The sequence below is a fragment of the Bernardetia sp. Wsw4-3y2 genome, from assembly GCF_037126295.1.
Lineage (GTDB): Bacteria > Bacteroidota > Bacteroidia > Cytophagales > Bernardetiaceae > Bernardetia.
Genome location: NZ_CP147018.1, coordinates 346,030 through 403,700 on the forward strand (window position 1 = coordinate 346,030; position 57,671 = coordinate 403,700).

The 57,671-nt window shown below is 30.7% G+C and carries 56 protein-coding genes (1 of these 56 running past the window's edge); 33 read left to right on the forward strand and 23 right to left on the reverse strand.

The window, feature by feature from the left end:
- Positions 1–16 carry the 3' portion of a GH3 auxin-responsive promoter family protein gene (locus tag V9L05_RS22870; RefSeq protein ID WP_338815452.1) on the forward strand. Its footprint begins 1,517 nt before the window's first position, so 16 of the gene's 1,533 nt are visible here — the last part of the coding sequence; the start codon falls outside the window, past its left edge; it ends in the stop codon at positions 14–16.
- A 65-nt stretch (positions 17–81) separates the two neighbouring features.
- Here the strand turns inward: V9L05_RS22870 and V9L05_RS22875 are convergent, their stop codons facing one another.
- The 5 genes from V9L05_RS22875 to ade all read right to left on the reverse strand — a co-directional run bounded on the left by V9L05_RS22875 (position 82) and on the right by ade (position 6,369).
- Entirely contained in the window at positions 82–2,484 is a 2,403-nt protein-coding gene (locus tag V9L05_RS22875; protein ID WP_338815453.1) for a tetratricopeptide repeat protein, read from the reverse strand.
- Positions 2,485–2,922, reverse strand: coding sequence for a hypothetical protein (locus V9L05_RS22880; protein WP_338815454.1), 438 nt, complete (start codon positions 2,920–2,922; stop codon positions 2,485–2,487).
- A gap of 175 nt (positions 2,923–3,097) precedes the next feature.
- On the reverse strand, positions 3,098–4,177 hold the full coding sequence (locus V9L05_RS22885) for a mannose-1-phosphate guanylyltransferase (protein WP_338815455.1): 1,080 nt from the start codon (positions 4,175–4,177) through the stop codon (positions 3,098–3,100).
- Between the two features lie 55 nt (positions 4,178–4,232).
- Positions 4,233–4,607, reverse strand: a complete 375-nt coding sequence (locus tag V9L05_RS22890; protein WP_338790993.1) for a GxxExxY protein — start codon at positions 4,605–4,607, stop codon at positions 4,233–4,235.
- A 58-nt stretch (positions 4,608–4,665) separates the two neighbouring features.
- Entirely contained in the window at positions 4,666–6,369 is a 1,704-nt protein-coding gene (gene ade, locus V9L05_RS22895) for an adenine deaminase (RefSeq protein WP_338815456.1), read from the reverse strand.
- Positions 6,370–6,567: 198 nt separating this feature from the next.
- On the opposite strand from ade, the gene V9L05_RS22900 reads away from it, so the two are divergent.
- From V9L05_RS22900 to V9L05_RS22915, 4 genes are all read left to right on the forward strand, one after another.
- Positions 6,568–6,762: a hypothetical protein gene (locus V9L05_RS22900; RefSeq protein ID WP_338790995.1), complete on the forward strand. Its 195-nt coding sequence runs from the start codon at positions 6,568–6,570 to the stop codon at positions 6,760–6,762.
- A 38-nt stretch (positions 6,763–6,800) separates the two neighbouring features.
- Positions 6,801–6,959, forward strand: a complete 159-nt coding sequence (locus V9L05_RS22905; protein ID WP_338790996.1) for a hypothetical protein — start codon at positions 6,801–6,803, stop codon at positions 6,957–6,959.
- A gap of 118 nt (positions 6,960–7,077) precedes the next feature.
- On the forward strand, positions 7,078–7,200 hold the full coding sequence (locus V9L05_RS22910) for a hypothetical protein (protein ID WP_338815457.1): 123 nt from the start codon (positions 7,078–7,080) through the stop codon (positions 7,198–7,200).
- A gap of 224 nt (positions 7,201–7,424) precedes the next feature.
- Complete coding sequence (locus V9L05_RS22915) at positions 7,425–8,771, forward strand: hypothetical protein (RefSeq protein WP_338790997.1); 1,347 nt, start codon at positions 7,425–7,427, stop codon at positions 8,769–8,771.
- A gap of 125 nt (positions 8,772–8,896) precedes the next feature.
- Here the strand turns inward: V9L05_RS22915 and V9L05_RS22920 are convergent, their stop codons facing one another.
- Positions 8,897–9,574: a hypothetical protein gene (locus tag V9L05_RS22920; RefSeq protein ID WP_338815458.1), complete on the reverse strand. Its 678-nt coding sequence runs from the start codon at positions 9,572–9,574 to the stop codon at positions 8,897–8,899.
- A 352-nt stretch (positions 9,575–9,926) separates the two neighbouring features.
- Here V9L05_RS22920 and V9L05_RS22925 point away from each other — a divergent pair, with 352 nt between their 5' ends.
- The 5 genes from V9L05_RS22925 (at position 9,927) to V9L05_RS22945 (ending at position 12,777) form a co-directional block, all read left to right on the forward strand.
- Entirely contained in the window at positions 9,927–10,484 is a 558-nt protein-coding gene (locus V9L05_RS22925) for a cob(I)yrinic acid a,c-diamide adenosyltransferase (protein ID WP_338815459.1), read from the forward strand.
- A gap of 260 nt (positions 10,485–10,744) precedes the next feature.
- On the forward strand, positions 10,745–10,873 hold the full coding sequence (locus V9L05_RS22930) for a hypothetical protein (protein ID WP_338815460.1): 129 nt from the start codon (positions 10,745–10,747) through the stop codon (positions 10,871–10,873).
- A 140-nt stretch (positions 10,874–11,013) separates the two neighbouring features.
- Complete coding sequence (locus V9L05_RS22935; RefSeq protein WP_338791001.1) at positions 11,014–11,439, forward strand: hypothetical protein; 426 nt, start codon at positions 11,014–11,016, stop codon at positions 11,437–11,439.
- Between the two features lie 84 nt (positions 11,440–11,523).
- Complete coding sequence (locus V9L05_RS22940; protein ID WP_338791002.1) at positions 11,524–12,048, forward strand: shikimate kinase; 525 nt, start codon at positions 11,524–11,526, stop codon at positions 12,046–12,048.
- The gene (locus tag V9L05_RS22945) at positions 12,049–12,777 is read left to right on the forward strand and encodes a phytanoyl-CoA dioxygenase family protein (protein ID WP_338815461.1); all 729 of its coding nucleotides are present in this window, start codon (positions 12,049–12,051) and stop codon (positions 12,775–12,777) included.
- A 4-nt stretch (positions 12,778–12,781) separates the two neighbouring features.
- Here the strand turns inward: V9L05_RS22945 and V9L05_RS22950 are convergent, their stop codons facing one another.
- Complete coding sequence (locus V9L05_RS22950) at positions 12,782–13,804, reverse strand: hypothetical protein (RefSeq protein ID WP_338815462.1); 1,023 nt, start codon at positions 13,802–13,804, stop codon at positions 12,782–12,784.
- A 96-nt stretch (positions 13,805–13,900) separates the two neighbouring features.
- On the opposite strand from V9L05_RS22950, the gene ruvC reads away from it, so the two are divergent.
- Entirely contained in the window at positions 13,901–14,455 is a 555-nt protein-coding gene (gene ruvC / locus V9L05_RS22955; RefSeq protein WP_338791005.1) for a crossover junction endodeoxyribonuclease RuvC, read from the forward strand.
- Positions 14,456–14,607: 152 nt separating this feature from the next.
- Here the strand turns inward: ruvC and V9L05_RS22960 are convergent, their stop codons facing one another.
- Positions 14,608–15,981, reverse strand: coding sequence for an NAD-dependent succinate-semialdehyde dehydrogenase (locus V9L05_RS22960; RefSeq protein WP_338815463.1), 1,374 nt, complete (start codon positions 15,979–15,981; stop codon positions 14,608–14,610).
- Between the two features lie 283 nt (positions 15,982–16,264).
- On the opposite strand from V9L05_RS22960, the gene V9L05_RS22965 reads away from it, so the two are divergent.
- The 3 genes from V9L05_RS22965 (at position 16,265) to V9L05_RS22975 (ending at position 21,530) form a co-directional block, all read left to right on the forward strand.
- Positions 16,265–16,852, forward strand: coding sequence for an HAD family hydrolase (locus V9L05_RS22965; RefSeq protein WP_338815464.1), 588 nt, complete (start codon positions 16,265–16,267; stop codon positions 16,850–16,852).
- Positions 16,853–17,129: 277 nt separating this feature from the next.
- Positions 17,130–20,513 carry a SpoIIE family protein phosphatase gene (locus tag V9L05_RS22970; protein ID WP_338815465.1) on the forward strand — a complete coding sequence of 1,128 codons (3,384 nt, stop codon included), beginning with the start codon at positions 17,130–17,132 and terminating at the stop codon, positions 20,511–20,513.
- Positions 20,514–20,897: 384 nt separating this feature from the next.
- Entirely contained in the window at positions 20,898–21,530 is a 633-nt protein-coding gene (locus V9L05_RS22975; RefSeq protein WP_338815466.1) for a cytochrome C oxidase subunit III, read from the forward strand.
- Between the two features lie 82 nt (positions 21,531–21,612).
- Here the strand turns inward: V9L05_RS22975 and V9L05_RS22980 are convergent, their stop codons facing one another.
- Positions 21,613–22,143 carry a DUF1569 domain-containing protein gene (locus tag V9L05_RS22980; protein ID WP_338815467.1) on the reverse strand — a complete coding sequence of 177 codons (531 nt, stop codon included), beginning with the start codon at positions 22,141–22,143 and terminating at the stop codon, positions 21,613–21,615.
- 248 nt (positions 22,144–22,391) lie between these two features.
- Between V9L05_RS22980 and V9L05_RS22985 the strand changes: the two genes are divergently transcribed.
- Complete coding sequence (locus tag V9L05_RS22985; protein WP_338791011.1) at positions 22,392–23,798, forward strand: arginine decarboxylase; 1,407 nt, start codon at positions 22,392–22,394, stop codon at positions 23,796–23,798.
- 264 nt (positions 23,799–24,062) lie between these two features.
- Positions 24,063–25,217, forward strand: coding sequence for an MBL fold metallo-hydrolase (locus V9L05_RS22990; protein ID WP_338815468.1), 1,155 nt, complete (start codon positions 24,063–24,065; stop codon positions 25,215–25,217).
- A gap of 197 nt (positions 25,218–25,414) precedes the next feature.
- Here V9L05_RS22990 and V9L05_RS22995 read toward each other — a convergent pair whose 3' ends face one another.
- Positions 25,415–26,023, reverse strand: coding sequence for a nucleoside 2-deoxyribosyltransferase domain-containing protein (locus tag V9L05_RS22995; RefSeq protein ID WP_338791013.1), 609 nt, complete (start codon positions 26,021–26,023; stop codon positions 25,415–25,417).
- 195 nt (positions 26,024–26,218) lie between these two features.
- Between V9L05_RS22995 and V9L05_RS23000 the strand changes: the two genes are divergently transcribed.
- From V9L05_RS23000 to V9L05_RS23010, 3 genes are all read left to right on the forward strand, one after another.
- Positions 26,219–26,953: a DUF4129 domain-containing protein gene (locus V9L05_RS23000; protein ID WP_338815469.1), complete on the forward strand. Its 735-nt coding sequence runs from the start codon at positions 26,219–26,221 to the stop codon at positions 26,951–26,953.
- A 20-nt stretch (positions 26,954–26,973) separates the two neighbouring features.
- A complete protein-coding gene (locus V9L05_RS23005; RefSeq protein ID WP_338815470.1) occupies positions 26,974–27,564 on the forward strand; it encodes a Crp/Fnr family transcriptional regulator in 591 nt (196 codons plus the stop codon).
- Positions 27,565–27,661: 97 nt separating this feature from the next.
- Positions 27,662–28,285: a hypothetical protein gene (locus V9L05_RS23010; protein ID WP_338815471.1), complete on the forward strand. Its 624-nt coding sequence runs from the start codon at positions 27,662–27,664 to the stop codon at positions 28,283–28,285.
- 84 nt (positions 28,286–28,369) lie between these two features.
- Here the strand turns inward: V9L05_RS23010 and V9L05_RS23015 are convergent, their stop codons facing one another.
- Complete coding sequence (locus V9L05_RS23015; protein WP_338815472.1) at positions 28,370–29,293, reverse strand: DUF2911 domain-containing protein; 924 nt, start codon at positions 29,291–29,293, stop codon at positions 28,370–28,372.
- 178 nt (positions 29,294–29,471) lie between these two features.
- Positions 29,472–29,978 (reverse strand): DCC1-like thiol-disulfide oxidoreductase family protein, encoded by a 507-nt coding sequence (locus tag V9L05_RS23020; protein ID WP_338815473.1) that lies wholly within the window; start codon positions 29,976–29,978, stop codon positions 29,472–29,474.
- A 149-nt stretch (positions 29,979–30,127) separates the two neighbouring features.
- Here V9L05_RS23020 and V9L05_RS23025 point away from each other — a divergent pair, with 149 nt between their 5' ends.
- On the forward strand, positions 30,128–31,186 hold the full coding sequence (locus tag V9L05_RS23025; RefSeq protein ID WP_338815474.1) for an NAD(P)-dependent alcohol dehydrogenase: 1,059 nt from the start codon (positions 30,128–30,130) through the stop codon (positions 31,184–31,186).
- Between the two features lie 69 nt (positions 31,187–31,255).
- On the opposite strand, the gene meaB is transcribed toward V9L05_RS23025, so the two are convergent.
- Positions 31,256–32,272, reverse strand: a complete 1,017-nt coding sequence (gene meaB / locus V9L05_RS23030) for a methylmalonyl Co-A mutase-associated GTPase MeaB (protein WP_338815475.1) — start codon at positions 32,270–32,272, stop codon at positions 31,256–31,258.
- 320 nt (positions 32,273–32,592) lie between these two features.
- On the opposite strand from meaB, the gene V9L05_RS23035 reads away from it, so the two are divergent.
- Positions 32,593–33,810, forward strand: a complete 1,218-nt coding sequence (locus V9L05_RS23035) for a CHASE2 domain-containing protein (RefSeq protein WP_338815476.1) — start codon at positions 32,593–32,595, stop codon at positions 33,808–33,810.
- 355 nt (positions 33,811–34,165) lie between these two features.
- The gene (locus tag V9L05_RS23040; RefSeq protein WP_338815477.1) at positions 34,166–35,134 is read left to right on the forward strand and encodes a hypothetical protein; all 969 of its coding nucleotides are present in this window, start codon (positions 34,166–34,168) and stop codon (positions 35,132–35,134) included.
- A gap of 66 nt (positions 35,135–35,200) precedes the next feature.
- Here V9L05_RS23040 and V9L05_RS23045 read toward each other — a convergent pair whose 3' ends face one another.
- The 3 genes from V9L05_RS23045 to V9L05_RS23055 form a co-directional block, all read right to left on the reverse strand.
- Positions 35,201–36,871: an IS1182 family transposase gene (locus tag V9L05_RS23045; RefSeq protein WP_338812234.1), complete on the reverse strand. Its 1,671-nt coding sequence runs from the start codon at positions 36,869–36,871 to the stop codon at positions 35,201–35,203.
- 125 nt (positions 36,872–36,996) lie between these two features.
- Positions 36,997–38,925: a peptidase M61 gene (locus tag V9L05_RS23050; RefSeq protein ID WP_338815478.1), complete on the reverse strand. Its 1,929-nt coding sequence runs from the start codon at positions 38,923–38,925 to the stop codon at positions 36,997–36,999.
- Positions 38,926–39,039: 114 nt separating this feature from the next.
- Positions 39,040–39,423, reverse strand: coding sequence for a DUF2809 domain-containing protein (locus tag V9L05_RS23055; protein WP_338815479.1), 384 nt, complete (start codon positions 39,421–39,423; stop codon positions 39,040–39,042).
- A 118-nt stretch (positions 39,424–39,541) separates the two neighbouring features.
- Between V9L05_RS23055 and V9L05_RS23060 the strand changes: the two genes are divergently transcribed.
- The 4 genes from V9L05_RS23060 to V9L05_RS23075 all read left to right on the forward strand — a co-directional run bounded on the left by V9L05_RS23060 (position 39,542) and on the right by V9L05_RS23075 (position 43,709).
- Complete coding sequence (locus tag V9L05_RS23060) at positions 39,542–39,967, forward strand: hotdog fold thioesterase (RefSeq protein WP_338815480.1); 426 nt, start codon at positions 39,542–39,544, stop codon at positions 39,965–39,967.
- A gap of 108 nt (positions 39,968–40,075) precedes the next feature.
- A complete protein-coding gene (locus tag V9L05_RS23065) occupies positions 40,076–42,049 on the forward strand; it encodes an amidophosphoribosyltransferase (RefSeq protein WP_338815481.1) in 1,974 nt (657 codons plus the stop codon).
- A 63-nt stretch (positions 42,050–42,112) separates the two neighbouring features.
- Complete coding sequence (locus tag V9L05_RS23070) at positions 42,113–42,745, forward strand: hypothetical protein (RefSeq protein WP_338815482.1); 633 nt, start codon at positions 42,113–42,115, stop codon at positions 42,743–42,745.
- Between the two features lie 64 nt (positions 42,746–42,809).
- A complete protein-coding gene (locus tag V9L05_RS23075; protein ID WP_338815483.1) occupies positions 42,810–43,709 on the forward strand; it encodes a ChaN family lipoprotein in 900 nt (299 codons plus the stop codon).
- A gap of 105 nt (positions 43,710–43,814) precedes the next feature.
- Here the strand turns inward: V9L05_RS23075 and V9L05_RS23080 are convergent, their stop codons facing one another.
- A complete protein-coding gene (locus V9L05_RS23080) occupies positions 43,815–44,894 on the reverse strand; it encodes a trypsin-like peptidase domain-containing protein (protein WP_338791029.1) in 1,080 nt (359 codons plus the stop codon).
- 163 nt (positions 44,895–45,057) lie between these two features.
- Here V9L05_RS23080 and rlmF point away from each other — a divergent pair, with 163 nt between their 5' ends.
- Together rlmF and V9L05_RS23090 are read left to right on the forward strand one after the other, a co-directional pair.
- On the forward strand, positions 45,058–45,942 hold the full coding sequence (gene rlmF / locus V9L05_RS23085) for a 23S rRNA (adenine(1618)-N(6))-methyltransferase RlmF (protein WP_338815484.1): 885 nt from the start codon (positions 45,058–45,060) through the stop codon (positions 45,940–45,942).
- Between the two features lie 130 nt (positions 45,943–46,072).
- On the forward strand, positions 46,073–46,261 hold the full coding sequence (locus tag V9L05_RS23090; protein ID WP_338791031.1) for a hypothetical protein: 189 nt from the start codon (positions 46,073–46,075) through the stop codon (positions 46,259–46,261).
- Positions 46,262–46,306: 45 nt separating this feature from the next.
- Here V9L05_RS23090 and V9L05_RS23095 read toward each other — a convergent pair whose 3' ends face one another.
- Positions 46,307–47,128, reverse strand: coding sequence for a UbiA family prenyltransferase (locus V9L05_RS23095; RefSeq protein WP_338815485.1), 822 nt, complete (start codon positions 47,126–47,128; stop codon positions 46,307–46,309).
- Between the two features lie 92 nt (positions 47,129–47,220).
- The gene (locus V9L05_RS23100; protein ID WP_338815486.1) at positions 47,221–47,841 is read right to left on the reverse strand and encodes an energy transducer TonB; all 621 of its coding nucleotides are present in this window, start codon (positions 47,839–47,841) and stop codon (positions 47,221–47,223) included.
- Positions 47,842–48,126: 285 nt separating this feature from the next.
- Here V9L05_RS23100 and V9L05_RS23105 point away from each other — a divergent pair, with 285 nt between their 5' ends.
- From V9L05_RS23105 to V9L05_RS23125, 5 genes are all read left to right on the forward strand, one after another.
- A complete protein-coding gene (locus tag V9L05_RS23105) occupies positions 48,127–48,726 on the forward strand; it encodes a hypothetical protein (RefSeq protein ID WP_338815487.1) in 600 nt (199 codons plus the stop codon).
- Between the two features lie 240 nt (positions 48,727–48,966).
- The gene (locus V9L05_RS23110; protein ID WP_338815488.1) at positions 48,967–50,286 is read left to right on the forward strand and encodes an SPOR domain-containing protein; all 1,320 of its coding nucleotides are present in this window, start codon (positions 48,967–48,969) and stop codon (positions 50,284–50,286) included.
- A 134-nt stretch (positions 50,287–50,420) separates the two neighbouring features.
- Positions 50,421–51,098, forward strand: a complete 678-nt coding sequence (locus tag V9L05_RS23115; protein ID WP_338791036.1) for a MotA/TolQ/ExbB proton channel family protein — start codon at positions 50,421–50,423, stop codon at positions 51,096–51,098.
- A gap of 57 nt (positions 51,099–51,155) precedes the next feature.
- Positions 51,156–51,545 (forward strand): biopolymer transporter ExbD, encoded by a 390-nt coding sequence (locus V9L05_RS23120; protein ID WP_338791037.1) that lies wholly within the window; start codon positions 51,156–51,158, stop codon positions 51,543–51,545.
- A 94-nt stretch (positions 51,546–51,639) separates the two neighbouring features.
- Complete coding sequence (locus tag V9L05_RS23125) at positions 51,640–52,701, forward strand: DUF952 domain-containing protein (RefSeq protein WP_338791038.1); 1,062 nt, start codon at positions 51,640–51,642, stop codon at positions 52,699–52,701.
- Positions 52,702–52,781: 80 nt separating this feature from the next.
- On the opposite strand, the gene V9L05_RS23130 is transcribed toward V9L05_RS23125, so the two are convergent.
- The 4 genes from V9L05_RS23130 to V9L05_RS23145 all read right to left on the reverse strand — a co-directional run bounded on the left by V9L05_RS23130 (position 52,782) and on the right by V9L05_RS23145 (position 57,437).
- A complete protein-coding gene (locus tag V9L05_RS23130) occupies positions 52,782–53,858 on the reverse strand; it encodes a PhoH family protein (protein WP_338791039.1) in 1,077 nt (358 codons plus the stop codon).
- Positions 53,859–54,018: 160 nt separating this feature from the next.
- Complete coding sequence (locus V9L05_RS23135) at positions 54,019–54,597, reverse strand: hypothetical protein (RefSeq protein WP_338791040.1); 579 nt, start codon at positions 54,595–54,597, stop codon at positions 54,019–54,021.
- Positions 54,598–54,738: 141 nt separating this feature from the next.
- A complete protein-coding gene (locus tag V9L05_RS23140) occupies positions 54,739–55,704 on the reverse strand; it encodes a UDP-glucuronic acid decarboxylase family protein (RefSeq protein WP_338791041.1) in 966 nt (321 codons plus the stop codon).
- Between the two features lie 350 nt (positions 55,705–56,054).
- The gene (locus V9L05_RS23145; RefSeq protein ID WP_338815489.1) at positions 56,055–57,437 is read right to left on the reverse strand and encodes a hypothetical protein; all 1,383 of its coding nucleotides are present in this window, start codon (positions 57,435–57,437) and stop codon (positions 56,055–56,057) included.
- Positions 57,438–57,671 lie beyond the last annotated feature (234 nt).

Here is a 57,671-nt window from a genome sequence, read left to right on the forward strand (position 1 = left end):
AGTGATGGAGAAGTAGAATGTTTTTTATAAACTATTGACAGATCTTGTTAGAATCTGTCAATAGTTTATAAAATAGTCCTTTTAACTATTAATGTGTAATAAATATTGTAACATTGAACTAACCTCTCTAACTTCTTCAGAATCTTTTCCTTGTATGAGGATAAGAACTGCTTTTCTAGTTTTCAGTAATCTAAAAGTTTTCTGAAAATTGGCTTTTGAGAATATTTCATTTTTTTTATTTAAGGCATCCATAATGAGATATTCTGTAATATAGCTTATATTTTGAGCCTTTTTGATAGTTGGATTTTCATTCCACCTACTGATGATTTTCTCTACAAATTTCCAATTTTCTATTTGAAAGCAATCTGGTGTATTACTCAGACTTATAGATAAGTCTAGTCCTTCAATTGAGAGTAATATATCATCTGATATAAAATTATTACTTGTTATGTTTTTGCATTTTCCTAAAAAATAAGATGCTTCTTCTATATTTTCAAGCATTATATAATTTTCAGCAAGAAATAAATATGTAAGTATCAATTTAGGATTTTCATCTCCAAAATTAGCAACTTCTATATTCAAAGTTTTGAGTAAAAAAACTATTGCTTCTTTAAAGTTACCTTCTAGTTTGCTGACCATAGAATTTTCGTGATAAAAGACAGCTTTTCGTGGATGGTTATCTTCAAGAACATGAAGTTTACTTCCAAGTTCATTTAAAGTTTTTTTAGCTTTATTAAGCTCTCCTCTAGCAGTATAAATTCTGCTTAGCACTAATTCACTATCAAGTATGGCACTTATTTTTTTATCTAAAAGTTTGCATATAGTTACTACTTTCAGCATGATTTTCAAACTTTCTTCGTATTCATCTTGTTCTAGTAAACTTCTGCCATATTCGTGACAGGCAGAAATAATCTTAGATGATAAGTTTATATCATTAAATCTTTTATCTAGCTCTTTTAGTAAATTTACATCCAGTAATTGTGTTATGTCGTTACTACCTGTTATTGGATAGAATGTTTTTAGACAATTATTCAGGTAGCTGAATGCTTCTTTATGTCTACCCAAACTCATGCAAGTAGTAGCTAAATTTATATAAACATCGATACTTGATGTATTATCCGACTCTGTTACTATTGATTTATAAATATCGTAAGCCTCAATGTGTTTTCCAACTCTTTCATAACAAAATGCTAAATAGCTATTTATGAATGATTGAATAATATAGTTTTCAGTTGTAACTACACGTTTGAATCGTTCCATGTAAATCAACATTTCTGCAAATATTCCGTATGCTTTTAATTCTTGCTCTACCAAATTAAAAGATTCTATAACAGTAGCTATTAAATCATTTTCTATATCTAATTTATCAAGTAAAACCTCTTGTATTAAAGGATGTATAAAAAAAATATCTTTCTCATCTGAATTTCTTTTTACGGTTTGTAACCAGCCAATTTCTGTTAGATTTTGTAGGTTATTTATGAGTTCTCTGCGCTTTTCATAGCCTGATAATTTTTCTAGCTTTTCAATTGTAAACTCATTTTCTATTGTAGGAAGTATAACAAAGAATTTAAGAAGTTTCAAACTACTTTCATTAGAAGAAATATTTGATAAATCAAAAGCTGCATTTAAAATTTCTTTTAGTTTTACAATTCTCTTATTATTGGACTTATAATCTGTATTTATTTTATAATCTAATTCTTCATCAATAAAGCTATATTGATTCCATCTTTCCAATAAATAGTTTATTGATAAATCACCTCGTTTTGCAATTTTTGCTAATAACTCTATTGTCAATGTGTGTCTTCCAATACTGCTTAAAAGTTCTTTTAAAGGTGTAATTTCTTCATTTTTAATATTTCTATCTAAATGAATTTGGAATAATTTTATTGAATCATCTTCATCTAATACATCAATAAAAATTTTCACTGAGTCTTCTATAACAGCACGAGATGTAACCAAAATATCCCAATTCTTAGGAAGATATTTTTCATTTTCCAAAAAGCTATCGGCACTTTCTACGTTATCAATTACAAGTAAACACTTTTTATCTATTGCAATATTTTCTAATTTCGTTATTAACTGACTTATTGTAATATCAATAGGGATTTCTGGTCTGCGAATAATATCGAAATGAGTAGGAAGAGGAGTTGTAAAATAAGATTCTATTAAATTATCTGTAAATCGTAACCACGCTTTATGAGAATAATGAGCCGTTTTTTCATGAAAGAAAGAACTTGCTACACTGGTTTTACCAACTCCTCCAAAACCATTAACTATTACAGCTTTTTTTTTGCTTTCCAATGCTTCTTCGACTTCTTTAATTTTATTCTCTCTTCCTAAAAGTAAAGAAGGTTTTTCTGGGAGATTAGTTAATAGAATTGGTAATTCTTTATTACTACCATAATTTACTGTGATATTTGAATTATTTGTATCTATAATAGTAATATTATCATTTCCTTCAACCTTAGCTTCATTTTTATTCATCTACTTTCTATTTATTGTGATTGTACTGTTTTGAATATCTTGAGTTATTACAGAATTATTTGTTGCTGTTGCTGTATTTATCTTTTTAGTAATTTGAGTTCCGTTTGCTTTACACTCATTTATAAATTTTTGCATCATGGCAATATGATTACGGAAATCTTGAACATTTATTTCATTTTCTGTTATGGCATCATCTACTGCATCTATAACCTTTGTAGAAAGTTCTACTATTTTCTGTTCGTCTTGCTCTTCAATAGGCTTTTCAATATTCTCTTTTAATTCCTCTACTTTTTGAATAGATTTTTTTCGTGAAAAAGCTGTTTTACAAAAGTCTAAAAAGCCAATAGCAATATTTTTTGCGCCTATTGTTTGGGCAAATTTAGTAGCTTCATTGATTAATTTGCCTGCTTCTTGTAACTCTTCAGATTGAATTTCCATTGATGATTGTTTTTAATGTTAAATTTTCTTTAAACGAACGTACTAACAAAGATTTAGTTACATATATTTATGTTGAATAATTCAAAAAACAACAAAAAAAACCTAAACTCCAGAAGAAACAAATCTTTGAAATTTAGGCGTTTGAAAGCTGAATAGTATTGACTTTTCTGATTATCTAAGTGTACTTTTCCTTCTTTGTTTTCTTGACTGTTTCCAAAAATTCTTTGATGCGTTGTTCTTGGTCTTTATGGCAAACCAAAAGAACACCATCATAATCTGCTACGATAAAATTATCTAATCCTTGTACAACAGCCAAACGGTCTTTTGAAATTTTGATAATAGAATTTTTGGTATCATAAGCCATTACATCTCCTGTAATTACATTTTTGTTTTTATCTTTTTTGGCTTGTTCGTGTAATGATTTCCACGTTCCCAAATCAGACCAACCACAATCACATTGAACTACATAGACATTATCAGCTTTTTCCATTATTCCATAGTCAATCGAAATTCCGTGAAATTGTGAATAGGCTTTTTCTAAAGATTTAGCTTCATTTTTAGTATAAAAATCGCCTTTCATATCTTCAAAGGCTTCCGAAATATCACTCAAATAAGTATCAAAGGCTTGTGCAATCGTTTGTGCATTCCAAATAAAAATACCTGCATTCCATACAAAATCACCACTTTCTAAAAATGATTTTGCCATTTCTAAGTTGGGTTTTTCCGTAAATAAACGTACTTTTTTCAGATTTCCTTTTTGGTTTTCTTCACTCTGAATATAGCCATATCCTGTATCTGGGCGTGTCGGTTTGATTCCTAGAGTGACAATTTTATCGCTATACTTAGCTGCATCAATTGCAATAGTAAGTTTATCAATAAAACTATACGTATCCAAAATTACGTGGTCAGAAGGCGTAACAATAATATTAGCTTCTGGATTTTTGGATTTTATTTTATAAGAAGCATAGGCGATACAAGGTGCAGTATTGCGCAAAAAAGGCTCTAATAAAATTTGCTCATCTGAAAAGTTAGGTAACTGTTCTTTTACCAAGTCTTTGTAGTCTTGATTGGTAACAATGTACATATTTTCAGGTTTACAAACAGGCTCAAAACGCTTGACTGTCTGTTGTAAAAGGGATTTTCCAGTTCCTAAAATATCCTGAAACTGTTTTGGATAATTACGGCGACTGAAAGGCCAAAAACGGCTTCCAATTCCACCTGCCATAATAATAAGGTGTGTATTTTTATCTTGCATATTTTTTTATTTGGTCTAACACAGAGTTACAGAGAAACACAGAGATAGTTATTTTTTAAATTATCCATCTATGAATGCCGTTTTTTAGTAGAACCGTATTGAAATTAATAAGTAATCCTACCTTAGAATTAGTCAGTTTCATATATGTATTTAATTGAGCTTTGTGTATTGGATGTATTTCACTAACAGATTTAAGTTCAACAATCACTTTGTCTTCAATTATGAAATCAGCTCTAAAAGCGCACTCCATCTCAACTTGTTTATAAATTAGTGGAATAGCTTTTTGCCTTTCTACCTTTAAGTTTGTTGTAGATATGAGCTGATAAAATAAACATTCTTCATAAGCCGATTCTAGTAAACCAGCTCCTAAATCTTTATGAACTTCGATAGCGCAGCCAATTATTTTACTTGTAATTTGATTGATTTCCATAATTGTATTTTCTCTGTGGTTCTCCTTATCTCTGTGTTGTTAAAAATGTATTTATAAATTAAACTTCCCAACCCTTCACAAACTCAAATTTTCCTCCATCAAAAAGTCCTTTATCACTTAATTTTAATGATGGAATCACTAAAAGAGCCATAAAAGAAAGTGTCATGAAAGGAGCATGAAGTTTTTTTGTGGTTTTTGGGTTAGTCATTAAAGTTTTTGCAAATGTATCAATTTGAGCGTATTTTTTACCTACAAGTTCACCATTTTCTAAAGACATAATTCCTGCAACTGGAAGAGGTAAAACTTGATTTTCGTTTTCATCTTCTTTTCCACTTGTTGCTGACACCCCTCCTTTTTCTCTAATTACTAAGTTTACGGCTTTCATTAAATCTTCATCTGTAACTCCTACAGCTACAATATTGTGCGAATCATGTGCGACACAAGAAGCAATTGCTCCACGCTCTAAACCAAAGTTTTTGATAAAAGAAATTGCAATCGGAGCATCAGAAGTATAACGATTGACAACAGCCATTTTTAAAATATCTTTTTCAATATTTGAAATTAAATTTCTGTTAGTATCTGTCAAATCATCAATTTCTACAAAAACAGGATTTGTAATTAGTTGTCCGTCCAATGCCTCAATGACTGGGATTTTTGTTGCAGTATCATTTCCTACTACTTTGCTTCTCTTTATTTCAAAATCAGATGCTTTCTTTGGTTTTACATCAAACTGATTGATAGCTTTTGTTTCTACATCTTTGATAAATGATTTACCATTTTCGGCTACTTTTTCGCCATTGATATAAGTTTCTAAAATTTCAAAGTTTTCTAAATCTTTTACAATAATAAAATCTGCTTTATCACCTTCTCTTAATTGTCCAACTTCAAGGTTATAATGTTCAATCGGATTGATACAAGCAGCTTGGAGAACTTTAAACTTATCGATGCCTAACTTTATAGCTCGTCTGACAAGTAAATTAATATGTCCTTCAATAAGGTCGTCTGGGTGTTTGTCGTCCGAACAAAACATCATGTTTTCATAATATTCTGGTAATAAATCAATCAAAGCATCAAAATTTTTGGCTGCACTTCCTTCTCTGATAATAATTTTCATTCCATGTTTTAGCTTATCTAGTGCTTCTTCTGCTGTAAAACACTCGTGGTCGGTACTAATTCCTGCTTCTATATATTTTTTTGCTTCTTCTCCTCGTAATCCTGGTGCATGTCCGTCGGTTGGCTTTCCGTACTTTTGGGCTGCAGCAATTTTTGCCATTACTTCAGGGTCTCTTGCTAGAGCAGCAGGATAATTCATCATTTCTGACAAATATTTGATGTGTGGTTGGCTCATTAATTTTTCAATATCTTCTACCGAAATAGTTGCTCCTGCTGTTTCAAAAATTGTTGCAGGAACGCATGAGGGCGCACCAAAAAAGAAATTAAAGGGAACTTTGTTTCCATCATTTACCATAAATTCTACACCTTCCATTCCCATTACGTTAGCAATTTCGTGAGGGTCTGAAACGGTTGCAACTGTTCCATGAACGACTGCCATTTTTGCAAACTTAGAAGGAACAAGCATCGAACTTTCAATATGAATATGAGAATCTATGAAACCACAGAGCGCATAATTTTTTATTTCATTATTTGAATCTTTAGTTTTTTCTAGTTTTTTTACGGAATGAATTTTGCCCTCTTTAATCGTGAGTTGTGCAGGGAAAATGCTTTTTTCTGCAATATTTACGAGATTTGTACGTATTATCATAAAACGGATTATTAAAATAAGTAGGAAACTGTTTTTTTAGAAACTTTGTGTAATTTTACGCTTGTATAAGTCTTAAAATAAGTCATTGGAAGTTCAAAGATAACTTATTCTATCAAAATTATTTTTTGCATTTTATTAAAAGGCTACTTTCATTTATTTTAATATCAAACAATTAACGTCATTCAAAATAGAATTCAAATGAAAAATATATTCTCAAAATTTACTTCAAAAGCATTATTTTTAGCCCTACTTTTTACTCTTTCTTTTGGATTGCAAGGTTGTATTCATTCTCCTCAACAGGCTTGGACACCAACAAAACGCAAAAACATGAAAGATAAACAACCTCGTTCTCCAAAACAGGAACAGCGTTTGAGAACAGTAAGAGCGTGGTAAAAACCAATGCAAATTATTATTATTAAAATCAATAAAAAATGAATTCTATCAAAAAAACTATTTTTTCAAGAAAAAGAATAGCTATCTGTCTATTGACTATTTTTTCTACTGCCATTATGAGCAGTTGTGTACACGCTCCAAAACAGGCTTGGACACCAAAATATAAAAGTTATAAGGCTTCTAAAAAGAAAAGATAATTTATAAGAAATAACATCTTAACGTTACGATTAATTTATAAAAAAACAGAAATCTATAAAAATGAGATTTAAAAAAATAAAATGTTTTAAAATAAAATTCCTTTATCTTCTTTATTTTATGATTTTACCTTCTTTTATGATGATTACTACTACTTCTTGTAGTTCGCAGAAAGGACATACTTTAAAGAAGAAAAAACTCAAAAGAGGTCGCCGAATTCCTTGTCCTGTAAAAGATTGTTAGTTTGCTCTAGTCTTATCAGTCTGCCCTTATAATTCAAAAAAAACAGATTTAGTCTTCCATTCTTTTACTAGAGGAAGACTTTTTTTCTGAAAGTTTCTAATAAAAAAATACTTATTCGTTTTGGATAATAATTTTATTTGTATCTTTTAGTTAAAATTCATAAAATTGTTCTAATCATAATTTAGGTTAAAGCCTAGATTATATATACTACATAAATCTCTATAATGAAAAAATCCCTATCTCTACTTTTATTTTTTGTGTTTGGAATGGTTTATACAGTTTCTGCACAAGATAGTGTTGCCCTAATTTTAAAAGCTATCGACGAACTCCGTTCGCAACAACGCCAACTCCAACAACAAAATCAAGACTTTGTACGTCGTTATCAAACTCTTTCTAATCAACGCCAACAAGATAGCATTAAAGTTTTGGCTCTTACAGATTCTCTGAAAAATCGCTCTACCCAAATTAATTTACTTTCTTCTGATTTAGGTCTTTATAAAGAAACAGTTGAAAAAAATGATGCTATTGTAAAAGGTGTTTCTCGTCGTGTAGAACTAACAGATGAAGCTCGTTATAAGATGGTTAGAACTAATCTGATTCATTCTGCTGAGTTTTTTGAAGTTCTTAATGACCGTTTGAACACGCTTTATGCAATCAATCAAGTAGAAAGTTATCGTACAATGCTCAATAGCTTAAATAATCCTGCTGATGAAACACTTGGTTTTTCGTATAATGATAAAGTGATGCAGCTTATGGAAAAAAAGCTGATAAGTAAAAGAGATAAAGGAGGCTCAAAAATTCTCAATATTGCTAATATGCTTTTGCAAGATCCTGTTGTGAGCAATATTGCTTCTGCTACACCTGTTATTAATATTGCTACTTCTGTTTTGGGTTTTGTATCTGGAATTGCTGCCCAAAGAAAGGATATTGATGAAAGTGATGTTCAAGAGTTTAAAAATGAACTAGAAAAATATACAGCTTATTATGCAAAGCTAAATTTAGTAAATGCTCGTTTTGCAAATAATATTGATAATTATCAGGTTCAGACTACAAATTTACACGACAAATTAACAGAATACGTAAATCTTCAAGCTAAAGGTTTAAAATTTAATGTTCAACTCAAAGAACCTGAAGGTAATGCTACAAATGGAGAATATCTATTGACTGTTTTTAGAACATATAACAAAACTTCTGTGACAGCTTATTTTGATAAATTAGAAAACGAATTTGCTAGAGGTGGAAAAGTTGATTATTCTAAATTAATGTCAAAATATCCTCATATTATGGAAGCAAATAAAAAGATTGAAGACGTAATTTATCTTTATAAAGAGTTTGATTATCTGTATGGACAATATATTTCTATGATAGATGAAAATAGTAGAAATACAATCGTCATTTTAGAAGGAGCAGTTTCCCAAAATTTGAGTAGTGAGCCTGCAAAAGTAAAAACTCAAATTGACATCTTGAAGAACAAAAAAGGAGAAGCTGTTACAGGAATTCGTCGTGCTGTAAACCTTCCTCGTTTGAAAGACATTGTAAATACTTTGGATAGTTATTATCCAGCACTATAAAGAATGGTCAATTGTGAAGGGTAAATTGTTAATGAATTACACTTTACACATAATTCTACATAAAAAAATCTACCCAAATTTAATTTAGGTAGATTTTTTTGTGATTTATATTTTACGAATTCTATTTATTTTCTTGAAAGAAAAGCAAAAGAAACGTAAAGTTGAGCACTTGACATATTTAATTTTTGTTCTTGATTATTTCCATAATCAAATTTAGGAGTAGCAGATAGATAACGAACACCTACACGAAAAGCACTACCACTATCGTAATTAGTAATTTTCAGACCTCCACTTATAGAATAAGCAAAAGCTGCTGCAGTAGTTGCTTCTGTTGTAGCAATATTAGCACCTAAAGCCTGATACTCTACTTCTGGACTTCTAGCAATCATTACACCTCCTAATGCACGAAACTCAGGAGCTACTACTGGAGTTATAGGAAAAGAAAGTTCTATACCACCCATCAAGTTACCATATACCCAAGGTTGTGCATCTTCAACGCCTCCAAGGTTTACACCTCCAAAACTGACATCTTTAGCTTCCTTATTATACGGATTAACTTGAGCATCTAAAGAGTATGCAAAACCAATCAAAGGAGAAAAATAATATGCTCCTTCAAATCCTAAACCACCACCAAACTTAGCTTGGTCTTTAAATTCTTCACTTAAAGGAAAGTTTCCATACAATGTAAATGCTCCATAGCTTACTGATTCTTCAGGTGTGTTATCTTGAGCAAAAGAAGTAGATGCGCCCACAAAAAATAAAATAGCAGCTACAAATAGAGATTGAAATAGTTTGTTTGTCATAATTAATAAAAAGTTAAAAAAGTAATTGATAAAAAATGATTCATTTTTGATTTAATAGAAAAAATAATGCCTTAAGGCATAAAAAAATTGTTTCTACAAAACGAATGCAATGATAACACTTTTTTTTAAATAAAGTTTTAGACTAAAAGTTAAAAAATGACTGATAGTCATATTTTTTCAGTTAAAGCGTTGATAATCAGCGTTAAACAATGTAAAATAATTTTCGATAAGTATTAACTTTTTTTTGATTTAGATAAGTGAAATATTTAAGCAAGACAAATTAGATTTTTTACTAAACATAGTCTGTGTATATTTGGTATTGAATAAAACCTAAAAACAAAAACTTAACACAATGAAAATATACACTAAAACAGGCGACAAAGGAACAACTTCACTCATTAGTGGGAGAAGAGTATCAAAAGCAAATCTTAGAATTGAATCCTATGGAACTGTTGATGAACTCAACTCATATATTGGAATGCTTCGTGACCAAAAAGAACTAGAGCATAGAAAAGAAATCTTGATAGAAATTCAAGATCGTTTGTTTACGATTGGTTCATTGCTTGCATCTGACCCAAAAAAAGTTTCTCATATTCCCATTCCTCAAATAGATGAAACTGACATAACAGACTTAGAAGTAGCAATTGATGTGATGAATGAAGAATTACCACCCATGACTCATTTTATTTTACCAGGTGGACATCCTGCTGTTTCTTTTTGTCATTTGGCAAGAACAGTTTGTAGACGTGCAGAACGTCGTTGTACTGAATTAAATAATCAAGAGGAAGAAGGAGTTGATCAAATAATTATTCGTTATCTCAATCGTCTTTCAGATTATATTTTTGTCTTGTCAAGAATGACTTCTCACGAAGTAAATGCTGATGAAATTTCTTGGAAACCGAGAGTTTAGAAAAGTGATTAATGGTTAGTTAAGTAATCAGAGATAATTAGCGAGGGATTTTTATAATGACTATGATAGTACTGGACATGGGTGGTAAAATCGTGGGTGGGGACATGGAAAATGGCGATTGTTTTACTAAAAAGTACTTTTTTTGCCACTGTTGGTATCCTGACCAACAACCCTATTTCCCATATCCAGTACTTTAATTTTGTCTTACTAACCACTTACTTTTTATTTTGGTATTATAATTCAGTATTGGAAAATAGAAAATGAAGCAGTTAATTTGGAAGGATTACAAAAGTGATAGTCCAATAATTATCCTTATTTATACAAAAGAATTCGGATTAACAGAATATGCAAAACGAAATAGTGAAAAATTAAGAATCAAAAATCCATAATTGTTTTTTCTGCTTTTACAAAAAATCTATTATTTCTCCTTCTTTTTTTTTAGTTTTGATTATCTGTACTTAAAATTTATCAAATAGATTATTTTTACTGTATTTTTGATAAAAATTAATGATTGTCTGTATCAAAACTTATGAAACGTATTCTTATTTCACTATCTGATTCTGAAAAAGAAAAAAAAGAAGAAAAATTGTTAAAATGGCTGGAAGAGGAAAATATCCAAACCGAAGCCTTAGACGATTATGTCCAAACGGAAGTAGAAGAAAAATTAAAAACTAAGCAAGAACAAACAGAACAAAAAGTAAAAAAGACAAGTAAAAAAATGCGTTTGGTAGCTGTTGTTTCCTTGGGAGTAATTTTAGTGTTGGGAGGACTTGCATTTTTTCAGATGTTAGAAACAGATAGGCAAAAAGAACTTTTGAAAGAATCTCAGAAGGAATCTAAATTACATAGACAGGTAGTTCAGCAGCTTCAAGATTCGATTATAGCTCGTGAAATGAGACATAAGGCAGTTATTAGTAGTCAGTCATCAGATAGTACAGTTACCAGTAATCAGTAAATACAGTTGATAGTTTTTATAAAAAACACTTATTCTCCATTGTTGGTATTTTAGCATAGCGACACCAATAATAAAAATGCTAAAATGAAAAACTTTCTTATTTATTTGATTGGAATGCCAGCTTCTGGCAAATCTACCTTCGGAAAAATCATCGCAGAAAAACTAGGCTACACATTTTTAGATTTAGATTCTTTGATAGAATACAGAAATAATGCTACCATTCCACAAATCTTTGAAAAGAAAGGAGAAAGTTTTTTCAGACAAGAAGAAAAAAAAGCTCTTCAAACTACCTTTAATTTAGATAAGACAATTGTTTCTACAGGTGGAGGAACACCTTGTTTCTTTGATAATTTGGAACAAATGAAACAACATGGAATTGTTTGTTTTCTAAATACAGAAATAGAAATTTTGGCAAAACGAACTTTTGAAACACAACGAAAACAGCAAGATAATCGTCCACTTTTCAAAGAAGCTGATTCTTTTGAAAAGCTGTATAAATTAATTTCTCAAAAATGGGAAGACAGAAAAGAGTTTTATGGACAAGCTCATTTTGAGATAAAAAATAATGACTTTGAAGAGTTTTTAGAAAAACTGGAAGAAAATAGTTGAATGGAAAATACAAAAACATATATAAAAGAACTCTCGGAGAATGGATTTACAGTTCTTCCAACTATTTACTCCTCTGATGAAATAGAAAAAATAACGGCTTTTATTGATAAAATAGATACATCAAGAAGTACAGTCAGAAAATCAGTAGATTTATTTGCTATTCGTCAGTTTTTAAAGGAAAGTCCAGAAGTTAGTAATTTGATTTTTACAAAAAAACTCAAATCAATTCTTCAAGAATTAGGAGGAAACGATTTTTTTGTAATAAAGAGTATTTACTTTGACAAACCCCAAAATTCGAATTGGTATGTTTCTTATCATCAAGATTTGACTATTTCAGTAGATGAAAAACTAGAATTAGAAGGATTTAATTATTGGACAGTCAAACAAAATCAATTTGCTGTTCAGCCTCCTTTACAGATTCTAGAAAATATAATTACAATTCGTATTCATCTTGATAAAACGGACGAGAATAATGGAGCATTGAGAGTTATCCCAAAATCTCATCTCAAAAAAATATATAAGCCTCAAAATATAGATTGGGAAGTAGAAACAGAAACAATTTGTGATGTTGAGAAAGGAGGAATAATGATAATGAAACCTTTGCTTCTACACAGTTCGAAAAGAACAACAAATGACAAAAAAAGAAGAGTGATTCACATAGAGTTTTCGAATCAAGAATTACCAAAAGAGCTAAATTGGTCAGAAAAAATGACTTTAGATAATTTCTAAGACACTACTCATTTTTCCTTTTAGCATTCTTCAAAAGCAAAAACGAACCTACCAAAACAGGCAAGCCAATATTTATAATCCAAAGTAAGAACGTAATGGTTACTACTTTTTCTTCTCCTAAAGTACCAAAAAAATAAAGTGCTGTTGCTTCTCTTACGCTAAGTCCAACCAAAAAACCACCAACAGGTAAAACAGATTTTGCTGCAAATAAAAGACTAGAACCAACAATTATTTTTTCAGTAGAAAGTGAAAAATTGGCAGCCTTGAAAATTAAAATCATTTGAAGCGAAAAAACACCATAACGAAGTAAAGCAAAAAAAGTAGTTTTTAAAATATCTTTTTGAGAATACTGACTGGCAAAATATAGGTTTTTTTGTAGCCAAATTATAATTTTATCTGCGAACTTTAATTGTCTGACAATTTTATTCTTTATTGCTCTGCCATTGTCGGTATTCTCACCAACGACTATTAAATTTGCCGTTGTTGGTGTCCTTACCAACGACCATTCATTATAAAAAAATAATCCAACAAAATAAAGTAAAATCCAAAAAGCAAAAAGCAGAAAAGTAAGATAATTATCTAACTCAAAAAATTGACTTATTCCAAAAATCCCTCCCAACATAGTAACCCAAAACTGCAAACCTCCATTTATAACCAAAGCACCAGCCGAATCAAAACGATTTTTCTTCGGTAGATTTTTTGCTCGTCCTAGAAAGTTTCCCAACGGCAAAAAAGTAGCTAATGATAAACCTATCCAAACACTTTCTAAAGATTGAAATAAATTAATTTTTGCTAATGATTTTGTCAGAATTTGCCATTTTTTAGCCTCTAAAATCCAATTTATTAACATTAATACAAAAATAATAAACAAAGTTGCTCTGTTTTTTTGCAATTCGTTCCATAAATCGGTTATTTGTGAAAAAAAAGATTGATGATTTTTGATTTGAGAATATAAATAAAACCAAGCTAAAGCCATCAATACAATATTGAAGAATTTTAGAAGATTCTTTTGAGTATTTTTTTTCATTAAATAATTTTGAAAGTAGAAATCAATCAACGCACAAAAAACGCACTACTTTTAATTTACATTCAAAAATCACACTTAGAAAGTGTTATCTACTTTATGAAACCAACTTCTTTTGATCAAATTATATTAGGAATAGACCCTGGAACTGTTGTTTTAGGATATGGTGTTTTAGGAATTAAAGACGATAAAATGTATTTGATTCAGTTTGGAGTCATAAAGTTAGCACAGTGGAAAGATCATTATGTAAGACTACAAAAAATTTATGATAGAGTAAGTACAATAATTGAAGAGTTCAGACCTCAACAAATGGCTTTAGAAGCTCCTTTTTTTGGTAAAAATGTTCAGTCTATGCTCAAATTAGGTAGAGCGCAGGGTGTTTGTATGGCTGCTGCACTTTCTCGTGGCGTTTCGGTAGAAGAATATGCTCCCCGAAAAGTAAAACAAGCTGTTACAGGAAAAGGAACTGCATCAAAAGAACAAGTTGCTAGTATGTTGCAAACGTTACTTTCTTTTGATGAAATTCCAGACCTTTTAGATGCTACTGATGCCGTTGGTGTAGCTGTTTGTCATTATTTTCAGCAAAATGCACTACTTCCAAAAAGTACCTCGTGGTCTGCTTTCTTAGAAGAAAATCCTGATAGAGTGAAATAAATTTAGAAGTCTGAGGTTAGAGGTCAGAAGTAATAAAATGAAGTTGAAAGTATCAAATTATAAGTCAGAAGTAAATACAAAATGGCAATTCAGAAATGATAAAGCCATCCTGTATTTAACTGATTACTGGTAACTGTTCACTGATAACTGATTTAAGCTATCCAAACTGTTTTTATGTTTACAAATTCGTGAATGCCATTTGTAGCTAACTCTCTTCCATAGCCTGATTTTTTGATTCCTCCAAAAGGCAAACGAGGATCAGATTTTACCATGCCATTGATAAATACACTTCCTGATTCTATTTGAGAAGCTATTTTTGTAGCTTTTTCCATGTCTTTTGTCCAAAGAGAAGAACCTAATCCAAATTCTGAATCATTGGCAAGCTCTATCGCATGGGTTTCATTTTCTGCCTTTATTACAGAAGCAATAGGTCCAAAAAGTTCATCATCAAAAGCTGGCATTCCTTCTTTTACATCTACTAAAATGGTAGGTTCATAGAAAGCTTTGTCTCTCTTTCCTCCCAAAATTATCTTTGCACCTTTCTCTACTGATTTTTGTACTTGTTCTGCTAATTCTTTTGCTAAATCTTCTCTCGCTTGGCAACCTACATCTGTGTTTTCATCCATTGGGTCGCCCATTTTTAGTGTTGCCATTTCATTTTTGAACTCTTCTACAAACTCCTCATAAACTTCTTTGACAATAATAAAACGCTTAGCAGCAATACAACTTTGTCCTGAGTTTTGAGTACGTGCTTTTACAGCCGTTTTGGCAGCCGTTTTTATATCTGCATCATCTAAGACAATAAAAGGGTCACTTCCTCCCAATTCTAAAACTGTCTTTTTGATATTCTTTCCTGCAATTTCAGCAACTGACGAACCTGCCCCTTCACTTCCTGTAAGTGTCGCTGCTTTTACATGGTTGTTTTCCAAAACTTGTTTGACTTGCTTTCCACTAATTAAGAAATTTTGAAATACATTTTTAGGAAAACCTGCTTCTAAAAAAAGAGATTCCATTGCTTCTCCACAGCCAAAAGAATTTGAAGAATGTTTCAAAACCCCTACATTTCCAGCCATAAGCGAAGGAACAGCAAAACGAAATACTTGCCAAAATGGAAAATTCCAAGGCATCACAGCCAAAATAACACCAAGTGGATCATAACGTACATAAGCCTCTGAACCATCTGATTTTTTGGCAACAGGAGCTAAAAATTCTTCTGCTTTTTCTGCATAAAAATCACAAAGCCAAGCACATTTTTCAACTTCTGATTTAGCTTGAGTAATTGGTTTTCCCATTTCTTTTGTCATAAGAGTAGCCAATTCTTGTTCTTTTTCTTTCAAGAGAAGAGAAAGTTTGCGAAATAATTCAGAACGCTCAGCAAAACCTGTTTTTTTCCAATCTTGAAAAGCATCTTCAGAATTCTGTAGCTTTTCTGTAATTTCAGATTCAGAAAGAAGTGTATAAGTTTTTAAGACTTCGTTTGTGGCTGGATTTATTGTTTGGACTGTATTTTTACTTTTATCTGGCATAATTGGATTCTTTTTTTAAAAATAAAGTTGAAAAAATGACTAATTTTAGTACAGTGCAGAGGATTTACAATATCTTTTGTGCGTTCAACTCCTCAGAACTGAATCCACAACAATATATAATAAAACTTTTGAAACAGTGTGCTGATTTTAGTCTATAAAATTTTCATATAAAATCTATAATACTCTTAAAAGGTTTAGATATTTTTGAAAAATTAAAAGTAGCTCAGAACTTTTGCAATCAAATTTATTGTTCTGTTTCTATTTTACTCAAGACTTTCCAATCATGATGACTCACAAAAACTCAAATAAAACCCTTCTCATTCTTGATATAGACGAAACATTGATTTTTGGTTCTACACAAAAATTAGATAGACCTTTTGATTTTACAGTTTTTAATTATTTTATTTATCAAAGACCTTATTTGAAGGAATTTTTTGAGAGAATAAAAGATCATTTTCTGATTGCGCTTTGGTCTTCGGCTGACGATGAATATGTAGAAGAAATTGCAAAGAAAATTATTCCAAAAGATATAGAACTAGAATTTGTTTGGGCTAGAAGTCGTTGCAGTTATAAAAGAAATTTTAATGCTATTTTTGATGATTATCAAGATTATTCAGCTTCTGAAACTTCGCATTATCATTTTGTCAAACCTCTAAAAAAACTCAAGAAAAAAGGTTATAAATTAGAACGTATCTTGATTGTCGATGATACACCTCATAAAGCAAAAGAAAATTATGGTAATGTAATTTATCCCAAAGAATATAGAGGAGAGGAAGATGACAATGAGCTACTTTTACTCGCTGATTACTTACTAACTTTAAAGGATAAAATGAGCATTAGAAGAATTGAAAAGAGAGGTTGGAAGAAATGAATAAATGATGAGTTTTAAAAAATATTTTTAACGTGTAATTTTTTTTAATAATAATAGTTGATTAATCCATAATTGAGTTTACTAACAAAACCTTATTGAAATGGAAAATGAAAATAAATACTTAGTGTTTAGTTTTTTTAAGTAATTTTTAAGGCTATTGGTTTACTAATTTTTTGAAAAAACTCAAGTATTTCATTATCTTGATTTATATTTTATCCTATTTGTATAATTTACTAATAAAGTCCAATTCATTTGTTACTTACTGTTCGTTGAAATTATGAAAGAATATTACCCCTCAAAAAAGTCTTTATCTGTTTTATTCTTTACTTTCTTTGTCATATTTTTATTTTTTGACTCAATAGCTCAAAATACTGAAATAGGTTCTCCACCACTGCAAAATTTTGCTCCTACAGAATATAATGCAGCTCCTGAAATACGCTCTATGATGAAAAGTAGTAGAGGTTTTATTTATGCAGCATCAAATAGTAGAGATATCTTGGAGTATGATGGAAATAGTTGGAAGAAAATATTTACACCCTGTAATTATGTATATAGCATGGTTGAAGGTGAAAACGGAAATATTCATATTGCTGATGGCTTGGTGCGTTGTGCGGGCTACTTGAGACCTCAATATCCAACAGGAAAATGGGAATTTATTCCGTTGCATCCTGAAAATTTAGCTGATTCAGTTTGGAATAGAGTTAGAACAAGTAGTGTAGGAAAAATTGATAATCAAATTTATTATACATTTGATGGTACATCAAAGCAAATAGGAAAACATATTATATTCAAATTTGATAAAGGAGTTGTAAAAGAACATATTCGTATAAATAGAGATGATATAAAAGACACTTTTTTTACAAATAAAGGTTTTTTATTTTTTAATGGCAAACAATTATTTCATAAGCAAGTCTCCAACAATACAAATGATTTTTCTTATGATTCTTTAAAGAACACCTCTTTTTTTGAGGGAAAGGATATTTATAAAATTAAAGATTTTTCAGAAAATGAGTTACTTATTTTTGGCATAGGCAATGATGTGACAATTTATAATTTAGAAACAGCTCAGATTACTCCTTTTGGTGACCAAAAAAGCCAAACTGTTTTTAGAAATGCTCAGCTTCTTACAGCCACACAAATTGTGAATGGAGATTGGATTTTTGGAAGTATTCAAAATGGTGTGATTCATACAGATAATAAAGGAAATATAATACAAATTATCTCTACAAAAGAAGGATTGATAGATAATATTGTAATGTCTTTTGCCCAAGATAACCAAAATCAACTTTGGACAGGATTTTATAATGGTATTGCAAAAATAGATGTCGCTTCTCCTGTTAATTATTGGGCAGAAAATAAAGGTATCAGTGGAAGTTCGATATATGACATTAGACGATTTGAAAATACCATTTTTGCAGGAACAGTTGCAAAACTTGTTTATCTTCAAAAAAATGGAAATTGGAAGACGATAGAAGGAACATCCATAGAAAATAGGTTACTCAAAACACTTCTTTTAGCTGATGGAAAAGAACATTTATTCTTATCGTCTTTTGATGGAATCTATGAAATTAAGAAAAAAAATAATTCGGAATGGGAGGTGGTATCTATTTTAAAAATTCCTCAAGGTGGATTGCGTATTAGCGAAATGACTAATTATAAACATAACCCTAACAGAATTTATTTTTCACAATTAGGAAGAGAGGGAATAAATTATATAGATTATCAGCCTAATGCTATTCTCAAAGAAACAAAAAAAAATGATTTTTTAAAAAATACAAACATTCATATTCGTTCTTTAGAAAAAAACGAGTTTTGGGGAGTTGAAGCACAAAACAGACATAGAGTAGCAAAAATAAATATAGAGAATTCTAAAATTACATTTTACGATTTAGATTCAGGAGGTTATACCATTATTGATGGTAACGTATATGTTCAAAAACAAGGAAATGACAGCATTTTTCAAATAACAAAAGAAGATAAATTAGAATATGACAAACAAATAACTCAATTTTTGAGACCTTACTTAAATCGACCTGTTGAAATAGAACAAGTTGGTGAAAATATGCTTTGGGTATATGATCCTCAAAACTTTTTTGTGAATATCTATACTAAACAAGGAGAAAGTTATATAAGAAATAGTAAACTAGAACAAATAGTAGGAAAATATTTTGTTCGTTCTCTTTATCAAGATGAGAACAACAAAAACATAATTTGGATAGGAACTTCTAGTGGTATTTTAAACATTGATTTAAGTAAATTGAAAGAGTCAAATCAAAAAGCAATATTCAATACACTGATTCGTCAGGTAAAGATAGGAAATGATTCGCTTATTTTTGACGGAAATTTTTTCACTTCTAAAAAATTAGATAATGATTCCATTTTATATGAAATTAGCGAAATACAGAGTGAAAAAGATATTCTAAAAATTGACAATGCCAATAATTCTATTCTTTTTAAAGTAGCAGGATTATTTTTTATAGAAGAAAAAAGAACACAATACAGTTATTTTTTAGAAGGCTTAGACGAAAAATGGTCAGATTGGACAACTCTAAACATAAAAGAATACAACAACCTAAGAGAAGGTGAATATATTTTTTATGCAAAATCTAAAAATTATTTGGGAGAAGAAAGTGAAAAAGTTTCTTACCAATTCAAAGTTTTTCCACCTTGGCATCGTACCACAACAGCTTATGTTTTCTACCTTTTATTTGGAGTAGGAATTATTTTTGGCTCAACTCGTTTTTATACACATCGCTTACGCAAACAAAATGAACAATTAGAAAATATAGTTGCAGAAAGAACAGATGAACTTTCTCAAAAAAATACAGAACTTTCCACCCAAAATGAAGAAATTATTCAGCAGAGAGATCAGTTAGACATTAAAAATCAGAAAATTGAAGAGCAAAATAAAAATATTGTATCTAGTATAAATTATGCAAAGCGTATCCAAACGGCACTTTTGCCAATAGAAAAACGTATTAAACAAGAAATACCTAATCATTTTATTTTCTACAAACCTCGTGATATTGTTAGTGGTGATTTTTACTGGATAGAAAAAAGTGAAGACAAAGTAATTATTGCTGTGGCAGATTGTACAGGTCATGGCGTACCAGGGGCATTTATGTCTATGCTCGGAAGTAGTGGACTTACAGATGCTGTTTTTCAACAAAATCTTACTGAGCCTGATTTAATTCTTACTCATTTACACAACTATATTTTTTCTGCTTTGAAACAAAATCAGTCTGATAACAGGGATGGAATGGATGTTTGTATTGTAGTTTGGGATAAAGCAAAAAATCACATTCAATATGCAGGTGCAATGAATCCACTTTATTATGTTCAGAATGAAGAACTTTTGCAAATAAAAGCAGATAAAATTCCTGTAGGAGGAACAATGGCAAAAGAAAGAATTTATACTCCTCATACAATAAATCTACATGTTCCTACTACTATTTATCTAGCTTCTGACGGTTATCAAGACCAGTTTGGGGGAAAAGAGGGTAGGAAATTTATGACAAAAAAATTTAGAGAGCTTTTATTAGAAATTTCGCATTTACCAATAAAAGAACAAGAAAATCGTATTTCTCAAGTCTTTGATCGTTGGAAAGGAAAAATACATCAAATTGATGATGTTTTAGTAATGGGAATCAGATTCGAATAAATTTTTATTTTTTGATAAGCAACCAAAACTAAATGTATGTATCTGTGTTTAAGAAGCTAAGAGCGTGAAAGAGCATAAATCAATTGAAAAATTTAGTAAAATAAAGTAAAATAGTAAAAAGGTACTAGCTTATTTTTGTTTATATTCTTAAACTCCCTAAAAATCAGGTTGTTTACTTCGCTTTTTTTATATAAAAATTGTATCTTCGTAATAAATACAATCTAACCAAAAGGTTCAACAGTTTATTAATTACTTATTCATTCCCATATAATAAAACACAAAAAAAAGGATAAGAGAATAATAAGAATATATTTTTAATTTTAGAAATAATTTTGATATGTCTATTGCTATCTATTTTTTGTAATAAAACACAGACAGAATTTTATGCAAAAACAAGAACAAACCAATATTAGAGAGAAAAAAACTACTCTTGAAAAAATGGAACAACAGCATCCTTATGTCATGATGATGTATTTGGGTGTCATGGGAATATTTATGGCTTTTACACTCTTGATGTTATTATTTTTTAATGAATCTTTAATAAAAGCTGTTACTCATCCTATTGAGTTTCCCTACGCTTTTTTTATCAGTACAATAGCTATTGTCAGCAGTAGTTTTTTCTTAGAAAAAGCACGTCAGCAGTTTTATAAAGATGATTTTAAGAAATTAAGAAACAATCTTTTGGCTGTCTTTGGCTTAGGAATCGTTTTTTTATCATTACAAATTATTGGAGGTTACGAGCTACACCAAAACAAGATTTATTTAGAAGGCAAAACAGCAGGTGCATATCTTTATATAATTTCTGCTTTTCACATGATTCACCTTATGGGAGGACTTGTTTATTTAGCAATTCTTCTCAATCAATATATAAATAAAGCTGATGATGGTGTTCAGATTTTGATTACAGTTACTAATCCTTATGAAAAAATAAAGCTACAACTCCTTACTATTTATTGGCATTTTATGGATGTGCTTTGGGTAGCTATCTTTGTAGGATTTTTGATAGCATTGATATAAATAAAAAACAGGATACTTAATGAAGAAGAATTTCTAAATTAAGTATCTTTTTTTTACAATTGATTTTTTAAAAAAACTTCAATCAAAACTTTGATTCAATTTCTTTTTGTTGTCTAATATGATGTTTCCAATGAATTAAATCAAAATTAAGCCAATCTTTTGCTGTCAGCATTCCAAAAATAGGATGTTTTGTGCCAAAGTTAGGCTGTATTTGACTTTCCATTCTCTCAGTTAGCTCTGTCAAATAAGTTGAATAATTTTCTAGTTCTTTTTCAAAAAATGCTTTGGGTTGAAATTCTGGTTGTGGCATTCCCTCAGGCATTTTTACTTTTTTACTATGAGAAATATAACCTCTACCCAAAATAAAACTTCCTTCAGAGGTTAGTTCAGCCTGTTCTACTCCTTTTTCTTGGTTTATACAATTCGTAATTTTGCCATTTATCCAATGACGAGATGCTGAATAGAGGTGATTGTAAAGCTGTCCCATTGACCAACTTCCATCATCAAAAGTTTTTTCAAAATCTTCTTTTTTATAGTTTTGAAGCGAATTGTAGTAGTGTTCAACTACGCCTGAAAGTTCTTTTCCTAGCTGAGAAACTGTTTTTGTACTCATAACAGAATAAAATAAATTGGTAAAATAGTGCTGAAATAGGATTTGAAGATATATTTTTGTGTCTTTTTCTACAAGTTAAATAATTTTGCAATAACTTTACAGCCTATTTAAAGTTCTGTTCATATAAATAAATGTAAATTTGTAACAGAATTTTAGATTATCTACACACAACTTCTATTTTTAATCATTTTTTATATGTAAAAATTTACATATCTTTTTTATTTAATTTACTCCCTCAAAAAACTCTGATGGTAAAACGCACTTCTCAACAACGTTATATTGACCTTATCAAACAAACTTTTTATTTTGATACGCCAGATTTTACGGTTTCGAATGATGAACTTAATTTTTATGGTGTAGAACTTATGCCAATTATTGAAAAATATGGAACGCCTTTGCGCCTTACTTATTTGCCAAAAATTAGTGAAAATATACGAAGGGCGAGAAGTCATTTTGGTGAAGCGATGAAAAAATTGAATTACGATGCTGAGTATGTGTATTGTTATTGTACAAAATCTTCGCATTTTAATTTTATAATGGAAGAAGTTTTGAAAACAGGTGCACATCTTGAAACTTCTTCTACTTTTGATATTGCTATCATTAAAAAACTGCATCAAAAAGGACTTTTTAATAAAGATAAATATGTAGTCTGTAATGGTTTTAAGAGAGAAACGTATACCAACGAAATAAAATCGCTGTGGCAAGATGGTTTTGAAAACTGTATTGCTGTTTTAGATAATAGAAAGGAAATAACAGCGTATGAAGAGTTGGATATAGAACAAATGCAAATCGGACTTCGCATTGCAACAGAAGAAGAGCCTAATTTTTCGTTTTATACTTCTCGTTTGGGCATTCGTTATAAAGATGTTGTAGAGTTTTATAAAAAACATGTAGCTACCAATCCAAAATTCAAACTTACTTTATTACACTTTTTTGTAAATTCTGGTATTCGTGATACGGTTTATTTTTGGAGTGAATTTAATAAGTTTGTTCGTGCCTATTGTGATTTGAAAAAAATCTGTCCAGAACTTCATATTTTGGATATTGGTGGTGGTTTGCCTATCAAAAACTCACTTGGTTTTGAGTTTGATTACGAATATATGACAGAAGCCATTGTAGCAAATATTCAAGAAGTTTGTGAGCAAGAAGGTGTTCCTGTTCCTACTATTTTTTCTGAGTTTGGAAGTTTTACGGTAGGCGAAAGTGGAGGAATGATTTTTTCTGTAATGGCTCAAAAACAACAAAACGATCGTGAACTTTGGTATATGATTGATGGTTCATTTATCACACATTTGCCCGATACTTGGGGAATGGGTTACCGTTTTATCACAATGGCAATCAATAACTGGGATAAAGAATATCAGCAGGTTCATGTGGGTGGAATTACCTGTGATAGTATGGATTATTACGATTCAGAATCGCATGTTTCGAAATTGATGTTGCCAAAATTTACACGAGGAACAGAGCAATACATTGGTTTTTTCCATACAGGAGCATACCAAGAAAGTTTGGGAGGTTATGGAGGAATTCAACATTGTTTGATTCCAAATGCTCAACACGTAATCATTGACAGAGATGCACAAGGAAATGTAACCACCGAATTATTCAATAAAGAACAAACAGCAGAACAGGTTTTGAATATTTTGGGGTATTGATAAAATTGTATAATAAAACTTTTACTCGTGTTCTGTGACTTACAGAACACGATTTTTTCATTTTCAAAAAAATTCATAGCTTTTCAAAATTTTTATTTTACTAGTTATTCAGTTACTTAGAATTGACTAAAACCCTTCTAAGACAGGGTTTCAATCGTTTTGAAAATAGTAAAACCTCTCAGTGAAGCTAAAATAAACTTACCAAGTATGCAGCATAAAATTTATGAAATGCTGTATTATTTAAAACATAAAAGTATTCTCTTTATGAATTATTTTAAAATCCTTTTTTTATTTGTTATTTCAATTCTAAATATTTCTTGTTCAGAAGCAAAAGTCCAAACTGAAATAACAAAACAAAATAAAAGTAACAAAATAGTACAATCAGATTTTAGTCAAAAAAAAATAACAGATAATCTATATGTTTTAAAAGCACCTAGCTATAATACTAATGTAGGTGTATTTATTGGTGTAAAGGAATTACTTTTGATAGATCCAATGACAGGAATGAATAATCAAAAAGATTTACTCAAAGCAATAAGAGAACTTTCTGACAAACCCATCAAGTATGTATTGAACACGCATAGCCATCAAGACCATAGTGGAGCAAATTCTTTTTTTATGGAACTGGGGGCAACAATTATTTCCCAAGAAAATAGTAAATATTCGAAAGCAATTCATGATGTTACTTTTAAGAATACTTATACAGTAAAAATGGAAAGTGAAACAGTAGAACTGTATCATATTAAAGCACATACTTTTGATGACGTTTTGATTTACTTTAAGAACAATAATACAGTATTTATGGGAGATACTTATATGACTAATTCTTTCCCACATTTTTATTATGGTGGTGGAAGCAAGGGGCATTTAGATATTATTGATAAAGCATTATCTTTAGGAGATGAAAGTACCACTATAGTTGCTGCCCACGGTAAATTATCATCTAATAAAAAAGAACTTAGTGTTTATAAAAGTAATTCTATAAAATGGATTAATAGAATAAAAGAACTTAATGATGCAGGTAAAACTTCTGAGCAGATTGCTAATGATAAACAAATCAAAGAACTAAGTTTGGTTTTTAATGATGGAAATAATATATCAGCTCAGCGATTATCACAAACAATTAAGAAAACAGTTTCCGTCAATTTAGTTGCTAATACTATTATTCCTGTAACTACTCTTAGAAGTTATGAAGGTAGCTATCAGTATGAAAATGGTCAAATAGATGAAGTTATATATCAAGAAGGTAAATTGTTTTTACGAAGCGAAGGCAATTATATATATGAGATTGTATCTCTTTCAGAAACAAATTTTCACTTGAAAGGACAAACGCTTAATCAATCCCTAATTTTTGATAATGTTCACAAACAATTTATATTTTTTAATGGAAAGGAAGAGCTAGTAGCAAATAAAAAATAATACTTAAAGTCTATTTAAGAGTAAATTTTTGAAGATATTCGTATAGAAGTAAAACATTAATTTATTTTTTATATTCAATCAAAAGTGCTTTTAGAAAAGAATTTATACCTGTCATGTATTTTCAAGTTATGTATAAAATTTAAAAAGTTATTTTTCAACTTTAATAGTTCAAGACTACTGACAATTTCTTTTAAAATCTAATACTCCCACTTTCCACCAATCAGCGCAGTAGCAATTTCTTCAACAAAAGAATCAGCAACAAGCCTACTTTTGTCTTCTGTTTTTAAAAAGTGCCATTTTATTCCGTGAATATCAGCTATTTTTTTTGCCCATTTTATACTATCTGCATCTTCTGGACTTCCTACAATAAATTTTCTTTTGATAGGGTTTTTGACATATTCTTGCAAAAAATATCCAAATTCTAAACGACTTGTAGGCGCAATATTGGCATCAAAAATTCCTGATTTTTCTTTTGTCCAATAAGCAGGTAACCAAAAAGCTGTAATATCACAGAGTTGTAAATATTGAAGTTCCCATGTTATTTGTTTGTCTCTGACAGCTTCTAGTTCTGTTTTAGGGTTTTTATTATCAATATCTGCCCATTTTCCTGTTTCGGGCTCAGGTGAAACGACAATCATACTTGGGTTTAGTCGTTTGTCTTCTAGAAGTTTTTGGATTACTTTTCTTCTCCAACCTGTTTTTAAATTTTCTTCAGAAGGCGTTGCACCAGCCAAAAAAACACCTAGTTTGGGAAAAATAGTATCATGATTTCTTGAAAATAAAGTTCGGATAGGTTCGTGTTGCATCACAAAAAGAGATTGAATATAAAAGCTATTTTTTTTCTAAGATAGAAAATAATTGAATTAAGAACGTCAAAATAATCATTAACTTTTTATTTTTTTGTATATTTACCAACTCTGTTTTAACTCTACACTTACATTATATGTAAAGTTTTAAATAGATGAAAGAATAAAAAGACAGTATAATTTTATAATAATTCTATGAAGACTACTTTTAAAAAAGCTATTTTTTATTTGCTGATTGCAATCATTTTTTCAGTTGGTTTGCATTCTTCTATTTCGTATGCTCAAGATAAAACTACACAGCAAGAAACAGAAATAAAAGTAAAAGAGTTTGATAACAAAAAATGGAATGAGTTAAGAGATGGAATCAAATATGCCAAAGAAATAGAGGAGAAAAAGGAAGAATATAAAGAACCTGCCTCTAAATGGCCTGAATTAGATTGGAGTTTTTTGGCAGGCTTAAAGTATGTACTTATTGGTTTGGTTGTGGCTTTGTTGGCTTTAGCTTTAGTTTGGTTTTTTACAAAAGGAGTTTTGTTTGGGAATAAGAAAACAAAGTTAGAAGAAGAACAAGCTGCATTTTTGACAGAAGAAAACCTAGAAAAAGTAGAGTTTGGTTATTTAGAACAAGCCTTAGAAAAAGCATTATTACAACGCAATTTCCGTATGGCAATCCGTATTCATTATTTATGGCTTTTAAAAGTCTTATATGAAAAGGAACTTATCAATTGGAAAAAAGACAAAACTAATCATGCTTATATTTCAGAATTGTCTAATAAAGCATCACAAGAATCAGCTACAAGTTTTAGAAAGCTAACTCTTTGGTATGAAAAAGCATGGTATGGAGAATCTAAAATTGATGAAAAAGATTTTAGTATGGTAGAGACTTATTTTATTAATTTTAGAAAATCGCATCAAGATAAAGCTGCATAATTTTTCTCTTTTTTGTGTTTATGAATAGTATTATTTTAGAAGAAGTTCTCCAAACAATTGATAAACAATATTCAGTTCTTTCAAAGGAATGTAAAATTGATATATCTGATGTTGCGAAACTAGTAGTGCTTGAAAAACAGCAATTATTAATTAGTGAAGGAGAATTAGAAAATAATATGTATATTATTATAAAGGGCTGTGCTAGAGCTTTTTATTTAAAAGATGGTAAAGATATTACAGATTGGTTTGCCTTCGAAAATGATTTCTTATGCTCTATTAATAGTTTCTTTTTATCTATTCCAAGTCCTCATTTTATAGAAACATTAGAGCCAAGTATTTTACTTCGAATTTCTAAATCTGATACAGAAAAATTATCTCAAAATCATCATAGTTTCGAAACACTAGCTAAAAATGTTGTTATCAAAACCATGTTGCAGTTACAAGAAAGAATTGTAGGTATTCAATTTGAAACAGCACAACAGAAATACGAAAATTTATTGAAAATCTTACCCTCTATTACACAAAGAGTTGCCCTAACTCACATTGCTTCCTACTTAGGAATTACTTTAGAAACACTTAGTCGAATTCGGAATCCTAGAAATACGAATTAATTTTTGGCGAACACCGAATTTGATATAAATCAAATGTTTTCTTATTCTACTTCTAGATATTTGTATTTCTAATTTATTATTACAAATACAACTAATTATGAAAAAGATAACTAACAGTCAAATTCATTACGGTTCAGGTATTATTCTGTCTCTTTTTATAGGACTTCATCTATTCAACCATTTTTGCAGTATTTTTGGAGCAGAATTTCATATTTCTGTTATGAATTCATTGCGAATTATATATCGGAATGTTTTTATAGAAACACTTTTATTATTTGCTGTCTGTATTCAAATTATATCAGGAAGTAAATTGATTAGGAGACTTACAAAAAAATACCATCTAAATTTTGAAACTCTCTCACTTTGGTCTGGACTCTATTTAGCAATTTTTCTTTTGATTCATGTTAGTGCTGTTTTTATAGGACGGTTTGTATTCGAACTAGACACTAATTTTTATTTTGGAGTGGCAGGAATTAATATATTTCCTATCAATCTTTTTTTTATTCCTTATTATGGATTGGCTATAATGGCTTTTTTTGCTCATATCTCAGCTATTCATGGTAAGAAAATGAAGTCTAATATATTAGGCTTTACTCCTCAAAAGCAGGCAATAGTAATTTTAATTATTGGTTTTGTTTTTTCTATTCTTCTATTTTATGGTTTTACAAACCATTTTAAAGGAGTTGTAATTCCTTCTGAGTTTGTTGATGTTTTAAGGTAGCAATAATTTACAATTGATGAAAAAACAAAAAACACCTTTTTCTATTTTGAAAAAGGTGTTCTTTGTTAAAAATAAAATCTAAAATTATTTATTCTTAGTAGATTTGCTGTTTTTAGGAAGTTGTTGAGAATAAGTTTTGATAAATTGTTCCATTTGTGGCTTTAGGCGTTTGTAGAAATTTGTATTTTCTTTTTCACCCATTGCTATAGATTTTTTTACTAAACCAATTGCTCCTTGTGTGTTACTTGAAACGCCTCCTGTTTTGTTTCCAGCCATCATCAAACGAGCCTTTATCCAATTATTATAAAAATGGTCTTTCAGAGAAATAGATTTATTAATCCAGTCCATTGCTTTTTCTGTATCTTGTTTATTATCTAAATAATATTCAGCAGATTGTGCATAAGTGTACCACAAATTATCAGCTTGCTTTAATGTATTTTCAATATTTGAAACCATTTTAGAAACAGGATCTGCATCTACAACAAAAGAAATTCTAGTATTTGACCACCAAAGAGAAACTTTGCCCTGACGATCTTCCAGAGCTTCAATTGTAAAGAGCATACGTTCATTAATAATAGGAGAAACCATAGGAGTTACTGTAAAACGAACTACATCTTCTTTCTCGTCATATTCGCCTGCACCCCACTGTTCAGAATTTTTATTGATGATAACTGTCCATTCTTTCTCATTTGGAATAGTAAAAAGAGAATATGTTCCTGCTGGTACTTTCGTTCCATCAATAGAAACTTCATCTGAAAAAGTAATATTTGTAGCCTTATTTGCACCTGTACGCCATATTTCTCCGTAAGGAACAAGACCACCCCATACTTCACGCTGACGCATAGCAGGAGAAGAATAATCAATAGTAATATCTGTAAGACCAACAGTTTGTTTTACCATAGCAGAAGGACTTGGTTGTGGCATGGTAAGTTGAGCAAAAACAGAGGAAGTAAAAAATAATGCCGTAAAAGACATCAAAACCAAACTAAGCGTTGAAATTTTTAACATGAAAAATTGTAGTAACGATGAATAAAATAAAAATAACTGCCACATAATTTTGAAAATGAATTTATGAATTACGTGCAGTTGATAAATAAAACGTTTATAGTTCTTTATCTTGATGAATGCAAAGATAACCTAGACTACTATTTGTAGAGAATTTTGTTAGGAAGAGTAAGCTAAATTTCTATCTTTTTCTACCCAATCTCAAAACCAAACTTCCTCCAACAAGCGCACCTACACCAGCCCAAATCCAAAGAGAAGGACGAATTTTTCTAGGATTTTCTCCTAAAAAGAAATGGGAAATATCATATAGAAAAGGACGATTATCAGCTACTTTTATATAAAGCCAATCTGTTAGTTCTTTAAAATTAGGATTTTTTTGATACCAACTTATAGGTAAATCGGTTGCTCCTCCTAGTTCTAAACTTTTGAAAGCTGCTTCTGCACCTGAATATACTTTTCCATCTGGAGTAATTAACCGAACAGCTTTTTTGAATAATTTTGTATCTAAATCGGGAAAATCTTTGGCTGATTCTTGATAAGGACGTAAATCAATAGTTGATTCATTGACAATCATTTGCCATTTGGTAATCCAGTATTTGCAAAAACCACATTCTGCATCCCAAATCAAGATGGTTTTTTGTGGAGCATAAGAAGTTGAAAGATTATTTTTACTAGGAATAGAAGTCATTTTTTTGAATTTTGATATGATAATAATGCCTTGATTCTAACTAATTTAGTTCTCATAGTAGTATTATTTTATTTAAATCAGAACATTAAACATATCAAATTGTTCAGTAATCGTACTATTCAAAAAACAAATAAAACTATTATAATTATATGTCAAATAACGTAAAAGCATTTGGAACAGAAGCTGCTGATAAGCCTTTAAAACAAATGACCATTGAACGCAGAGAAGTAACTGCAAAAGATATTGAAATTGATATTTTGTATTGTGGTGTTTGTCATTCTGATTTGCACACAGCTAGAAATGATTGGGGTGGAACAGTTTATTCTGCTGTACCTGGTCATGAGATTGTAGGAAAAGTGACTAAAGTTGGAAGTGATGTCACCAAACTTAAAGTAGGCGATTATGCTGCTGTAGGTTGTATGGTTGATTCATGTCAGACATGTGATAGTTGTAAGCAAGATTTAGAGCAATATTGTCAGAAAGGTTTTACAGGAACATACAACGGAAAAGACAAGCATCTAGGAGGACATACTTTTGGAGGATATTCTGAAAAAGTAGTTGTAGATGAAAACTTTGTTTTGAAAGTTCCTGAAAATCTTGATTTAGCTGCTGTTGCACCTTTACTTTGTGCAGGTGTTACTACATGGTCTCCTTTGGTTCATTGGAATGTAAAAGAAGGAAGCAAAGTTGCTGTTATTGGTTTGGGTGGACTCGGACACATGGCAATCAAATTAGCTAAAGGCTTGGGTGCAGAAGTTACACTTTTTTCTCGCTCTCCTAGTAAAGAAAAAGATGCTAAAGAATTAGGTGCTGATACTGTTATTATCTCAACAGACGAAAAACAAATGAAATCGGTAAGAGGAAAGTTTGATTTAATTATTGATACAGTTCCTTATGAACACGATTTGAATCCTTATATTTCGACGCTTACAATTAATGGAACTTTAGTTTTGGTTGGTTTTATAGGCGAGTTAGATTCTATGATTCAAACACCAGCTATGATAATGGGAAGACGTTCTATTGCAGGTTCTGTAATCGGTGGAATCAAAGAAACACAAGAAATGCTAGATTTTTGTGGAGAGCATAATATTGTTTCAGAAATTGAAATGATTAATATGCAAGACATTAATGATGCCTACGAACGAATGCTAAAAAGTGATGTTCGTTATCGTTTTGTCATTGACATGAAATCTTTGAAGTATAATTAATAATTGTATAAATTAATTATACTTGAATGGTTAATTGTAAATCAATGATATTTGCAATTAACCATTTTTCTATTTGTAATAATTGTTCAAAAGCTCTCTTGCTACTTCGACAGCATTTCTAGAGCCATTAGCAACTTGTTTTTCTAAATCTTCTATTTGTTTCTTTATTAATTCATTTGCATAAAAATCTCTTTTTAATCGCTCTTCAATAGTTTGATGTAGCCATTGTTTGTTCTGCTGACTACGATTTATTTTAAAGAACCCATTTGAAGTTGTTTGTTTTACAAAGTCTTCAATGTTTTTCCAAATATTCTCTATTCCTTCATTTTCTAAAGCCGAACAAATTTCTACTGGAACTGTCCATTTGGCATCATTAGGTGGGAAAAGATGCAAAGCGTGTTTATATTGTGATTTGGCTCGTGTAGCTGCATTTTTATTTTCTTTATCAGCTTTTGTAATGACGAGCATATCAGCCATTTCCATAATTCCACGTTTTATTCCCTGTAACTCGTCACCTGCACCTGCAAGCATAAGCAAAAGAAAAAAATCAACCATTCCTTTTACAATCGTTTCAGACTGTCCAACTCCAACAGTTTCTATTAAAATGACATCAAAGCCTGCTGCCTCACATAAAAGCATTGTTTCTCTCGTTTTTTGACTTACTCCACCTAAAGAACTACGAGCTGGGGAAGGACGAATATAAGCGTTTTTATGATTAGAGAGTTTTTCCATTCTTGTTTTATCTCCCAAAATACTTCCTCCCGAACGCTGGCTACTTGGGTCAATGGCAAGAACAGCAATTTTTTTATTTTTATTTTCTAGTTCAGTTGCTAAATCTGCCAAATAAAGTCCAAAAGTTTCAATAAATGTGCTTTTTCCAACCCCCGGAACTCCAGTAATTCCTACACGAATAGAATTTCCTGTGTAAGGCATAAGTCTGTCAATAATCTGTGTAGCAAGTTCATTATCACTTTCTAACTGACTTTCTATAAGTGTAATAGCTCTACTCAAAATAAAAGGATTATGAGCCAAAATTCCATCAATATATTCTTGGGATGTTAAACGTGAACGTCTGCTTTTTGCCATAAAAATAAAAAAAGTGAAATTAAATAACGTTGATAAGATGTGGATTAACTTTTTGTTTTGTCGTTTGATATAAGCAATTCATAGAAAAGCTAAACAAAAATGAGAAAAATACAAGTCTTGATTTTAGATTCTTATCAAAAAAATGTTATTTTAGTTAAAAATAAAAATTTAATTTCTACTTATATCAAAAAATACTTCACAACGTACAAACGTATCTAAAATAATTTGTATCTTTGTAGGAATAGAAATGAGTTTTTGTTTTATCAGTATCTATCAAAAATCGATATTCATTCTATTATTTACAACTTATCTATTTACTAATGCGTTTTTTACGAAAAATATTCAATCTTGCTACAATTACAGGAACAATCGCCATTTTTGCGTTTATGCTTCTGCTTCAAACAGTAGCCGTAAATTTTGATTTTCTCAATATTTTCGAACAGACGATTAATAACTTCAAAATCTCTGATGTTTATTTTTCTCAAATTAGAGATAATGAGAAGATAGAAATAGATACAAATATAGTTATTGTAAATATTGGTTATCTACCTAGAGCAGGATTAGGAGCGCAAATAGAAGTTATTTCAAGATATAAACCGAAAATAATTGGACTAGATGCTCTTTTGACAGGAGCAAGAAAGCCTGAGCAAGATTCTACTTTAGAAGCCTTTTTAAAAATTGCAAGGGAAAGATGTCCTATTGTTTTTGCTTCAAAACTAGAAAAGCCAAACGAAGAAAGTAAAAGTTTTGATAGTTTAGGACTTCCTCACCAACCATTTCAAAAGTATATACAAACAGGTTATGTAAATGTTGTTACAGATGAAGATACAAAGTTTGAAACAGCTCGTATTGTTTCTCCAAAAGAAAAAGTAAAAGATTCAACAATTTATAGTTTTGCAACCAAACTCATACAACTTTCTTATCCTGATAAAGCCGAAAAACTTTTGGAAAGGAATAATGAAGTAGAAACGATTTATTATCGTGGAAATTGGCAAAAGTTTATGGTCATTGACCCAATGGATGTTTTAGATGAAAATTTTGATCCTTCTTTCTTTAAAGACAAAATTGTCATTATGGGCTATATGGGTTCTACTTTCATACAAGATGATGGTGTAGATGATAGATATTACACACCACTGAATGCACGACCTGTCGGAAGGGCAGCAACGGATATGTATGGAATTATGATTCATGCAAATATGCTTTCGATGATTTTACACGAAAATTATATTGATGTAATTCCTTCTTATTTAGCGATTATTATTTCTGTTTTGATGTGTTTTTTTAACGTTGTATTATTTACCTATATCTATTTTCATAGAAAATTAGGAACTTGGTATGATGTCATCACAAAAGGTGTTCAGCTTGTAGAAGTTATTATCTTTGTATTTATTTTTATCTGGACATTGGCTACTTATAATCTCATGTTAGAAATAACTGTTGGAGTTTTGGCAGTAGTTTTATCTGGAGATGTCTTAGAAGTATTTTTAGCTATATTGGCTAATATGTATCCTAAATCTACTCGTGCCTATGAATAAAAAATAAGTGAAAAATAAGAAAGAGAAAAACATTAATTTGACTGTGCTACAACTAAAAATAACTAAAATCTGTATCCAGTAATAAAAACAGAAAATTAGAATAAAAATTACAGATTTTTACATCTTTTTATCAAGTTTTCACGTAAAACAGGTATATATGTTCAATTTTTGTAGAAGCATATTTAATAGTTATCAGACAACCTTCTATCAAAAAAACAGTTATACTTAACAAAGCACATACTGAAAAACGAGTTTGAATAAACGATGTCTTTCAAAGCTATTCAAAACTATATTAAATTTAAAGTATTCAAAAAATACATTAATCAAATACTTATCTCAATTAAATTTTAAAACTATGAAAACAAAATCACTATTTCTAGTAGCTCTTATGTTACTTATCGGTGGAACTACAATGGCACAAAATTATGCCTTTCGTGTTCTGACGGCAAAAGGAAACAATACAGCTTCTAAAAACGCAATCCGTGTAGGCTCTAAACTGAATGATACTGACGTTATCGTTATGGAAGAAGGTGGATATTTAGGTCTTTTACATACCAATGGACAAACGGTTGAGCTTCGCACAAAAGGAACATATAAAGTAAACGAACTTGCAAGTAACTTGAAAGCAAGTAATAATTCTAGTCTTACTTCTCGTTATGCAAACTATGTAGTTTCTGAACTTACTTCTTCTGCTGAAGAAGCAAGTGGTGAAAATCGTTATAAGCACATGGGAAAAACAGGTGCTGTAGAGCGTGCTGCTCTAATGAAAGTTACAATTCTTCAAGAAAGTAAGGTAAACTTGCTAGGTGATAAGCTAGAAATTGAATGGTTTGTTTACGAAGATTTGGCTAAAGTTAGTCCTAAGGATGTAAGAGAATACCGTGTTGTTATTACTGATTTACGTAACAATGAACTTTATTCAGAAGTAACTAAAGAAACTTCTTATGTAATTGATTTTTCTCGTCCTGAATTGAAAGACCAAACTGCTATTCTCTACAGAGTAGAAGTTGCTGATGAAGATAAAAAAGATCAATCAATTAAGTCTCGTGACCAAGTTATCAAGAAGGAAAATAATAGCGATGCGAAGAAAGAAATTCGTGAACAGTTAGATCAAATTGGTGATGATACTGCTCTAGGACACCTTATCAAAGCTCAATACTTGGAAGAAACGGGTTATTATGCAGAAGCTGCAATGGCTTATAAAGCTGCAATGGCTTTAGCTCCTGAAGTAGAAACATACAAAATTCTTTATGACAGTTTCACAGAACGTAATGAGATGAGTGAAAAAGCACTTGTTGAAAAGAAAACTTCTATGAACGACTAATATTTGTATTCAGTATTAGAAATTTATATACCAAAAAAGAGGCTGTCCGAAAAGGTCAGCCTCTTTTTATGCAGCTATTTTTTGTAATTCTTCTTTTTGGTTGATTTTTTTGATGATGCAAACAAATTTTGTCTTTTGGTGATTTTTTTGAGTATAAAAAAAGGTGCAAAAAGATGATTTTTTAGAATTGAAAGTATTTTTTAGCTTATCGGCAGTTTTTGCCACCATTTTTCTAAAATTATGTCCAAGAGCCATCAATAGAAACTCCATTTCTACTTTTACTAATCCCTTAAAAGTAAATCGATTAAACTTATTATTATATTTGAGATGCCCAAAAACAGCTTCTACTTCTATAGGGCGTTTACTGCGCTGCTCTAATCCTTTCTCACTAGTTAGTAAATTTCTAGCTTTCTCTTTTAGTTGGTTTAAACGATGATTCACTTGTATTATTCTATTGCCTTCAGCTTTATGACATAAATTGCGAAGAGGACAATCTTGACACCTTTTTGCTTGATAATAAGATACTTGCGATTCGTATCCATTACTTGAAGTACGTTTTCCATCTCTTATTTTCTTCATTCTTTGCCCCATCGGACAGACATAAAAATCTAATTCTTTGTTGTAAAATAAATTCTGAACTAAAAAAGGATTATTTTTCATTTTCCTTTTTTGCTCTTTATGGAAATAATTGTACTTAACGTAGGCAGTAATTTCTTTTTTTTCAAGTAATTCATAATTTTCTTCACTTCCATAACCTGCATCAGCTACTACTTCTTTACTTTGTTTATTGTACTGATTTTCAAATCCTTCTAAATGAGAGGATAAAGTGGTGGTATCTCCTGCCGTTTGATGAATAGAAACGTGGGTAATAAATTGATTTTCTGTGGACACTTGAGCATTATAAGTAGGTTTGAGTTGTCCATTTTTCATGTGATCTTCTTTCATCCGCATAAAAGTAGCATCCGTATCTGTTTTACTATACGAGTTTCTACAACCTAAAATTTTCAGAGACTCTTCATATTTACTTAATCTAGGAAGATATTCATCTTGCATTTTTTTTAGTTCTCTTGCCTGTTGTTTACTCGGTTCTTTTAGTTTTTTATTGATTTGAGCGAGTTTTTCTTTTAATAATTCTGAATCTAATGGAGTAGATACTTCTTCTTTATTTTCTTCTTGATTATCTGATTGAATACTACTTTCAATATCAGATAAAATTTTATTTACTTTAGTTTCTAACTTTTCTTTATTTTTTTCAATACTACCACGCCAAACAAAAGTATAACGATTAGAACAAGCCTCTATTTTTGTTCCATCAATATATTGAACATCAAGACTTACATAACCCATTTCAACCAACATTTTAACAACTTCTCCAAATAAACGATGAATGTGTGCCTTCAAAATTTTACCTCTAAAGTCATTAATTGTTCTAAAATCTGGTGTAGAATTGCCTGATAAATACATAAAATGAATATTCTCCCCAAGAGCTTTAGCTATTTTACGACAAGAATAAATATTGGATAAATAAGAATAGAATAGCACTTTAACGAGCATTCTTGGATGATAAGCTGAACAACCTCCACCTTTGTATTGAGAAATCAAATCGCTAATATCCAATGAATCAACCACCTTTTCAACTAAACGAACAGGATGGTGAGCTGGAATTTTGTCAAATATATTGACAGGAAAAAGTTCGGGCTGCTTACCACTTTGGTTTTTGAAAACTACTTTTGCCATAGGCTATATAACGTTAGTATAAAAGTATATATACCTCGAAAATAAAAAAAATTAACCATAAAAAAAAGGCTATCCGTACTTTTCGGACAGCCTCTTTTTTATTTTTTATTTAAAATAGTTGAGATTTATAATTCCCATTTTTCCCAAGCCTTCAAGAGTTGGATTTGTTTTTCGTTTTTGTCTTGAGCTTCTTCAAAACCAAAATCTTGCTCTTGTTCTACAAATACAGGTTTAGATTTTAAAAGACATTTTTTCATTTTATTTTTCTTGCCTTTCTTTCTGTTTACCAAAATCTTCATTACTTCGTCTTCTTTGTAACTTGCTTCTGAAATCAAAGTTAAGAAATTAGTAGCATCTACTTTTTGGCTGTTTACTTCTAAAATAACATCTCCTTCTTCAAACATTTTCCCAAAATCATTTGCTCCTTCTAAACTAAGAACACTCACTTCTTTGGTTTGTGGATCGACAACTAAACCAATATTTCCAAAGTTAAATACTTCTTCTGTTCCTTCACCAGTCGTATTGATTCCAATAGTTTTTAGATATTTAGTGTAAGGTAATTCTTTGCTTCCCTCTACATAATCAGCAAAAAAAGTGCGAATTTCAGGATAAGTAATCTCAGCAATTACATCAAAAAGTTTGTCATCTTCAAAAGGTTTGTCTGTTCCATATTTTTTTGACAAATCTTGCATTAAGTTCATCAAGCCGTATTTTCCATCAGATAATTCTCTCAATCGAACATCTAACATCCAGCCAATTAAAGCACCTTTTTCATAGACATTTCCATATTCATCAGCATATTCATCTAAGCAGCCCAAACTCATTTCTGTAAAAGGAATATCAGAATATCGATTATTCGCTTCACTTACTTTCTCACGCATCTTACCCAAAAATTCTTCTAAAGGAATAAGTCCTTGTTGTAACAAAACATGGTTTGCAAAATATTCAGTAACTCCTTCGTAAAGCCATAAATGTTTTGACATTTCAGGATTGATAAAATCAAAATAATGAATTTGTTCTGAGTGAATAGAAAGAGGAGTCAGAATATGAAAAAATTCGTGAGCTGCAATTTCTACAACTGTGTTTGCAAGACGAGAAGCTGGCATATTAGGCAAGAAATAAAGAGAAGAATAAGAATGTTCTAATGCTCCATACGAACCCGAATTACTAAAACCATCAAAAATATAAATTAAGAACGCATATTTTTTGATAGGCAATGTTCCACCTAAATAATTTTTTTGTGCTTCTAATGATTTCTGAACTTCTTTAGCTACTTCTTTTGCCTTTACTGTTCCCTTTTCGTGAAAAACAGAAACCAAAATTTCAGCTCCTCCTACCTCAAAAGTAACTGTATCAGGAACAGAATATAACATCGGAGAATCTGCCAAAAGATGATAATCTGAAACTAAATAAAGGTCATTTTTCTTTGTAGAGTTGATAGATACTAAAGGTGTAGAGCCATAAAATTTTTCAGGTTTGATAACATCTATCAAAAATGAGTTGCGTTTTAATCCTTCCAAATAACCAAAAAAGCCGTGTGTATTGATTACAAAAACCTCATCTTCAATATCTGTTCCCCCTGGTTCGAATACTTTGTTTTTTTCTTGTGAGTCAAAAGTATCATCTACTAAATACGTAATTTTATAGATATTTTTAGCAGGAAAACGCCATTCGTTTTCATTAGGGTGAGTAAAACTGATTTCATTGCCTTCTTTATCAAATACTTTAAAATCACTCAAAAATCGTCCAAAATCATAAATATGATATGTCCCAGGAACAATTTTGGGCATAAAAAAAGAAATAGAATCTTCTTTTGGAGGGTCTGTAGGTTCGACAGCAGGTCGGAACTTATCTAAGTTTGTAATTAAAAGTTCGACAGGAACTTTGTCATCTTTTACTTTTGCAAGGTCAAGTTGGTACGAATATACTATTTCTAAAGGATCGTAGAGTTGAACATCGAATGTTGTTCCTTGCTGTGCAAAGGTGGACTGAGCAGAAAAGCCAAATATACAAAGTAAAAAGATAAATTTAGAACTAAATGAAAAAATATTCATAAGATAAAATTAAGAGAGTAAAAATATAAAAGAAATGATTTTTAAATAAAAATTCATGTATATATAAGTAGCAATTTGAATGACAAGTAAAGATTTTGCAAGGTTCTGTTTTGATTATTTATGATTTTTAGAATAAAACTGTATTTCCAAAATGTAACCTGTCATTGCTCCAAATGTATAACTGATTATATCATTCCATTGAAAATTATTTCCTAAAATCAATCTACTCGCTTTATAACTTCTAATAAAATTAATCCAATCTGCTTGATAGAGTTGTAGAAATTCGATGCCACAACAAAACAAAAGAGTAAGTATAAAAATTTTGTAAGATTGAGCTTTTATAAATAGAAATCCAAAAATCAAGAAAAATAAAACAGCATAAAGATAATCTCCAAAATAGTCAGTTATAAAACTAGAAATAAATTCAGTTCTGGAAACCAAGCCAATTGTAATAGTAACTACAATTGATAAGAAATAAATTTTTCGGTTTCTTGTCATTTTTAATAGGTTAAAATTTATAAATCAAAATTACTTCAAATTATTCTAAACTATTTCAATAAATTTGAATTTTAAAGCAAAGTGAATTATTATTTTTAAATCAAAACCAAATCATAAAATGAGTATCAAAATAAAACCAGTAGAACAAATCAACGAAGGACAAAAAAATACAATGGTTAGTTTTTTAGGCATTGAAATTACAGATGTTACAGAAAACTCTATCAGTGGAAAAATGCCTATTGATGAGCGTCATATACAAATTATGGGAGTGTTGCATGGTGGAGGTTCTGTTGTTCTTGCCGAAACCTTGGGAAGTATTGCTGCCAATATGAGCGTTGATACAGAAAAATATGCTTGTATGGGATTAGAAATAAATGCAAATCATATCCGACCTGTTCCAAAGGGAAAATGGGTATATGGAACAGCAACAGCCTTGCATGTAGGGAAAAAAACACACGTTTGGGAAATCAAAATGACTAATGAAGAAGGCAAACTGACTTGTATCAGTAGAATAACCATGGCTGTTGTTGAGCGTTTTCATTAAGGTTTTTTTTAAGACTTTTAGTGATTTTATGGCTATCTTTGTATAATAATTGAACTATTAATCGAATTCAGAATACATAATTCATTCCCACCTTTTCTTTCTTCTATTATGAGCGAATCTCTCAAACATGAATGTGGAGTAGCATTCTTACGCCTTCGAAAACCACTTGGATATTATATAGAAAAATATGGAACGCCTGCTTACCCAGTCAATAAAATGTTTTTATTGATGGAAAAACAACACAACCGAGGACAAGACGGTGCAGGACTAGCGAGTATCAAAATTGATATGAAAAAAGGACATCAGTATATTGATAGACTTCGTTCGATAGAAGAACAACCCATTAATCATATCTTTAGTAAAGTAGGTAAAAAATTTACTAAGGCTCAAAAAGAAGGTAAAAAATATTACAATGCTAAATGGGTAAAAGAAAATGTTCCCTTTGCAGGGGAGTTATTTATAGGTCATTTGCGTTATGCAACTTATGGCGCAAATGATGTTCGTTTTTGTCATCCTCTTTTGAGAAGTAGCAACTGGAGAAGCCGAAATCTACTTTTAGCAGGAAATTTTAATATGACAAATGCCGAAGAATTATTTAATCATTTGGCACAATTAGGACAATTTCCACAAGAACAAGGTGATACAATAACAGCCTTAGAAAAAATTGGGCATTTTTTGGATAGAGAAAATCAACATTATTATGCTCAATATCAGCAAGAAGAAAGAGCAAAATTAGCTTTTGATGTAAGTCTGAATGGAAAAAATGATAACCAAAACTATGAAACTCATGAGCAAAATCAAACGCTTACAAATGAAGAAATCATAGAAAAAGTAGAAAAAAATATTGATTGGAAAAAAATATTAGAGCGTTCTTGCAACGATTTTGATGGTGGATATGTCATGGTAGGGATGGCAGGTCATGGAGATGCTTTTGTGGCTCGTGACCCTGCAAGTATTCGTCCAGCCTATTATTACATCAATGATGAGATTATTGTAGCTGCTTCTGAAAAACCTGCAATCAAAACAGCTTTTAATTGTGAGTATTCGGAAATACAAGAGCTTGAAGGAGGTCATGCATTGGTTGTAGACAAAGAAGCAAATTATGAAATAATCAAGTTTCAAGAACCACTACCGAAAAAGTCGTGTAGTTTTGAAAGAATTTATTTTTCAAGAGGAACAGATCCAGAGATTTATAACGAACGAAAAATGTTAGGTCGTCAGTTGCATCATCAAGTTTTGGAAGCAATTGATTACGATTTAGAAAATTCTATTTTTTCTTATATTCCTAATACTGCCGAAACGGCGTTTTTGGGTTTGGTAAAAGGAGTAGAAAAACATTTGATAGCACAGCGAGAAAAAACATTAAATACTGATGAATCTTTGTCACAGCAAGAGTTAGTGAAAATTATGTCCTTCCGTCCTAGAGTTGAAAAACTGGTAATTAAAGATTCTAAAATGCGAACTTTCATTACTGGAGATGCTCAACGAGATGATATGGTAGCACATGTTTATGATACCACTTATGAGATTGTCAGAAAAGGAATCGATACACTTGTTGTCATCGATGATTCGATTGTTAGAGGAACAACATTAGAAAAAAGTATCTTGACAATGTTGGATAAATTAGAACCCAAGAAAATTGTTATTGTTTCTTCTGCTCCTCAAATTCGTTTTCCTGACTGTTATGGAATTGATATGTCTAGGCAACACGAATTTGTTGTTTTTCGTGCATTATTGGCTCTCTTGGAACAACATCACTTAAAATATATGCTTGACGATGTTTATGAAAAATGTTTGAAATCAAAGAAATTACCTTTAGAAAAAGTAGTTAATCATGTCAAAGAATTATATGATATGTTTGAGTACGAACAAGTTTCGGATAAGGTAGCCGAAATTATTTCAAAGAATATCAAAGCAGAAGTAAAAGTAGTTTATCAAACAGTAGAAAATTTACATAAAGCCTGTCCAAACCATTCTGGAGATTGGTATTTTACAGGAAATTATCCTACACAAGGAGGAAATAGAGTAGCTAATCAAGCCTTTATTAACTTTATGGAAGGAAAGAAAACAAGAGCTTATTAAAAAAAGAAACCTATAAGGCTTTCAAAACCTTATAGGTTTGAATATCTAAAACCTATAAAAAAAATGAAAAAAATAATCTTAGCTATTGCATTATCATTTTTCTGTACCGTTTCTTTTGCACAAGTAGAAGGCGTAGAAGTAGAAAAACCAAAAGAAGAAAAAAAGGAAGAGAAAAAAGAAGAAAGTAAAGATGATGACGATGATGAGGAAAAAATGAAGCTTATCGATCGTTTTTACTTTGGTGGAAACTTAGGAGCTAGTTTTGGAACAATTACCAATATAAATATAGCTCCAATGATAGGGTATAGATTGACACCAAGATTTTCAGTAGGTGTTGGAGGAACATATCAATATTGGAGTGACAAACGTTTTATACCTACTTATACGCAGAGTATTTATGGAGGAAGTGTGTTTTCTCGTTATATGATTGCAGAAGACTTTTTGGGTGCAGGCAATTTGTTTGCTCATGCAGAATATGAAACACTATTTGCAAAACAGGCTTATCAAGACCCAAATACATTAATAATTTCAGAAAGAACAAAATCTTTTCCTTCTTTTTTAATTGGTGGTGGCTTGGCTATTCCGATAGGTAGTCGCTCGGCTTTTACTATTTCAGCATTATATAATCCTTTTTATGATGAATTTAATTCTTTATATGCTAGTCCTTTACAGATTCGTGTAGGAGGCTTTTTCTAAACAAATGAATATTCAGAGTTACATGAAAAAATACGCTTTTTTATTTTTAGTAGTATTATTTTTTATGGCTTTCCAAACTGATAAACCAGCCTATCAAATTTTTGATAAGGAAGGAAAAAAATCTTCTTATAAAGCTATTTTAGAAAAAGCACAAGAAGTTGATATTGTTCTTTTTGGAGAAAGCCATAATAATCCTATTGTTCACTGGCTACAAATTGAATTAACAAAAGATTTATATAAAAATATATCTGAAAGTCAAAGTGAATCAAAAAATAAAAAGAAATCTAAAAATAATTTACTTTTAGGCGCAGAAATGTTTGAAGCTGATAATCAAACTATTTTAGATGAATATCTAAATGACATTATCACAGAAAAAAACTTTGAAGCTGAAGCTAGATTATGGAATAATTATAAAACAGATTATAAGCCTTTGATAGAATTTGCAAAAGAAAATAATCTTGTTTTTGTGGCTACAAATATTCCACGTCGGTATGCATCTTTGGTTTCTAAGAAGGGTTTGGCTAGTTTGGATTCTCTTTCAGAAGATGCAAAACATTTTATAATGCCTTTGCCTGTTGAAGTGGATTTGAAATTACCTGCTTACGCAAATATGCTCAAAATGATGGGAGTTCATTCGACTGATGATGGAAAAGTAAACGAAAGTGTTGCAAATTTTGCCTATGCACAAGCCGTAAAAGATGCAACAATGGCATATCGTATTAATGAATATTATAAAAGAGAAGCTAAAAATGTAGAAAATACAAATTCTGTTTTTCTACATTTTAATGGTTCTTATCATTCTGATAACTACGAAAGTATTGTTTATTATCTCAAAAAATACAATCCAAGTTTGAAAATAATGACCATTACATCAACTGATCAAAAAGATGTAGATTCTTTAGAAAAAAGTGGAGTAGCTGATTTTGCGATTGTTATGCCTCTTTCTATGACTAAGACATATTAGAGTAATTAATTTATAGTAATTTACTTTTTCTTAACGACGGTTAAAAAATAGAGTAATCTGACCGTCGTTGAGACTTTGCCGTCAACGAGGTATTATAAAATCTCTCTACCACTCTTCTTGTCTTCTCCAAGTTGCACCATATTCATTTACTAAAACATTATCAAAATAATCAGCTTTTTCTAAGAGGTTTTTTACCAAATCTACAGCAGTTTGTAGTTTAAGGTATTGTCCAAAAATTGAAAAAGAAAGAATTATATCTTGTCCGTTTACACTAAAACGAAGACCTTTTAAAGAATGATTTTGCTCTAATAGAAAAGAATAGGTGTCGCCAATATTATCTTTTGGAAGGTTACACAAAAAAGCATCGCCAAAAATATATCCACTTTCGGGGTTGTAAGAAAGATGAATTGTGGCACTTCCCTCTACCATTTCCCAACGATTTGCACCAGCACGAGCCAAAATCGCATTTTTGCCCAGTTTTGTAATTAATTCTTCTATCAAATGAGCAATTCCAACAGGCGTAAAAAGTTCTTTTGTAAAATCAATAAGTTTTGAGCCACAAGAAGGACAGTAGGAATTTTGAATTTTAGGAAGCAAAATAACATTTGTACAAGAACCACAACGAACAGCTTTTTCTCTACCAAAATTCTCAAAATCGTTTAAAGTTTCCTCTAAATAGTTGGAAGGCAGTGCAAAACCTAAATCAGTTCCTTCTCTATGAATAAATGTGTTTACACCAATTACTTTACCCAAACTATCTACTAAAGGGCCTCCACTATTTCCAGGGTTGATGGCTGCATCTACTTGAATATAATTTATGCCATTGTGTAAGCGTTTTGCCTTTGAAATTATGCCTTGAGTAGTTGTATATTTAAGACCATAAGGATGTCCGATAGCTACAATTTGTTCGCCATCTCTAAGACTCTCTTGTGAATACTCAATAGTAGGCATATCCAAGTTAGGGGCAATCAAAAAAGCTAAATCCAGACGAGTATCTGTAAAACAAACATCTGCAAGCTGTTTAGGAACATTTTTTCCACTAATAGAAACCTCTGAACAACCTTCTACAACGTGGTAGTTGGTAACAATAATATTATGATTTCTAAGGTAAAAACCTGTTCCAGAGCCTTTTGGTGTAGCAATCTGAATGACTACTTCTTTATAAATTTCAATAGTTTGATACATAAATTAACATAGAGAATTGACAAAAAATGCTTTTTTAGATTAGAAAGTAGTTAAAGATAGATATATATAGATAAGTTACTCAAAAATAACGTTCTTTTTTGTACTTGTTCTATAATTGTTCTATAAATTTGCGTAAAAACATCATTTAAACAAAAAAAATACTTTGCATCCAAAAAATATCCATAATTCATTTTATAATTTTAAAGAACTTATAAAAAGTAATCCAATTTTAAAAGAGTTCGTGTTTATAAATCAGCACAAAATAGAAACAATTGATTTTGCGAATCAAAAGGCAGTTTTAGAATTGAATAAATCACTTTTATCACATCATCACAACGTAAAAAATTGGAATATTCCAGAAGGTTATTTGTGTCCACCCATCCCTAGCAGAGCTGATTATTTGTATTATTTAAATGATTTACTACAAGCAGAAGGAAGTAAAAAAGCTATAAAAGGACTTGATATTGGCGTTGGTGCAAACTGTATTTATCCAATCTTGGCGAGTCAGTTATTTAATTGGAAAATGGTAGGTGTAGATATTGATAAAACAGCCATCCAATCAGCTATAAAAAATGTAGAAACTTCGAAAAAGCTAAAAGAAAATATAGAAATTCGTCACCAAGAATCGAATGCAAATATTTTTAAAGGGATAATTAAAGAGAGTGAATATTTTGATTTTACAATCTGTAATCCTCCTTTTCATGCATCAGAAAAAGATGCTAATTCGGCAGCTTTACGCAAAATTAAAAACTTAAAAGATACTACTGAGTCTGCTCAGAGGACTATTAAACTCAATTTTGGAGGACAATCAAACGAACTTTGGTGTAATGGAGGTGAAGCACTTTTTATAAAACGAATGATAAAACAGAGTGTAGAATTTAAAAAACAAGTAAATTGGTTTACTACATTAGTTTCAAAAAATGGAAATTTGAAAGCTATTTACAAGCAATTAGATAAAGCAAAAGCAAAATACAAAACTATAAACATGGAACAAGGAAATAAAAAAACTAGGTTTGTAGCGTGGCGATTTCCTAATTCAGAAGCCTAATATATTATTTATAAAAAATAAATAGAAATAATTGAATAATATAAAGAATGGTTTGAAACTTTTTTTACGTTTGAACGTATGACTAATTAAAGATAGATTTTAATGTTTTACAGATAAATCCCCTTATAGTATGAAACGTTCAAATAAAAATTATATACTACTCATTGTTTTTGGTGTTTTACTTATGAGTTTTAGCTTTATTTCTCAACATTATACTCATATACCTGATATAGTAGATGGAATGTTGAAAGGAACTTCTATTGGATTATTACTCTTAGGGCTTGGATTTTTATCGAAACAACATATTGAGCAAATTTAATTTTGGATTTTCCTCATTTGTTTTATGTTTATGCAAGTGAGGGTTTTATATAAAAAATAAAATCAAAAATTCTATTACAAAAAGTCCATCTATAAAGCCTGTAAAATACCATTCTGAACGTTTATTCGAACTAAAAAGAATTAGAAAAGCAGTAAGAATATAAACTATTCCAAAATGAAGAAAATAGTTTATATGGAAACTACAAATTAAAATAGCACAGACAATAAGTAAAAAAAGAGCTAAAATTTTGCTCCTTTGAGGACTCAATAAGCTAACTAAAGTATTCAAACCCACTTTTTTATCTCCTTCTTTATCTCTAATATCGAAAGGAATCGTTATTGCCAAAGTAAAAAGTAATCGTTCGAAAAATAAGGCTATTGTTTGAGGAGTTTGGATAATCAAGTCTTCGTGTAACATTGGAAAAATAACAGTAGCACTCGCCCACACATAAGCAATTAAGAATATTTTTAGATAAGGAATATTTCTCCAAGCAGGAATCGATAAGTAGTTTTTTGGAGTAGAATCTTCTGTCTTGTTGTCATTTTTACCATTTATTTCTTCGTCTATAATTTTTTCTGATGGCAGTTCAATATGAATAGGAACAGTATAAAAAATTGAAATTATAGCCAAATGAACCAAAAACCAAAACTGATTGAGTGTTAGAAAAAAAGGAGCAGGAATAAGTAAAATCAAACTTAAAAAGAAAATAATCTTTAGGATATTTCTTTTCTTATAAATAAACTCAAACTTTTCAGAAGCCGTTCCCTTAGTATAAAACACACATAAATTATAAGTAACTAGTGTTCCAAAAAAGAGAATCCAAAGAGGAGCAGATTCGAAAGCAATGCCAGCTGTTTCGAAAAGCAAAAGGTAGGTACTTAACCCCATAAGAGCTGCACCTACCGATATCCAAAAATTTCCAAAAACGAGCCAACGAAAGAAGTTAATAATGTTTTTTTTTAAAACTGAACAGGAATAACAACACGCTGCTCAACGGCTCTTCCATGATATAAAGCTGGTTTCCAGCCTTCTGTATATTCTTCTATCAAACGGATTGCTTCATTATCCAAAGTAGGACTAACACTTGAAAGTACCGAAATATCAGCTAAAGAACCGTCTTCTTGTACAAAAAACTGAACATAAATAGTTCCTGTTTCATGTGTTGGATTATTTTGATTTGTACTAAGATAACGATATAAGTTTTCTGTTCCACCATAGGGAGTTGCAGAGCGTTCAATATAAGTATTTTCTTTTCTTCTATTTTTATTGCAACCTCGTCTTTTAATTATAATTCGTGTTTCTGTATAATTTGGGTCAATCATTTGACAACCAAATGTTTTTTCTTCTTGTGAGTTGATTCCCCAAACTGTCAGACCAATTCCCATAACAATACTTCCAATTAGTAAAGGTTTGTGATACCGATTCAGAAAAGCATAATAATCTTGTAGCCAAAAAGGAGGATGGTCTTCTAGTTTTTGAGTCAGACTCTTACTGTTTTTGAAAACCATATAAGTAATAGAAGCCAGCGTAGTGCCAAGCCAAAAAAGTCCGAATATTGTAAATATAATAAGCATTGCCATAATTATAGAGTGTTTTTTAGATAAAAAGAATGATTTAGTAAACTTGTTATTTATAAAGTAGATGTTGAATTTTATTATTTTCCATAGATTTATTTTATATTTTTTCTAAATCGTTCAATAATTTACAAAATCTTGAGCATTCTTCAAATAATTTGGATTCTAAAAAATCGTAAAAAATATAATAATACAATTACCAAAACTACTTTCCTTCAAAATCGTTAGTAGTTTCTTATTGATTTGTTAAATTTACTTTCAAAAACGATTTTCTCCCAAATAAGTTAAGCTATGAAACAATTTTCTCATTATTTAACAGTATTTTTTAGCATTATATTTTTTGTCTTTAGTATTTCTTCGTGTATTCCTCCTGATGTAAAAGGAACTGCTGACACACAATTTTTTGATTTGAAAGGATTTTTAGACAATCAAATTACTTCCTTAGAAAAATTAGAAGAAAAAGGAATTACAATTACTAAAAAAACAATTCTTCAAGGACAAAAAACTGAACAAACACTCAAAAAAATAGATTGGAAAGACGAATTTGCTTTTTTTTACTCCTCTGATATAAATACTCCACAACTTCGTGATAGATATAAAATGGAGAAAAGTCTTCAAAAATGGATATTCAAAACAGATGAAGAAAACTTAATAGTTAAAGAAATGCAGATTACATTTAATGATAATCATAATGAAGAAGGAGAAATTTCTTTTAAAAATGTAAAAGAAATTTTAATTATTCAAAAAGATAAAAATAATATTTATGAAAACGATAGAATACTTACTATCAAAGCAAAAGAAGGTATTTTAGAAAGTTACTCTATTAAAGGTTCAGAAGATGTCATTTTGAATGAAAAACAAGAATTTTTGGTGGAAGGAATAATAAAATAGAGAAAAAATATCCTTTCTTGCTACAAACTCACGAAAAAAATCGCTAAATCTGTAAATTTTATAGACAAAAGTTATTTTTTTTGGTTATTTGTTTTTACCTTTTCATATAAATCCGTAAATTTTGAGTTAAATAGTTTTTCAAAGCCTTTTATCAAAAGAATATTAAAACTATTTTATCAAATAAATACTCATTTTTTCAACTTGTTTTTTTAAGCAATTTCAAATAAAATTATAGGCAGCATGCTCGAAAAATATATCAAACAATTATTAAACGAGAACGATGAAGTCGTTGTTCCAAAACTCGGTACTTTCGTAGCAGGTTATGCAGGCTCTGAAATTTCTGGTATTCGAGTTGCACCACCTAGCAAAAAAATTCATTTTTATGAAAAACTAAAAAGTGATAAAAATGAACTTTTGCGTAAACGTGTAACTGAAGCTGAAGGAATCAGTATTTTTGATTTTCAATCAGAATTAGAAAAAATGACTACCAGAATAGAAGATGAACTTCGGAATTCAGGTAGTTCGACCATAAATCATCTAGGAACAATAAAGAAAAAGCCTGATGGTTCATTAGAATTTGAGCAAGATGATGAAAATCTTTTGGATGATGCTTTTGGATTGCCATCGCTTGAAAGAAAACCACTTAACAAGCGAGAGGGTAAAGAAGAAAGCACAGAAAATAAAGATGTTGCAGCTACCAATCCGCCTGTTTTTGATAGAGATGCTCAAAAAGAAAAAATTAATGAAGATTCTGATATAACAAAAGATGCAGCTCTTTATGCTACTTTGGGAGATAGGTTTGCTAAAGACCCTGTAGAAGAAGAAGCTCGTCTGAAAAAGGAAAAAGAAGATTTTATAAAATCTACTTCGCATGTAGAAAATCCTCCTGTCAAGAAAGAAACTGTTCCTCCTGTTATTAATGTAGAAGATGATGAGGAAGAAGAAGAAGAGGAAGAAAAAAGCTCGTCTTTGGTTATATGGCTTATAGCTATTCCAATTTTGTTTGCCTTTGCTTTCTTACTTTATATCTATACTGATTCGGGTGCAATGGCAAGTGTAAAAGCTCTTTTGGGACAAAAACCTGCTACTACAATTGTTACAAATGATACTAATACTGATCCTGTAACAGAAGTTGATAATTCAGCTGAGACAGCAGACAATACTACTTCGACAGACGCAACAGACAACACCAATAACACAGATGGTTCAAGTGATAATGTCGCTGATAATACCAATAATGCAACTGATAATACAGCCAATAATGGTAAAGACCCAGCAACTGAATATACAGGAAATTCGGAAACTCAACCAGAAGATATAATTAATGACCCTAAAAATCGTTTCTATATTGTAATTGGTAGTTTTGCTGAAATAGAAAATGCTCGCCGACTTCGCAAAGATTTGCAAGGAAGTGGAGTATCTGATTCTAAAATTGTAATGTATCCAAAACGTGGTATGTATCGTGTAACTGTAGGCGATCAAGCTTCGCAGCGAGAAGCCTATAATCAAAGAAATACATTAGGAAATACATATCCTGATATGTGGGTTCTTAATTATTAAAATCTAAATTATAAAGTCAGAATTGAAAGTATTATTTCAATTCTGACTACTTCTATTTTAATCAAATGGTTCTATAAAAAGCACTCTATAAGTATTTAAAAAGTTATCTTCCTATCCATTAATTAATTTCAACTGTGAATATTCCCCTTATTCTACTTCAAGCTACTATAGAAACTCCTCCTCCTGCAAGCGTAAATTACTTAGAAGTGTTTATGACAGGTGGAATTGTTAGTTATACCCTTATTGCTCTTTCTATTTTATTATTCTACTTTTTCTTAGAAAGAGTATGGACATTTTTTAAGCTCACTAGAGAGAATCCAAAAGATTTGTTAGACCGTATTAAACAACTGCTTATTAGTAGAGGAATGGATAGTGCACAAGAAGCATTACGTAAATCTTCTTCGTCTTATTCTATTATTTTGAGAGAAAGTCTTGAAATAATGACTTATGTAAAATCAGACCAACTCAAAGAACGTATAGATGAAGTAGCTCAACGAGAACTTACCAAACTAGAAAGAAAAGTAGGTTATATTTCCTTGGTGGCAGGTGCTGCGCCAATGGTTGGCTTTTTGGGTACAGTTGTCGGAATGATTCAGGCCTTTTCAGAGCTTGCTAATCAAGATGGTGCCACAAGTGCAAAAGTTTTGGCAGAAGGAATCTATCAAGCAATGGGAACTACAATGGGTGGACTTGTAGTAGGTCTTTTTGCCTATATTATGTATAATTATTTAATAGCAAAAATTCATAAAGTAACGGGTAGGATGAATACACTCATTCATGATTTTATATTGATGTTGCAACAGAGAAGCTAATTTCTTTACGATTAACGATTTTAAAAACCCAAAAACAATCCTAAACGAAAGAATGTCATGCCAAAATCTCAACTTAAATTTGATCCTAGCTTTAATATGTCTTCTATGACAGACATTGTATTTCTGTTATTGATTTTTTTTATGCTGACTTCTAATTTTGTAACGCCTTCAGCAGTAGAAGTAAATGTTCCGACAAGTAATTCAGGTGGTGCAGTAATGCCAAAACTTACAATTACTATTTCAGAAGAAGGAAAATTTTATGTCAATAAACAAGAAGTAGCTATCGAACAAATGAAGGATGAACTCAAATCTATTCTTCCAAATACAGGTGATAAAGAAGTTGTTCTACACGCTGAAAATACTACTCCAATTCAAAAAATTATTCAAGTTATGGATATCGGACACGAATTAGGAATAAAAGTGCAATTAGCTGTTGAAAAAGAATAAATTTTATTCATCAACAAATAAATTTAGAAGTCCGATTTCAAAAATTAGAGTTGAATAACAGTATAATTAAAAACATAATTCGTAATTGAATAAAATGGCAATACCTCCTAATTATATTAACGAAAGTAAACACTTGATGCGTGTTCGTCCAGAACAGTTAGATATACTGTGGAAACAAGGATGGCGACATTTTGGAACGCATTTTTATAGATACAGTTGGGCATTGTATGATGATGTGCTTTGTATGGTTGTTCCTTTGCGTGTGGAGTTAGAAGGATATAAGCATAGCAAACGTTTCAAGAAAATTCTATCCAAAAATAAGCATTTCAGAACTGTCATTGAACCAATTGCACTTACGACAGAGCATCATGTTCTTTTTAATAAACACAAACAGAAATTCTCACATACTATTCCACAAGATATTTATGTTTTTCTGTCTCGCCAACCAGACAAAATTCCTAATCCGACCTATCAGATAAATGTTTATGATACAGAAAAGGAAGGAAAAACAAGTCCAACTGACAAAGGAAGAGGAAAATTAATTGCTTGTAGTTTCTTTGATATTGGAGAGGAAGCTATTTCGTCGGTTTATGGAATGTACGACCCAGATTATTATAGCAATAGCTTAGGAACTTATACGATGTTGATGGAAATAGAATATGCTAAAGAACATCAAAAAAGCTATTATTACCATGGATATAGCTATGATTTGCCTTCTATGTATGATTACAAAAAACATTTTCCTAACATTCAAGCATACGATTGGGAACGCTGGCAAGAACCTAAGAATATATTTACAAATCCACTTCCAAAGCGTTTTTATCATTTAGTAAAACTCTCAGATTGGGATTTAGACCATTATCAAGATACACAGATTCGTCCTCCAGGAGAGTTTATTCATTGTTCGTATGCTGAACAGGTAGCACGTTCTGCCAATAAATATTTTTCAGAGGAAGAATCGGTTTTGGTTTTGCATATTGCGCCTGAGCGTGTTCATTCGCTGATAAAAGATGAGTATGCACCTGATGGATTACTGTTTCCTCATATTTATGGCTATATTCCAAGAATGGCAATTTTTAGAATGAGTGAAATTAGTAAAAATAAAAATGGGGTTTTTGAGTTTGATAAAACGATTGATGATGAATTTTATGAATAGATTTGATTTGGATGACAAATAAAAAAAGAGCCTTATTATTGAAAATAAAGCTCTTTGATATTTAATGTAGAATAACAAAATTACTCTTCTTCTGAGTTATCCTGACGTTTTAATTTATCAAAAGCATTTTCTCTTCCCTCTTGTTTTTTGGCTCTGCTCTCTCTACTTTCTTTGATAATTGCTTCTCTTCGTTCTTCCGATTTTTGTGCTATTTGGTCTTCCAAAGATTCGTAAGCACTAATAATATGACGCACAAGTTTATGACGCACCACATCTTTTCCTGAAAGCTCCACTACTGCAACTCCATCAATATCTCTAAGAATTTTGACAGTCTGTGCAAGTCCAGAAGTAACATTTCTAGGTAAATCTACCTGTGTCATATCCCCTGTAATTATCATCTTTGAATCTAATCCCAAACGAGTAAGAAACATTTTGAGCTGCATTGTTGTCGTATTTTGTGCTTCATCTAGAAGTACAAAGGCATTTGAAAGTGTACGACCACGCATATAAGCAATTGGAGCAATTTCAATAACATTTGTATCCTGATAAAATTTGAGCTTTTCAGGCGCAATCATATCAGCCAAAGCATCATAAATAGGACGCAAGTAAGGGTCAATTTTTTCCTTCATATCCCCAGGTAAAAAGCCTAGACTTTCACCAGCTTCAACGGCAGGACGAGTAATAATTATTTTCTTGACCTGTTTGTTTTTTAAAGCCCGAACAGCCAAAGCCACAGCAATATAGGTTTTTCCTGTTCCTGCTGGACCAAGTGCAAAAACGACATCATTATGTGATGCAGCTTCTACAAGCTCTCTTTGATTGGGTGTTTTTGCTCTAATTGGTGTTCCCTGTATACCATAAACTAAGTTTTCATCTTTTTGGCGTGCTTGTGAAATCATATCAGCATCTTGCTCAATATAACTTCTTACATCTTCAACAGAAACAGAACCATAACGATTATAATGCTCCAAGAGAAGGTTTATAATTTCGTTAATATGCAAAAGTTCGGGGCGATTACCTTGTATGCGAAGTTCGTTTCCACGAGCCACTATCTTACTATTGGGAAAAGAGAGTGATATTTCTTTGATATTTCTGTTTTCTACACCCAAAAAATCGACTAAAGAAATATCTTTTAAAGGTATTATTTTTTCTACCAAATTAAAATAAAATTAGAAGTTAGAAGTATGAATTCAGAAGTAATACTATAAAATTAGAAATTAGCATTCTGAATGAATTGAAATTGTAATAAACTTAGAACTCAAATATAAGGTATTTAGTTCTAAAATTTATACTCTAAAACTTAAATTTATTTTGTCTTTATTCATCATATACTCCTAGTGTCATTGGATCAGTTACAATAACATTGCTAACATTAAGGTTTCTATCAGCAATACTTATTCTGTATCTTAAAACATCTCCTTTCTCAACAGGCGAAAAACTGGTATAAATAACATTAATAGAATATCTAAGGTCGCCTTCCAAAGCTGTTTCTTTATCTAATGTATTCAGAACGGGAAAACGAGAGTTTAGATTAAAATTTTGAGAGGCAAAAGTTACAGGTTCGAATTCTCCATTTTCATTCAAACGCTCTACATCAGCAAAAAAATTATGTCTAAAAAGATTAACACTTCCATCTGGATTTCTTTCAGAAAATGGAGGTAAAGTATCTGACGAACTTAGCCCTAAATCGCCATCACCATCTTGAAAAAACAAAGTAATTATGACAGAATCTGTATTTGCTCTCGCTTTACTCTGTAAGTTCTCTAGGTTTACAAAAGTAATTTGAGGAGTATTAGGGTAATCTGGTTCTGCAAAACAACCTGTCAGACAAAGTAAGCCTATAAATAATACAGAATTAAGAGTTGAGAATTGAGAATTAAAAAATAATTTTTTCATATAATAATTGTCTATATATTTTCTAGCTAAAAAAATGATTCTTTCGCACTCTAATAGAGAATACTATATAGACGACGAAAGAATCAAAACTGATGTTGCATTAAAAATGTTAGATTAATTTCTAATCCATTTCTGTAAAAATTATGCTTTTACTGAATTATCAGCAGCTTTTTTATCTAAAATTTCTTTAAAGAATTTATAGGTTCTTTTAAGTCCTTCTGCACGGTCAATTTTTGGAGTCCAACCTAAGATATTTTTAGCTTTTGTAATATCTGGACAACGCTGTTTTGGGTCGTCTACTGGAAGGTCTTGATAAACTACTTTTTGAGAAGTTCCTGTAAGTTTGATAATCTCTTCTGCAAAATCAGACATAGAAATTTCGCTTGGGTTTCCGATATTCATTGGCAAATGATAATCACTCAAAAGAAGTTGATAAATTCCTTCTACCAAATCATCTACATAACAAAAAGAACGAGTTTGAGAACCATCTCCAAAAATTGTTAAATCTTCTCCTTCAATGGCTTGGCGCATAAAAGTAGGCAAAACACGTCCATCATCCAATCGCATACGAGGACCATACGTATTAAAAATACGAATCATACGAGTTTCTACTGCGTGTGCATTATGATATGCCATTGTGATTGATTCCAAAAAACGTTTTGCTTCATCATAAACACCACGAGGACCAACAGAATTTACATTTCCCCAATATTCTTCTGTTTGAGGGTGTACTTCTGGGTCGCCATAGATTTCTGAAGTAGAAGCCACCAAAATTCTAGCTTTTTTTGCTTTAGCAAGTCCTAATAAATTATGTGTCCCCAATGCACCAACCTTTAAAGTTTGAATAGGCATTTTGAGATAATCAATTGGAGAAGCTGGAGAAGCAAAATGTAAAATATAATCTAAATCATCAGGAACATGTACAAAAGTAGTAATGTCGTGATGATAAAATTTGAAATTAGGAAGCTCAAAAAGGTGTTCTATATTTTTGATATTTCCTGTCAAAAGGTTATCCATTCCGATAACATAATAACCTTCTGCAATAAAACGGTCGCAAAGATGAGAACCCAAGAAACCTGCTGCACCTGCAATAAGTATTTTTTTCATTCGTAAAAGTATAGTCTATTTTTTCGTAAAAGATGAGTATAGACAAATTTAAGGAAAATCTAGGGAAGTTTTTATTTACTTTATATTGATGCTTAACCTTTTTCTTATTTTCTGCATAGATTTTTTCAAATCTACTAAATGTTCTAAAAAACTCAGTCTCTTCTTCTTCGTCCATGTCATCGCAATAACACAAAGAAAATATGTCTAAATAAATTGGTGCTACTATTTCTGTTATAATATCATATTCTTTTTTAGTCATTAATTCTTTGTTTAAAATCTGTACATGTCAGAATTGTTGGTGATAGATAAAAGCTGGCTGAAATCAAACACCAATAACAGAATTTGAATGTTTATTTCTTGAAAAGGATTCTTTTAGGCACATGTAAACACATAGTAGGAAGGTCAAAATATTCTTTATCAAACCATGTTCCTACTGGGTTTCTGACCCATTCAAAATAATCTGCAAGTGCTAAACTTGTTCCTTCATCAGAAACTTCGGATGCAGATTCCATAAAGGTTATTGGTCTGCTTTGGCTTCCATCAGAATTTGGTAATAAACTATACCATGTCCAAAGATACCTTCCTTGTGGATATTGAGGTGTAGGAGGAAAGAGAGCCGAAATTATATTTACAGTTTCATTTGGACATAATACAGGGTTATCAATTATTGTTGCATGGATTGTTCCTTGTACGGCTGGAATACTTGCCCAAGTTGGGGGTTGTTGTCCTAAGCCAATATTTCTACAATTTACTACTACAGGTTCTGGATAACCTCTTGTAAAATAAACATTTTCATTAAAAATATAACCATCTCTTGATAAGGCTGGGGGATTGGTCATATCTGCTGGAGGACGACCATATAGCATGGCAACTTGTGTTCCGAATCCTGCCTCTGGATTATATTGTTGCGACATCATCGTACATTGTGTTCTGTCTCTATGTTCTTGATATTCTTCGTCTGACTTCCATTGGTAGAGAACACAAGTTGGTAAAGGCATACTTTTAGAGTCTACAGGAGTCATTATAGTGGTCATTGAAAAAGAATGATTCCACTCTATCAGTTTATAATTGAACGGATTACCATTATTAAATCCTTGAATAGAAGGGGTATTCCAAATAGAAGTATCTGGATTATTAATAGTTTCAAATTTTGAGAAATAAGTAAATGAGAAGTTCTGAAAAAAGGCAAGTTGTTTTGGGTCACCCGTTGTTGAGGTTGGAGGGGGTGTTCCAAACATCATTCGAAAGGGTAGTTTAGTTTTATTATCAAACCATATCCATGTTGCTGCATTCGAATTTTTTACAGGTTGTTTCCACCAATCTACTTCTTGAGCTTCCATCCAATTCAAATAACTTGTTTTGAAATAAGTAGCATTTTCCTCTAGCCAGTTTCTTGTAGGTAATGTCCATCCTGTATCTTTTAGAGAAGTCCATGTTATTCCTTTGTCTGTAGAGAGAGTAGTTTCTAAAGGAGTAATTTTGTACCACCAAGTACCATATTCTAATCCTGTTACTTGAACAGATAATATCTCATTTTCAATAAATGTAATGGAAGCAATACATAATTGAAAAAAAGGATTTGTAAGTTGGTTTGAATCTGTTGGGGGAGCATAAGGGTGTAAAATTGCTGTGCATGTCCAACTGCTAGGTAATAGGGGTTGATTTGTTTCCTCATTTGAGCTAAATTCTATTGCTTTTAGAACAGGAAATGTTCCGTATGCCACTTTTGTCATTTTTTTAATTTTAAATTGTTATCCTAATAATTAAATAGTTTAAGGCTATTTTTTGGTTAAAGATACTTAAAATTATCCAATTAAATAAAGTGTTTTGATAGTGATTATGATAGGCTTACTTTTTAATTTCCTCTATAAATGAATGTTTGAACAAACTTTTTCCAGCCTTTTGTAAATGATTAAAAGCTGATAAAGTTGAAATTTAAACTATTTAGTAGTTTTTTGTTTTTTTCT

Coding starts and splice junctions, on each gene's coding strand:
- V9L05_RS22875 (WP_338815453.1), bottom strand. CDS start 2,484: ATGAATAAAAATGAAGCTAAGGTTGAAGGAAATGATAATATTACTATT.
- V9L05_RS22880 (WP_338815454.1), bottom strand. CDS start 2,922: ATGGAAATTCAATCTGAAGAGTTACAAGAAGCAGGCAAATTAATCAAT.
- V9L05_RS22885 (WP_338815455.1), bottom strand. CDS start 4,177: ATGCAAGATAAAAATACACACCTTATTATTATGGCAGGTGGAATTGGA.
- V9L05_RS22890 (WP_338790993.1), bottom strand. CDS start 4,607: ATGGAAATCAATCAAATTACAAGTAAAATAATTGGCTGCGCTATCGAA.
- ade (WP_338815456.1), bottom strand. CDS start 6,369: ATGATAATACGTACAAATCTCGTAAATATTGCAGAAAAAAGCATTTTC.
- V9L05_RS22900 (WP_338790995.1), top strand. CDS start 6,568: ATGAAAAATATATTCTCAAAATTTACTTCAAAAGCATTATTTTTAGCC.
- V9L05_RS22905 (WP_338790996.1), top strand. CDS start 6,801: ATGAATTCTATCAAAAAAACTATTTTTTCAAGAAAAAGAATAGCTATC.
- V9L05_RS22910 (WP_338815457.1), top strand. CDS start 7,078: ATGATTTTACCTTCTTTTATGATGATTACTACTACTTCTTGTAGTTCG.
- V9L05_RS22915 (WP_338790997.1), top strand. CDS start 7,425: ATGAAAAAATCCCTATCTCTACTTTTATTTTTTGTGTTTGGAATGGTT.
- V9L05_RS22920 (WP_338815458.1), bottom strand. CDS start 9,574: ATGACAAACAAACTATTTCAATCTCTATTTGTAGCTGCTATTTTATTT.
- V9L05_RS22925 (WP_338815459.1), top strand. CDS start 9,927: ATGAAAATATACACTAAAACAGGCGACAAAGGAACAACTTCACTCATT.
- V9L05_RS22930 (WP_338815460.1), top strand. CDS start 10,745: ATGAAGCAGTTAATTTGGAAGGATTACAAAAGTGATAGTCCAATAATT.
- V9L05_RS22935 (WP_338791001.1), top strand. CDS start 11,014: ATGAAACGTATTCTTATTTCACTATCTGATTCTGAAAAAGAAAAAAAA.
- V9L05_RS22940 (WP_338791002.1), top strand. CDS start 11,524: ATGAAAAACTTTCTTATTTATTTGATTGGAATGCCAGCTTCTGGCAAA.
- V9L05_RS22945 (WP_338815461.1), top strand. CDS start 12,049: ATGGAAAATACAAAAACATATATAAAAGAACTCTCGGAGAATGGATTT.
- V9L05_RS22950 (WP_338815462.1), bottom strand. CDS start 13,804: ATGAAAAAAAATACTCAAAAGAATCTTCTAAAATTCTTCAATATTGTA.
- ruvC (WP_338791005.1), top strand. CDS start 13,901: ATGAAACCAACTTCTTTTGATCAAATTATATTAGGAATAGACCCTGGA.
- V9L05_RS22960 (WP_338815463.1), bottom strand. CDS start 15,981: ATGCCAGATAAAAGTAAAAATACAGTCCAAACAATAAATCCAGCCACA.
- V9L05_RS22965 (WP_338815464.1), top strand. CDS start 16,265: ATGATGACTCACAAAAACTCAAATAAAACCCTTCTCATTCTTGATATA.
- V9L05_RS22970 (WP_338815465.1), top strand. CDS start 17,130: ATGAAAGAATATTACCCCTCAAAAAAGTCTTTATCTGTTTTATTCTTT.
- V9L05_RS22975 (WP_338815466.1), top strand. CDS start 20,898: ATGCAAAAACAAGAACAAACCAATATTAGAGAGAAAAAAACTACTCTT.
- V9L05_RS22980 (WP_338815467.1), bottom strand. CDS start 22,143: ATGAGTACAAAAACAGTTTCTCAGCTAGGAAAAGAACTTTCAGGCGTA.
- V9L05_RS22985 (WP_338791011.1), top strand. CDS start 22,392: ATGGTAAAACGCACTTCTCAACAACGTTATATTGACCTTATCAAACAA.
- V9L05_RS22990 (WP_338815468.1), top strand. CDS start 24,063: ATGAATTATTTTAAAATCCTTTTTTTATTTGTTATTTCAATTCTAAAT.
- V9L05_RS22995 (WP_338791013.1), bottom strand. CDS start 26,023: ATGCAACACGAACCTATCCGAACTTTATTTTCAAGAAATCATGATACT.
- V9L05_RS23000 (WP_338815469.1), top strand. CDS start 26,219: ATGAAGACTACTTTTAAAAAAGCTATTTTTTATTTGCTGATTGCAATC.
- V9L05_RS23005 (WP_338815470.1), top strand. CDS start 26,974: ATGAATAGTATTATTTTAGAAGAAGTTCTCCAAACAATTGATAAACAA.
- V9L05_RS23010 (WP_338815471.1), top strand. CDS start 27,662: ATGAAAAAGATAACTAACAGTCAAATTCATTACGGTTCAGGTATTATT.
- V9L05_RS23015 (WP_338815472.1), bottom strand. CDS start 29,293: ATGTTAAAAATTTCAACGCTTAGTTTGGTTTTGATGTCTTTTACGGCA.
- V9L05_RS23020 (WP_338815473.1), bottom strand. CDS start 29,978: ATGACTTCTATTCCTAGTAAAAATAATCTTTCAACTTCTTATGCTCCA.
- V9L05_RS23025 (WP_338815474.1), top strand. CDS start 30,128: ATGTCAAATAACGTAAAAGCATTTGGAACAGAAGCTGCTGATAAGCCT.
- meaB (WP_338815475.1), bottom strand. CDS start 32,272: ATGGCAAAAAGCAGACGTTCACGTTTAACATCCCAAGAATATATTGAT.
- V9L05_RS23035 (WP_338815476.1), top strand. CDS start 32,593: ATGCGTTTTTTACGAAAAATATTCAATCTTGCTACAATTACAGGAACA.
- V9L05_RS23040 (WP_338815477.1), top strand. CDS start 34,166: ATGAAAACAAAATCACTATTTCTAGTAGCTCTTATGTTACTTATCGGT.
- V9L05_RS23045 (WP_338812234.1), bottom strand. CDS start 36,871: ATGGCAAAAGTAGTTTTCAAAAACCAAAGTGGTAAGCAGCCCGAACTT.
- V9L05_RS23050 (WP_338815478.1), bottom strand. CDS start 38,925: ATGAATATTTTTTCATTTAGTTCTAAATTTATCTTTTTACTTTGTATA.
- V9L05_RS23055 (WP_338815479.1), bottom strand. CDS start 39,423: ATGACAAGAAACCGAAAAATTTATTTCTTATCAATTGTAGTTACTATT.
- V9L05_RS23060 (WP_338815480.1), top strand. CDS start 39,542: ATGAGTATCAAAATAAAACCAGTAGAACAAATCAACGAAGGACAAAAA.
- V9L05_RS23065 (WP_338815481.1), top strand. CDS start 40,076: ATGAGCGAATCTCTCAAACATGAATGTGGAGTAGCATTCTTACGCCTT.
- V9L05_RS23070 (WP_338815482.1), top strand. CDS start 42,113: ATGAAAAAAATAATCTTAGCTATTGCATTATCATTTTTCTGTACCGTT.
- V9L05_RS23075 (WP_338815483.1), top strand. CDS start 42,810: ATGGCTTTCCAAACTGATAAACCAGCCTATCAAATTTTTGATAAGGAA.
- V9L05_RS23080 (WP_338791029.1), bottom strand. CDS start 44,894: ATGTATCAAACTATTGAAATTTATAAAGAAGTAGTCATTCAGATTGCT.
- V9L05_RS23090 (WP_338791031.1), top strand. CDS start 46,073: ATGAAACGTTCAAATAAAAATTATATACTACTCATTGTTTTTGGTGTT.
- V9L05_RS23100 (WP_338815486.1), bottom strand. CDS start 47,841: ATGGCAATGCTTATTATATTTACAATATTCGGACTTTTTTGGCTTGGC.
- V9L05_RS23105 (WP_338815487.1), top strand. CDS start 48,127: ATGAAACAATTTTCTCATTATTTAACAGTATTTTTTAGCATTATATTT.
- V9L05_RS23110 (WP_338815488.1), top strand. CDS start 48,967: ATGCTCGAAAAATATATCAAACAATTATTAAACGAGAACGATGAAGTC.
- V9L05_RS23120 (WP_338791037.1), top strand. CDS start 51,156: ATGCCAAAATCTCAACTTAAATTTGATCCTAGCTTTAATATGTCTTCT.
- V9L05_RS23125 (WP_338791038.1), top strand. CDS start 51,640: ATGGCAATACCTCCTAATTATATTAACGAAAGTAAACACTTGATGCGT.
- V9L05_RS23135 (WP_338791040.1), bottom strand. CDS start 54,597: ATGAAAAAATTATTTTTTAATTCTCAATTCTCAACTCTTAATTCTGTA.
- V9L05_RS23140 (WP_338791041.1), bottom strand. CDS start 55,704: ATGAAAAAAATACTTATTGCAGGTGCAGCAGGTTTCTTGGGTTCTCAT.
- V9L05_RS23145 (WP_338815489.1), bottom strand. CDS start 57,437: ATGACAAAAGTGGCATACGGAACATTTCCTGTTCTAAAAGCAATAGAA.